Annotated in this window: 50 protein-coding genes (1 of these 50 cut by a window edge); 26 read left to right on the top strand and 24 right to left on the bottom strand. The window is 32.1% G+C overall.

Annotation, left to right across the window (positions count from 1 at the left end; translation table 11 throughout):
* Nucleotides 1–352: 352 nt before the first annotated feature.
* The 4 genes from ACFSSB_RS11940 to ACFSSB_RS11925 form a co-directional block, all read right to left on the bottom strand.
* Nucleotides 353–1,546, bottom strand: a complete 1,194-nt coding sequence (locus ACFSSB_RS11940) for a DUF1501 domain-containing protein (RefSeq protein WP_379904516.1) — start codon at nucleotides 1,544–1,546, stop codon at nucleotides 353–355.
* Nucleotides 1,547–1,548: 2 nt separating this feature from the next.
* On the bottom strand, nucleotides 1,549–2,922 hold the full coding sequence (locus tag ACFSSB_RS11935; protein WP_379904514.1) for a DUF1800 domain-containing protein: 1,374 nt from the start codon (nucleotides 2,920–2,922) through the stop codon (nucleotides 1,549–1,551).
* Between the two features lie 193 nt (nucleotides 2,923–3,115).
* Nucleotides 3,116–3,298 (bottom strand): hypothetical protein, encoded by a 183-nt coding sequence (locus ACFSSB_RS11930; protein WP_379904512.1) that lies wholly within the window; start codon nucleotides 3,296–3,298, stop codon nucleotides 3,116–3,118.
* A 23-nt stretch (nucleotides 3,299–3,321) separates the two neighbouring features.
* A complete protein-coding gene (locus tag ACFSSB_RS11925) occupies nucleotides 3,322–4,236 on the bottom strand; it encodes an OmpA family protein (RefSeq protein WP_379904510.1) in 915 nt (304 codons plus the stop codon).
* A gap of 257 nt (nucleotides 4,237–4,493) precedes the next feature.
* Between ACFSSB_RS11925 and ACFSSB_RS11920 the strand changes: the two genes are divergently transcribed.
* The gene (locus ACFSSB_RS11920; protein ID WP_379904508.1) at nucleotides 4,494–4,934 is read left to right on the top strand and encodes a lipocalin-like domain-containing protein; all 441 of its coding nucleotides are present in this window, start codon (nucleotides 4,494–4,496) and stop codon (nucleotides 4,932–4,934) included.
* 39 nt (nucleotides 4,935–4,973) lie between these two features.
* Nucleotides 4,974–5,393, top strand: a complete 420-nt coding sequence (locus ACFSSB_RS11915) for a lipocalin-like domain-containing protein (RefSeq protein ID WP_379904506.1) — start codon at nucleotides 4,974–4,976, stop codon at nucleotides 5,391–5,393.
* A 112-nt stretch (nucleotides 5,394–5,505) separates the two neighbouring features.
* Here ACFSSB_RS11915 and amaB read toward each other — a convergent pair whose 3' ends face one another.
* Nucleotides 5,506–7,059 (bottom strand): L-piperidine-6-carboxylate dehydrogenase, encoded by a 1,554-nt coding sequence (gene amaB / locus ACFSSB_RS11910; protein ID WP_379904504.1) that lies wholly within the window; start codon nucleotides 7,057–7,059, stop codon nucleotides 5,506–5,508.
* 242 nt (nucleotides 7,060–7,301) lie between these two features.
* Between amaB and ACFSSB_RS11905 the strand changes: the two genes are divergently transcribed.
* The 3 genes from ACFSSB_RS11905 (at nucleotide 7,302) to pbpC (ending at nucleotide 15,931) form a co-directional block, all read left to right on the top strand.
* A complete protein-coding gene (locus ACFSSB_RS11905) occupies nucleotides 7,302–12,872 on the top strand; it encodes an alpha-2-macroglobulin family protein (RefSeq protein ID WP_379904502.1) in 5,571 nt (1,856 codons plus the stop codon).
* Between the two features lie 107 nt (nucleotides 12,873–12,979).
* Nucleotides 12,980–13,303, top strand: a complete 324-nt coding sequence (locus tag ACFSSB_RS11900; RefSeq protein WP_379904500.1) for an antibiotic biosynthesis monooxygenase family protein — start codon at nucleotides 12,980–12,982, stop codon at nucleotides 13,301–13,303.
* Between the two features lie 276 nt (nucleotides 13,304–13,579).
* Nucleotides 13,580–15,931, top strand: a complete 2,352-nt coding sequence (pbpC, locus tag ACFSSB_RS11895; RefSeq protein ID WP_379904498.1) for a penicillin-binding protein 1C — start codon at nucleotides 13,580–13,582, stop codon at nucleotides 15,929–15,931.
* 45 nt (nucleotides 15,932–15,976) lie between these two features.
* Here pbpC and ACFSSB_RS11890 read toward each other — a convergent pair whose 3' ends face one another.
* From ACFSSB_RS11890 to ACFSSB_RS11880, 3 genes are read right to left on the bottom strand one after another with little or no spacing between them, the layout of a single operon-like run.
* The gene (locus tag ACFSSB_RS11890; RefSeq protein WP_379904496.1) at nucleotides 15,977–16,510 is read right to left on the bottom strand and encodes a YciI family protein; all 534 of its coding nucleotides are present in this window, start codon (nucleotides 16,508–16,510) and stop codon (nucleotides 15,977–15,979) included.
* A 7-nt stretch (nucleotides 16,511–16,517) separates the two neighbouring features.
* Complete coding sequence (locus ACFSSB_RS11885) at nucleotides 16,518–17,015, bottom strand: CYTH domain-containing protein (RefSeq protein ID WP_379904495.1); 498 nt, start codon at nucleotides 17,013–17,015, stop codon at nucleotides 16,518–16,520.
* Complete coding sequence (locus ACFSSB_RS11880; RefSeq protein ID WP_379904492.1) at nucleotides 16,990–17,652, bottom strand: lysoplasmalogenase; 663 nt, start codon at nucleotides 17,650–17,652, stop codon at nucleotides 16,990–16,992. Before ACFSSB_RS11880 ends, ACFSSB_RS11885 begins: the two co-directional genes overlap by 26 nt.
* Before the next feature lie 36 nt (nucleotides 17,653–17,688).
* On the opposite strand from ACFSSB_RS11880, the gene dinB reads away from it, so the two are divergent.
* From dinB to ACFSSB_RS11860, 4 genes are all read left to right on the top strand, one after another.
* Entirely contained in the window at nucleotides 17,689–18,792 is a 1,104-nt protein-coding gene (gene dinB / locus ACFSSB_RS11875; protein ID WP_379904490.1) for a DNA polymerase IV, read from the top strand.
* Between the two features lie 50 nt (nucleotides 18,793–18,842).
* Nucleotides 18,843–19,406, top strand: a complete 564-nt coding sequence (locus tag ACFSSB_RS11870) for a TetR/AcrR family transcriptional regulator (RefSeq protein ID WP_379904488.1) — start codon at nucleotides 18,843–18,845, stop codon at nucleotides 19,404–19,406.
* A gap of 62 nt (nucleotides 19,407–19,468) precedes the next feature.
* Nucleotides 19,469–20,215: an SDR family NAD(P)-dependent oxidoreductase gene (locus ACFSSB_RS11865; RefSeq protein ID WP_379904486.1), complete on the top strand. Its 747-nt coding sequence runs from the start codon at nucleotides 19,469–19,471 to the stop codon at nucleotides 20,213–20,215.
* Between the two features lie 158 nt (nucleotides 20,216–20,373).
* The gene (locus ACFSSB_RS11860; RefSeq protein ID WP_379904484.1) at nucleotides 20,374–21,351 is read left to right on the top strand and encodes an alpha/beta fold hydrolase; all 978 of its coding nucleotides are present in this window, start codon (nucleotides 20,374–20,376) and stop codon (nucleotides 21,349–21,351) included.
* A gap of 6 nt (nucleotides 21,352–21,357) precedes the next feature.
* Here the strand turns inward: ACFSSB_RS11860 and ACFSSB_RS11855 are convergent, their stop codons facing one another.
* The 6 genes from ACFSSB_RS11855 to ACFSSB_RS11830 form a co-directional block, all read right to left on the bottom strand.
* Nucleotides 21,358–21,747, bottom strand: a complete 390-nt coding sequence (locus ACFSSB_RS11855) for a hypothetical protein (RefSeq protein WP_379904482.1) — start codon at nucleotides 21,745–21,747, stop codon at nucleotides 21,358–21,360.
* A gap of 308 nt (nucleotides 21,748–22,055) precedes the next feature.
* Nucleotides 22,056–23,498, bottom strand: a complete 1,443-nt coding sequence (gene pyk, locus ACFSSB_RS11850) for a pyruvate kinase (protein ID WP_379904480.1) — start codon at nucleotides 23,496–23,498, stop codon at nucleotides 22,056–22,058.
* On the bottom strand, nucleotides 23,498–23,974 hold the full coding sequence (locus ACFSSB_RS11845; protein WP_379904478.1) for an IPExxxVDY family protein: 477 nt from the start codon (nucleotides 23,972–23,974) through the stop codon (nucleotides 23,498–23,500). Before ACFSSB_RS11845 ends, pyk begins: the two co-directional genes overlap by 1 nt.
* Before the next feature lie 118 nt (nucleotides 23,975–24,092).
* Nucleotides 24,093–24,839, bottom strand: a complete 747-nt coding sequence (gene rnc, locus ACFSSB_RS11840) for a ribonuclease III (RefSeq protein ID WP_379904476.1) — start codon at nucleotides 24,837–24,839, stop codon at nucleotides 24,093–24,095.
* 5 nt (nucleotides 24,840–24,844) lie between these two features.
* The gene (gene fabF, locus ACFSSB_RS11835; RefSeq protein WP_379904474.1) at nucleotides 24,845–26,095 is read right to left on the bottom strand and encodes a beta-ketoacyl-ACP synthase II; all 1,251 of its coding nucleotides are present in this window, start codon (nucleotides 26,093–26,095) and stop codon (nucleotides 24,845–24,847) included.
* Between the two features lie 10 nt (nucleotides 26,096–26,105).
* Nucleotides 26,106–26,339 (bottom strand): acyl carrier protein, encoded by a 234-nt coding sequence (locus ACFSSB_RS11830; RefSeq protein WP_007647141.1) that lies wholly within the window; start codon nucleotides 26,337–26,339, stop codon nucleotides 26,106–26,108.
* A gap of 182 nt (nucleotides 26,340–26,521) precedes the next feature.
* Here ACFSSB_RS11830 and purN point away from each other — a divergent pair, with 182 nt between their 5' ends.
* The 4 genes from purN (at nucleotide 26,522) to ACFSSB_RS11810 (ending at nucleotide 31,009) form a co-directional block, all read left to right on the top strand.
* Complete coding sequence (gene purN / locus ACFSSB_RS11825) at nucleotides 26,522–27,085, top strand: phosphoribosylglycinamide formyltransferase (protein ID WP_379904471.1); 564 nt, start codon at nucleotides 26,522–26,524, stop codon at nucleotides 27,083–27,085.
* Between the two features lie 45 nt (nucleotides 27,086–27,130).
* Nucleotides 27,131–27,772, top strand: coding sequence for a ribonuclease H1 domain-containing protein (locus ACFSSB_RS11820; protein ID WP_379904469.1), 642 nt, complete (start codon nucleotides 27,131–27,133; stop codon nucleotides 27,770–27,772).
* Nucleotides 27,773–28,045: 273 nt separating this feature from the next.
* Complete coding sequence (locus ACFSSB_RS11815; protein ID WP_379904467.1) at nucleotides 28,046–28,975, top strand: PfkB family carbohydrate kinase; 930 nt, start codon at nucleotides 28,046–28,048, stop codon at nucleotides 28,973–28,975.
* A 135-nt stretch (nucleotides 28,976–29,110) separates the two neighbouring features.
* Nucleotides 29,111–31,009 carry an amidophosphoribosyltransferase gene (locus ACFSSB_RS11810; RefSeq protein ID WP_379904465.1) on the top strand — a complete coding sequence of 633 codons (1,899 nt, stop codon included), beginning with the start codon at nucleotides 29,111–29,113 and terminating at the stop codon, nucleotides 31,007–31,009.
* A 579-nt stretch (nucleotides 31,010–31,588) separates the two neighbouring features.
* Here ACFSSB_RS11810 and ACFSSB_RS11805 read toward each other — a convergent pair.
* Entirely contained in the window at nucleotides 31,589–32,197 is a 609-nt protein-coding gene (locus ACFSSB_RS11805; RefSeq protein ID WP_379904463.1) for a superoxide dismutase, read from the bottom strand.
* 122 nt (nucleotides 32,198–32,319) lie between these two features.
* Here ACFSSB_RS11805 and ACFSSB_RS11800 point away from each other — a divergent pair, with 122 nt between their 5' ends.
* From ACFSSB_RS11800 to ACFSSB_RS11780, 5 genes are all read left to right on the top strand, one after another.
* The gene (locus ACFSSB_RS11800) at nucleotides 32,320–35,469 is read left to right on the top strand and encodes a UvrD-helicase domain-containing protein (RefSeq protein ID WP_379904461.1); all 3,150 of its coding nucleotides are present in this window, start codon (nucleotides 32,320–32,322) and stop codon (nucleotides 35,467–35,469) included.
* A gap of 207 nt (nucleotides 35,470–35,676) precedes the next feature.
* Entirely contained in the window at nucleotides 35,677–36,870 is a 1,194-nt protein-coding gene (gene kbl, locus ACFSSB_RS11795; protein ID WP_379904459.1) for a glycine C-acetyltransferase, read from the top strand.
* A gap of 123 nt (nucleotides 36,871–36,993) precedes the next feature.
* On the top strand, nucleotides 36,994–38,382 hold the full coding sequence (locus ACFSSB_RS11790; RefSeq protein ID WP_379904457.1) for an OmpA family protein: 1,389 nt from the start codon (nucleotides 36,994–36,996) through the stop codon (nucleotides 38,380–38,382).
* Between the two features lie 70 nt (nucleotides 38,383–38,452).
* Nucleotides 38,453–41,200: a PD-(D/E)XK nuclease family protein gene (locus tag ACFSSB_RS11785; protein WP_379904455.1), complete on the top strand. Its 2,748-nt coding sequence runs from the start codon at nucleotides 38,453–38,455 to the stop codon at nucleotides 41,198–41,200.
* Nucleotides 41,197–42,033, top strand: coding sequence for an alpha/beta hydrolase family protein (locus ACFSSB_RS11780; protein ID WP_379904453.1), 837 nt, complete (start codon nucleotides 41,197–41,199; stop codon nucleotides 42,031–42,033). The genes ACFSSB_RS11785 and ACFSSB_RS11780 overlap by 4 nt, the downstream gene beginning before the upstream one ends.
* A gap of 5 nt (nucleotides 42,034–42,038) precedes the next feature.
* Here ACFSSB_RS11780 and ACFSSB_RS11775 read toward each other — a convergent pair whose 3' ends face one another.
* The gene (locus ACFSSB_RS11775) at nucleotides 42,039–42,833 is read right to left on the bottom strand and encodes a universal stress protein (protein WP_379904451.1); all 795 of its coding nucleotides are present in this window, start codon (nucleotides 42,831–42,833) and stop codon (nucleotides 42,039–42,041) included.
* Between the two features lie 82 nt (nucleotides 42,834–42,915).
* Between ACFSSB_RS11775 and ACFSSB_RS11770 the strand changes: the two genes are divergently transcribed.
* The 5 genes from ACFSSB_RS11770 to ACFSSB_RS11750 all read left to right on the top strand — a co-directional run bounded on the left by ACFSSB_RS11770 (nucleotide 42,916) and on the right by ACFSSB_RS11750 (nucleotide 46,530).
* Nucleotides 42,916–44,250, top strand: a complete 1,335-nt coding sequence (locus ACFSSB_RS11770) for an MATE family efflux transporter (protein WP_379904449.1) — start codon at nucleotides 42,916–42,918, stop codon at nucleotides 44,248–44,250.
* Between the two features lie 28 nt (nucleotides 44,251–44,278).
* A complete protein-coding gene (locus ACFSSB_RS11765) occupies nucleotides 44,279–44,443 on the top strand; it encodes a hypothetical protein (protein ID WP_379904447.1) in 165 nt (54 codons plus the stop codon).
* Nucleotides 44,444–44,788: 345 nt separating this feature from the next.
* A complete protein-coding gene (locus ACFSSB_RS11760) occupies nucleotides 44,789–45,238 on the top strand; it encodes a 6-pyruvoyl trahydropterin synthase family protein (protein WP_379904444.1) in 450 nt (149 codons plus the stop codon).
* Nucleotides 45,239–45,463: 225 nt separating this feature from the next.
* Nucleotides 45,464–46,225, top strand: coding sequence for a UDP-2,3-diacylglucosamine diphosphatase (locus tag ACFSSB_RS11755; RefSeq protein WP_379904442.1), 762 nt, complete (start codon nucleotides 45,464–45,466; stop codon nucleotides 46,223–46,225).
* Nucleotides 46,226–46,227: 2 nt separating this feature from the next.
* Nucleotides 46,228–46,530, top strand: coding sequence for a DUF3784 domain-containing protein (locus tag ACFSSB_RS11750; protein WP_379904440.1), 303 nt, complete (start codon nucleotides 46,228–46,230; stop codon nucleotides 46,528–46,530).
* Nucleotides 46,531–46,598: 68 nt separating this feature from the next.
* On the opposite strand, the gene nrtS is transcribed toward ACFSSB_RS11750, so the two are convergent.
* From nrtS to ACFSSB_RS11730, 4 genes are all read right to left on the bottom strand, one after another.
* Nucleotides 46,599–46,838, bottom strand: coding sequence for a nitrate/nitrite transporter NrtS (nrtS, locus tag ACFSSB_RS11745; protein ID WP_379904438.1), 240 nt, complete (start codon nucleotides 46,836–46,838; stop codon nucleotides 46,599–46,601).
* 30 nt (nucleotides 46,839–46,868) lie between these two features.
* The gene (locus ACFSSB_RS11740; protein ID WP_379904436.1) at nucleotides 46,869–48,137 is read right to left on the bottom strand and encodes an MFS transporter; all 1,269 of its coding nucleotides are present in this window, start codon (nucleotides 48,135–48,137) and stop codon (nucleotides 46,869–46,871) included.
* Between the two features lie 4 nt (nucleotides 48,138–48,141).
* Complete coding sequence (gene recJ, locus ACFSSB_RS11735) at nucleotides 48,142–49,833, bottom strand: single-stranded-DNA-specific exonuclease RecJ (protein ID WP_379904434.1); 1,692 nt, start codon at nucleotides 49,831–49,833, stop codon at nucleotides 48,142–48,144.
* A 70-nt stretch (nucleotides 49,834–49,903) separates the two neighbouring features.
* Nucleotides 49,904–50,326 carry an OsmC family protein gene (locus ACFSSB_RS11730; protein WP_379904432.1) on the bottom strand — a complete coding sequence of 141 codons (423 nt, stop codon included), beginning with the start codon at nucleotides 50,324–50,326 and terminating at the stop codon, nucleotides 49,904–49,906.
* A gap of 142 nt (nucleotides 50,327–50,468) precedes the next feature.
* Between ACFSSB_RS11730 and ACFSSB_RS11725 the strand changes: the two genes are divergently transcribed.
* Nucleotides 50,469–51,059 (top strand): carboxymuconolactone decarboxylase family protein, encoded by a 591-nt coding sequence (locus ACFSSB_RS11725; RefSeq protein WP_379904430.1) that lies wholly within the window; start codon nucleotides 50,469–50,471, stop codon nucleotides 51,057–51,059.
* The gene (locus ACFSSB_RS11720) at nucleotides 51,052–51,810 is read left to right on the top strand and encodes a toxin-antitoxin system YwqK family antitoxin (RefSeq protein WP_379904428.1); all 759 of its coding nucleotides are present in this window, start codon (nucleotides 51,052–51,054) and stop codon (nucleotides 51,808–51,810) included. Before ACFSSB_RS11725 ends, ACFSSB_RS11720 begins: the two co-directional genes overlap by 8 nt.
* Before the next feature lie 116 nt (nucleotides 51,811–51,926).
* Here the strand turns inward: ACFSSB_RS11720 and ACFSSB_RS11715 are convergent, their stop codons facing one another.
* From ACFSSB_RS11715 to rsmI, 4 genes are read right to left on the bottom strand one after another with little or no spacing between them, the layout of a single operon-like run.
* Complete coding sequence (locus ACFSSB_RS11715) at nucleotides 51,927–54,623, bottom strand: COR domain-containing protein (RefSeq protein ID WP_379904426.1); 2,697 nt, start codon at nucleotides 54,621–54,623, stop codon at nucleotides 51,927–51,929.
* Nucleotides 54,620–55,198 (bottom strand): uracil-DNA glycosylase family protein, encoded by a 579-nt coding sequence (locus ACFSSB_RS11710; RefSeq protein WP_379904424.1) that lies wholly within the window; start codon nucleotides 55,196–55,198, stop codon nucleotides 54,620–54,622. The genes ACFSSB_RS11715 and ACFSSB_RS11710 overlap by 4 nt, the downstream gene beginning before the upstream one ends.
* Before the next feature lie 18 nt (nucleotides 55,199–55,216).
* Nucleotides 55,217–55,561: a HopJ type III effector protein gene (locus ACFSSB_RS11705; RefSeq protein ID WP_379904422.1), complete on the bottom strand. Its 345-nt coding sequence runs from the start codon at nucleotides 55,559–55,561 to the stop codon at nucleotides 55,217–55,219.
* A 43-nt stretch (nucleotides 55,562–55,604) separates the two neighbouring features.
* Nucleotides 55,605–56,279, bottom strand: a complete 675-nt coding sequence (gene rsmI, locus ACFSSB_RS11700) for a 16S rRNA (cytidine(1402)-2'-O)-methyltransferase (RefSeq protein WP_379904420.1) — start codon at nucleotides 56,277–56,279, stop codon at nucleotides 55,605–55,607.
* Nucleotides 56,280–56,369: 90 nt separating this feature from the next.
* On the opposite strand from rsmI, the gene ACFSSB_RS11695 reads away from it, so the two are divergent.
* Nucleotides 56,370–57,671, top strand: partial view of a gliding motility-associated C-terminal domain-containing protein gene (locus ACFSSB_RS11695; RefSeq protein ID WP_379904418.1) — the start only. It continues 1,749 nt past the right edge of the window; 1,302 of the gene's 3,051 nt are visible here — the first part of the coding sequence; it begins with the start codon at nucleotides 56,370–56,372; its stop codon lies off the right edge, out of view.

Genomic DNA, 57,671 nt, shown 5'->3' with positions numbered 1-57,671 from the left:
GGAAAGAAATACCAACTATACAAAAAACAACACCAACTATATAATATTCATTACTAACCGCATAATTCAAAAACACATATCTACTTGATTATCATATATTTGCTATGCTATTAATCAATATAAAACTAACCTTGTTTCTCCTGTACATTACCAGGACACGAAGCAAGGTTATTTTATATGGCATCTATACAAACAAAACATTACGCGAGAAAAAGCTAATCATCAATACCACAACAATTTGCTGACAAAAAATAGCATCTATTACTTTACACAAGGAGACACTAATTATAACTTAAATTTCTGTTGGTAATTTTAAATATTTATACGCAGCAACTTAAACCTAATAGGTTTTTTAAATAAAATCTAAAGAATTAAAAGAGGAGTTTAATATTTTTGAAGCATCTACATTCAGCCATTTCTTTAAAATAGTTGCATATATGGTTCTAAAATCTATTTCGTATTTAACATCTCCATTTGTATCCAAATCACTTAGGCTTGCCAAATCATTATACAAACCTTGTTTTTTTAAATTTTCACCAATAACAAAAACATTATTTGCAGCACCATGATCTGTACCATTTGCTGCGTTTTCTTTTACACGTCTGCCAAATTCTGAAAAAGTAAGAATTAACGTGTTTTTAAAAGTATTATTTCGTTTTAAATCCTTTACAAAAGCAGCTACACTGTTTGCATATAAATCTAACAAACGATCTTGTGTATTCACTTGTCCTGCATGTGTATCAAAACCTACAAGATTGGCATAATACACTTTTGTATTAATTCCGGAATTAATAAACTGCGCAATCGTTTTTAACTGGTTTGCTAACGGATTTTTAGTAGGATAATCTTGAGCAGAGGAATAGTTTTGTGTTTTTTCATACAAATAAGTAGCAGATGATTTTGCGTCTATCATTGTTTTATACAAATACCCTAAATTATGCTCATTTAAGTGCTTGTTGTTTTGATAAGCTAATATTTTATTAAAATTAGATTCATGCAGTCCTTTATACAAAAAAGAAGCGCTTCTTGTAGCAATACCATTACGTCGCTCTCCTTGTAACATAATAGAAAGGTTGTCATCTATTTCTATTGCTTGATGCGTATGCTTACCATATACATCTAGATAGCGACCAATCCAACCAGATTTAAGATATTTATTAGAATCACTTGCTGTATGCCAAATATCTGAAGATCTAGAGTGCGACCTATTTGGGTTTGGATAACCAACATTATTTATAATACTTAAATCACCTTGATCATACAATCGTTTTAATGGCTGTAGTTTTTTATGCAATCCTATTTCATCATTTAACTTTATAACTTCGTTTTTAGGTATTGCAATCTTTGGTCTTGCTTTATAATAAATATCATTTCTGTATGGCACAATAGTATTTAATCCATCATTACCACCTGACAGTTGTATAACTACTAATTTATTATAACCATAGTTACTTAAATCTACATTTTCGAATGCTTTTAAAAAGCTTGGAACAAAAAACACACTACTTGCTAGCGCTGAATTTTTTAAAAATTTTCTTCTATCCATAATTAACACATTTGATATTCTGGAAGACTCATTATTTTTGCTAAATTTTTCTTTTTAGTTAAATTACCTAGTGACTTTAAATAATTTTGTGTTCCTAAATTTATTTCACATAAAACCAATGAAAACAACAACTCATTGGATGTTACTTTTTTCACATGCTGCTTATAGGTTTTCCAATCTACAGAAACATTTAACTTTTCTTGATATTTATTTTTTACGTAAACCAATTTAAATTTATCGGTAAAGTTTCCTTTAGGCTGTATAGTAAAAGATTCTCTTTCTAAAATCATAGAAGGCAATTTCACACGTACCAAAATACTATTCGTATTTATCCAATTTTTTCCACCTTTCCAGCCAGCAACATCTGGTGGATATAATAGTCTTTGATTTAAAATGGTTTGTATTCTTATTAATTCTTCCGTTTTATTAAACCTTAAAGGAATTGTTCTACACATACCAACTAACAATTCTATTGGCGACTTAATTTTAACACCTATATTTTCTGCATTATAAAACCAATCGGATTGAAAAACATAACGCATTAGGTTTTCAATATTATAATCTTTGTAAAACACTTCTGTCATTAAGTTTACATGACTTTGGTTTATATTTTCATTTACAAAATAGCCATATATTTTTTCGCTAATAAAACGAGCACACTGCTTTTGCTTTAAAATAATATCTATAATTTGATCTCCTTCAAAAGCACCTGTTTCCCCTAAAAAGGTCTTAACACCTTTATCATGTTGGTATTTACTAAAAACAAACGCTCCTTCAAAATTATTTTTATATCCTGAAAACGCTCTTGCAGATTCTTTAACATCTGTTTCAGAATAATGACCTACACCAAGAGTAAACAACTCCATAAGTTCTCTTGCAAAATTCTCATTAGGTTTAGATTTATTATTTTGATTTAAATTTAAAAACTGAATCATTACAGCATCTTTAGAAACCGCTTTTACAAACTTTCTAAAATCTCCTAACGCATGCTTTCTTAATGTGTTATTAAAGTTTTTAACGTAGTTAATTCTTCCGTTTTTTGCCGAAAAATGATTTGCCCAAAACAGAGTCATTTTTTCTCTTAAGGTTTCATTAGTATTTACTAATCTATCCATCCACTTATGGCTATAGTTTTTAATTAAACCAGCGTTTAACTTATTATACTCCAACCTTAAAACTCTAGATTTATCTAAAGCCTCTTTAGTAAAAGAATCTAAACTAGAAGTATTTATAGTTAATGGTGTTATTTTAGCAGACTCTAAAAACAACGCATCAACAACCTCTTCTCTACTCTTACTAGAAAGATCATCTAATTGCTTTGGCAACAAACCAAAACCTGCTCGCCAATACAAATGCAGTATATGTTTTTTGTTCATATCAATAAAACTTAAAGAAAGCTACTTAATTTACATAAACTATCAAAAACCTAACCATTTTAGCATTAAAACTTTATTTATTTAACAAAAAAAACCGTTTTACATTAATAAAACGGTTTTTGTTTGCTATAAAAAGAATGAGATTGCTTTTCACTACCTAACACTATCTCTTCATTACTAATAAGACACTACACTAGTCTGGAGCCTTACTAGATTTACATGTTTCTAAATCTGCTTCTAATTTTGCTATTCTGTTTTTATAAGCATACACATTAAAAGATGGCTTTTTTCCTGCCTCAGCATTTTTTCCTAATAAATAACCTAATAAGGCACAAATTACACCAACTAATAACGGAATTAACACACACCAATTCATACTTTATTTTTTTTCAATTTTACTTAGTTAATAGTCACTACAGTTCTTCTGTTTTTAGCTCTACCTGCTTTGGTTGCATTATCTGCAATAGGCTCATTTGGTCCTTTAGAGCTAGCCTCTATATTAGTACTTAAAATACCATTTTGTACTAAATATTTTTTTATAAAATCTGATCTCTGCTGGCCAAGAACCATATTATTAGCTGCATTTCCTGTATTATCTGTATAACCAACAACTAACACTTTTACGCCTAATTTATCTACACATCTAGATATGTTAGCAATTTTTTGACGTTGCTCTGTAGTTAAGCTTATTTGCGCTTTACCTGTATTAAAATATAAAACTAACGGATTTACCCTTAAATCCTCACAAGCCATTTGCAACGCTTCATCTTCTGCTGTTGTATCTTTAGAAACTGTAGTAATCTTATAGTCTATTGGACCAAATAAAACATCTTTTTCATTAGCAACCAACGCCTCTTTTAATCCACTATTTGTATCCATATTTTTTGAAGAAATACCTTGAGACACCAAGTAGTTTTTTACCGCATTAGCTCTTGCCAATCCTAAATTAGGATATGCCGAATGGTTTGTTTCTTCACTATTGTAATACCCAATTACAGTTACTCTTTTTGTTCGGTTTTCATCTAAATATGCTTTTAAACCTAGAACCGATTTTTTTAAGTCTTCTGAAACTGGTACTTCTATTTTAAAAGAAGAAGTTTTAAAATTAAAATTATCACTACTTTTTAAAACATAATCACCATCTGTAATAACGAAAGCGTTTAAGCTAGCTTTCTTTACCTCTTCTATTACCACAGTTTTCTCTGTATTTTTATAATCTAAATCTTCATTATTACAACAAAGCCACCAATTTAACAAAGTACCAATGCCAATGGTTACCAAAATACCCAGTAGGTAAGATGTTTTTTTACTCATTTAATACGTCGTTTATAAATTAACAAGAAGCAATGTATTAAAATTATAATATAAGTGTTAATAAATAAATAATTATCACACATAATTCAAGCTAGATTGTCTTAAAACTTGATTTTTTTAGGAATAAATTTAGTGTAAAAAATTACCATTTGTGTTCCTAGAAAACCCTTTTCTTAAGATTAAAAAAATTAATAAAGCAGGATGTTAACCTTTTATTATTTTCTGTATTAAACTTAAAATAATTAAAATCCAACATTTTGAAAACTTTAAAACTTATTACGTTAAGCCTATTACTTTCTATAACCTTTTTCAGTTGTAATAGCGATGACGACAACCCTAGTATAGAACCTACAACAAAAGAACGATTAGCACATAAATGGTTCTTATTAAAAGTATTAAACGTTGAAACTGGAGAGGAGACTATTGCTGATTCTTGCGAACAAAACTCATACTATGAATTCTCTATTACTGGTGATTTTTCTCTAGGCTTTTTTGCATTAAACACAGGTACCTGTGAACTTAATTCTAGTGAAAGTGGCACTTATGAAATGATGGAATACGAAGGAGATGAAGGCTTCTTGATTACTTTACCTGACGGAAGCACAGAAGGCTCTAAAATTGTATCTATATCGGAAACAGAATTGATTTTAGAACAAACAGGTTTTGGAACACGACATATAACTTTTATAAAAGAATAATAAATAACGCATCTAATTTTAAAAACAAAACCCTTTTTTATGAAAACTTTAAAACTTATTACTTTAAGCCTATTATTTTCTATAACCTTTTTTAGCTGTGAAAGCGATGACGATAGTTCTAGTAGCGAACCTACAACACAAGAATTATTAGCTCACAAATGGTTTATTAAGTCTGTAAAGCCTGTTGGAAATCCTGTTCATGTAAATAATGACTGTGAAGCAACTTCCTATTATGATTTTAAAAGTGATGGCACGTTTATAACAGACACCTTTTATATAAATAGTGTTACAAATGAATGTCTATCTGGAGGTTATTATGAAGGAACCTATACTTTATTAGATAATAATGAAACTATTCATGTTACTTTAGGTAGCGTTTCAGGAAACTACACCATTACAGCTATTTCAACTTCAGAATTAATACTTACAGCACCAGGAGAATTTGTGTTTTTCAGGTAATGCATCCTGTTTATTTGTAAAGAAAAAATAATGTATAATTAAAACTATTTGGTATTAAAAAAGACAAGCCACATCATTCGATGCGGCTTGTCTTTTTTATAAAATTATCCCATTACAAATCAAACTTAATTCCTTGCGCTAAAGGCAATTCATCAGAATAATTGATAGTATTGGTTTGTCTTCTCATATATACTTTCCAAGCATCAGATCCAGACTCGCGTCCACCACCTGTTTCTTTTTCACCACCAAAAGCACCACCAATTTCAGCACCAGAAGTTCCTATGTTTACGTTTGCAATTCCGCAATCTGAACCTGCATACGATAAGAATTTTTCTGCTTCTTTCATTTCATTAGTCATAATTGCAGAAGACAGTCCTTGCGCTACGCCATTTTGCTTAGCTATTGCATTTTCTACTTCTCCAGAATATTTCATTAAATATAAAATAGGAGCAAAAGTTTCATGTTGTACAATTTCAAAAGTATTTTCTGCTTCAATTATAGCAGGTTTTACGTAGCAACCAGACTCATATCCTTCGCCTTCTAAAACACCACCTTCTACTAATACATTTCCTCCTTCAGCTTTTGCTTTTTCAATAGCTTCTAAGTAGGTATTTACAGAATCTTTATCAATTAATGGTCCTATATGATTTTTTTCATCTAAAGGATTACCAATAGTTAATTGCTTGTAAGCACCAACAATAGCATCGCGTACTTTATCATAAACAGACTCATGAATAATTAAACGACGTGTTGAAGTACAACGTTGTCCACAAGTACCAACAGCACCAAACACAGCACCAGGAACTACCACTTTTAAGTCTGCAGTTGGTGTAATAATGATAGCATTATTTCCTCCTAATTCTAATAATGATTTCCCAAAACGCTTAGCAACAGTTGCTCCAACAATTCTTCCCATCCTAGTAGATCCTGTAGCAGATACAAGCGGAATTCTTGTGTCAGTAGTCATCATTTCTCCCACTTTATAATCACCATTGATAATACAAGAAATACCTTCTGGTAAGTTGTTTTCTTTTAAAATTCCAGCAATTATATTTTGACAAGCCACAGAGCATAAAGGTGCTTTTTCTGAAGCTTTCCAAACACAAACATCACCACAAATCCAAGCCAAGGCAGTGTTCCATGCCCAAACAGCAACAGGAAAATTAAATGCAGAAATAATACCAACAACACCTATTGGATGCCATTGCTCACGCATTACGTGTCCTGGACGCTCAGACGGAATCGTTTGCCCATTTAACTGTCTAGATAATCCTACTGCAAAATCGCAGATATCAATCATTTCTTGAACCTCACCATAACCTTCTTGTAAAGATTTTCCCATTTCGTAAGAAACTAACTTTCCTAACGGCTCTTTTAATTCTCTTAATTTATTACCAAACTGACGAACTATTTCTCCACGTTGTGGAGCAGGAACATCTCTCCATGTTAAAAATGCTTTCGTTGCAGCATCCATCACCTTATCATAATCCTCTCTTGTTGTTGCTTTTACTTTTCCTATTAACTGTCCGTCTACTGGCGAATAGGATGCAATAACATCTCCATTAGAAAAACTATCAGAACCCGTTGATGTTCCATTATTAATTTCTGCAATACCCAAAGCTTTTAACGCCTTGTCCATTCCGAAATCTGTAGAAATAACTTCCATATATGTTTATTTTTTACGAATTATTTAATTTCTTGCTAAGATACTAATAATTTAACTGTTGATACAGCATTTTAATTCTTAAAAATATTCCTTTTTAAAAACAATACACCTTTTCCTTTTATTAACTTTATGACGAATTTAACACCATCAAAAAATCTAAAGTGTTAAAAAAAGAAGTATTTATATAAATAGGAATTATATTACACTTCTAGGCTATTATTCACTTTAAAAATCCATCTTTTATGCGTACCCAAAAACTTCTCGCTCTGGTCTTTATTTTGGCTTTTACATTTTCTTGTAAAAAAACCACAGAAGAAACAGACAATATTTTCAAATTTAAAGACTACATCAGTTATACTACTTCTGGTCGTGTTTCTGTTGCAAATGCCATTGAAATTAATTTAGCCAATGATGTGGAAAGTTGGGAAATTAACCAAGAAATTACAGATAATATTGTTTCTATCAAACCACATGTAGAAGGAAAACTACTAGTAAACAATAAACATTCGCTACGTCTTGTTCCAGACGAAACTTTAGAACCAGATACAGAATATACTGTGGATGTAAAGCTAGACCAGATTTTTAATAACATTCCTACAGACTTTAAAACCTATACATTTCAATTTAAAACCATTACACCAAATTTCAATATTGTCACCAATAATTTACAATCTTACAGTAAAGAATGGCAATATTTAGAAGGTGTAATTCGTGCAGCAGACATTATTTCTTTAGACCAAGCAAAAGAACTGGTACAAGCTTCGCAGAGCGGAAAAAATCTAGCAATAGTTTGGAATGAATCCTACAAAAAAGAAAAACTTTTCGAATTTAAAATAGATAGCATTCATCGTTTAGTAGAAGACAGCCAAATACTAGTAACATGGAACGGAAAAAGCATTCAAGCAGATAATTCTGGCGAAAACACCGTAAACATTCCTGGAAAAAACAACTTTACCATTACCAAAGTCGATGTTATTCAAAGTCCAGAACAGTATTTGTCTATCAACTTCTCCGATCCGATTAAAAAACAACAAAACTTTGATGGTTTAGTAACCATTCAAAATGTAAACAGCCCAAAATACATTGTAGATGGTAATGTATTAAAAGCCTATCCTAATACTAAAGTTGTTGGTAATATTCAAGTCGATGTTTTTCAAGGTATAGCAAATATCGATGGTTATAAATTGAAGAAGCCCTTTTCAGAATTAATTGCTTTTGAAGATGAAAAACCTCTAGTTAGATTAATTAGTAACGGAGTAATTTTACCAAATTCTCAAGAGTTAAAATTCAACTTTGAAGCGGTTAATTTAAAAGCTGTAGATGTACGTATCATCAAGATTTTTGAAGATAATGTATTGCAGTTTTTACAAGACAACAACCTCAACAACACCAACAAAAATGATGTACGTCGTGTTGGAAGACGTATTGCAAAACAAACCATTCAACTACAAGACGAAGCGCAAAATTCTGGTAAATGGAAAACCTACAGTATCGATTTATCTAAATACATAAAAGCAGATCCTGGAGCCATTTACAGAGTAGAGTTAGACATGAAAAAAGAATACTCGTTGTACAATTGCGATAGCAATCAAAACATAACGAATTCTGAAAACAACGAGGATTATTATGAAGACGAATACTACGAAGAAGATTACTATTACAACGATTATGCAGAAACATCTACCGAAGATGAGGAGCTTCGCGAAGAACAATATTGGGATAATTTAACCTACAGCTACCAAAACTATTATTACAACTGGAACGACAGACAAAACCCTTGTAAAGATGCCTACTACAATAGTAAAACCGTTGCGCAAAACGTATTGGCTTCTAACCTTGGTGTGATTGCAAAAAAAGGAGCAAACAACAATTACTACTTTGCAGTAACTAATATTTTAGATACTAATCCAGAAGCTGGAGCAACTGTTGCTATCTATAATTTCCAGCAACAAGAAATTGTAAAAACAAAAACAGATACCGAAGGACTAGCTACAATAGATGTAGAAAATCATGCTGCTTTCGCTATTGTTTCCAAAGGAAATAACACCAGCTACATCAAGCTAAACGATGGAAATTCTTTATCCTTAAGTAAATTTGATGTTTCTGGAAACCGTTTACAACGCGGACTTAAAGGCTATATTTATGGCGAACGTGGTGTTTGGCGACCAGGAGACACCTTGCATTTATCCTTTATGTTAAACGATGCAGGAAACAAACTTCCAAAAGGCCATCCTGTAAAAATGGAAATTACAGACGCTAATGGTAAACTTGCCTACAGAAATGTTACCACAAGCAACCTTAACAATCTATACACCTTTAAAGTTCCTACTGCTACCGAAGATAAAACAGGAAACTGGAATGCAAAAGTTTCGGTTGGAGGAGCTACTTTTTATAAAGGATTAAAAATAGAAACCGTGAAGCCTAATCGTTTAAAAATTAAAGTCGATTTTGAAGACGAAGTACTTTCTGGTGAAAATCCGTTAAACGGAAAATTAGATGTAAAATGGTTGCATGGTGCTCCTGCAAAAAATGTAAAAACCGAAATTAAAGCCAAGTTTAGCAATGCATATACGAGTTTTAAAAATTATTCCGATTATACTTTTAGAGATCCTTCACGTACTTTTTCAACCGAAGAAATCATCATTTTTGATGGTAAAGTAAACGAAGAAGGCTTAGCTGATATTACCAACAAACTAAACGTTGGTAGCAATGCTCCAGGAATGCTTAATGCACAGTTTTTAGTTCGTGCTTTTGAAAATGGTGGAGACTTTTCTATGGATGCTTTCACCAAAAAATACGCACCATACAAATCCTTTGTTGGGTTAAAATCACCTAAAGGAAAAGGCTATGGTTCTTTTGTTACTAACCAAAATCAAACCTTTGATATTGTTGTAGTAGATGCCGAAGGAAAACCTATACAACGCAATGGTTTAGAAGTAAAGGTTTATAAAATAAACTGGCGTTGGTGGTGGAATTCTTCTTATGACAATCTTTCCTCATACGCATCAAGCACCTATCATCAAGCTTACAAAAACATGAAGCTAAATACAGATGCAAATGGAAAAACCAGCTTCACATTAAACATTCCAGAAAGCGATAAAGGTCGTTTTCTTATTCGTGTTTTCGATCCTAAAAGCGGACATGCAACAGGAAGAACCGCATATTTTTATAAAAACTGGTATACACCTTCTGGAGATAAAGAAGCAGCCAAAATGCTAGCTTTTGCTGCGGATAAAGAAAATTATAATGTTGGTGAAACCGCAACCATTACCTTTCCTTCTGGTAGCGAAGGTCGTGCCTTAGTAAGTATTGAAAACGGCACAGAAGTAATAGAATATAAATGGGTAAAAACTACCAAAGGAGAAACTACAGTACAAATTCCTATTACAGCAAAAATGGCTCCTAATGTATTTGTCAATATTTCTTTACTACAACCACATGCTATTACAGAAAATGATTTACCAATTCGTTTGTATGGTGTCATTCCAATATTAGTAGAAGACCCAAATACAAAGCTGGAACCAGAATTAAAAATGCCTAGTGTTTTACGTCCTGAACAAGAATTTGAAGTTGTAGTATCTGAAAAAAACAATAAAGCAATGACCTATACTATTGCAATGGTAGAAGAAGGCTTGCTTGATTTAACACGATTTAAAACACCAAATGCTTGGAACGAATTTTACAAAAGAGAAGCTTTAGGTGTTAAAACTTGGGACGTTTTTGATGATGTAATTGGCGCATACTCCGGAAGTATAGATCAAGTATTCGCTATTGGTGGAGATGGTTCTGCTGCAGATGGAAAAAACAAAAAAGCAAATAGATTTAAACCTGTGGTTACCTTTTTAGGACCTTTTCAATTAAAAGCAGGAGACAATAAAACACACAAAATTAAAATACCAAATTATATTGGTTCCGTTAGAACCATGGTTGTCGCTGGTGACATTACTAATGAAGCCTATGGTAGCACAGACAAAACAGTGCAAGTCAAAAAACCTTTAATGGTATTGGCAACACTACCAAGAAAATTAAGTCCTGGTGAAAAAGTAACCCTTCCTGTTACTGTTTTTGCTATGGAACCGAATATTAAAAAGGTAAACATTAGCTTAAAGTTAAGCAACGGAATAGAAGTTGTTGGAAGCAAAAACCAAACGATAACCTTTGCTAAACCAGACGAACAAATGGTTTATTTTGAACTAGATGTTAGTAAAGCAAAAGGGATTAATTCTGTAGAAGTGATTGCTACTGGAAATGGCGAAAAATCTAATTATAAAGTAGAATTAGATGTGGTAAACACCAACCCTATTTCATCTAAAGCTTTAGATGTAGACTTAGAAGCTAATGCTACTAAAAATTTAGATTTCACCACCTTTGGAGTTGCTGGTACCAATAGCGCTACGGTAGAATTTTCTACCATGCCTCCAATGGATTTTTCTAGAAGATTACAATACCTAGTGCAGTATCCTCATGGTTGTTTAGAGCAGACAACTTCTAGCGTTTTTCCGCAATTATTTTTACAAGATATTTTTGACCTAACCTTTAAGAAGAAACAAGAAATTCAATCTAATATTGAAAATGGTATTAAACGTTTAGGTCATTTTCAAAGACCAAATGGAGGAATGAGTTATTGGATGGGAGAAAACACAGCCAATGATTGGGGAACAAGTTACGCTGGCCATTTTATGATAGAAGCCGAAAAGAAAGGTTTCGTGCTTCCTCTTACCTTTAAAACCAATTGGATTGCCTACCAAAAACAAGCTGCTCGCGATTGGAGACCAAGCTATAAAACTTATAATTCTGATCTTGCACAAGCTTACAGATTATACACTTTAGCTTTAGCAGGAAGTCCTGATTTAGCTGCTATGAACAGGCTTCGTGAGTTTACCGAAATTTCTAACGAGGCAAAATGGAGATTAGCAGCAGCATATGCTTTAGCAGGACAAGAAGAAGCAAGCGCACAAATTTCTAAAACTGCAAATATTGCATTCTTACCTCCTAAATATAATTATTACACTTATGGCTCTGTAAACAGAAATCGTGCTATGGCTTTAGAAACTATGGTCATTACTAAAGATTCACGAGCTAGAGAATTGTCTAAAACAATTGCTAAAGAATTGTCTAAAGATAGCTGGATGAGTACACAAACCACTGCTTATAGTTTACTTGCAATGGCTAAAATGGTAGAAGCTAATGGCGGAAAAGCAATCAAACTACAATTTACTTTAAATGGTAAAACAGAAGAAATAGACACAAAAAGCGCTATTGCACAACGAGATTTAATGGTTAAAGAAGGTAGTAATTCGCTTTCCTTTAAAAACAATCAAGGCAACCTGGTTTATGTTCGTGTGTTAAATTCTGGAAAACTACCTTTAGGAAATGAGCTTACAGAACAACGCGGCTTAAGTGTTGCTGTTGCTTATAAAGATTTACAAGGAAACGCTATAGATATTTCTAAGTTACAACAAGGTCAGGATTTTGTAGCAACCGTTAAAGTAAGTAATCTTAATAACGAAAAAGTGAATGATGTGGCTTTAACGCAAATCTTTCCTTCTGGTTGGGAAATTGTAAACACACGTTTTACAGACTTTGGAAGCAGCACTACTAGCCAAGCTAGGTTTACAGATATTCGTGATGATCGAGTACAATTTTATTTCGATTTAAATAAGAAAGGAAAGTACGACACCAAAACTTTTAACGTCATGCTAAATGCTGGTTATCTAGGAACCTATTATTTACCTGGTGTACAAGCTGAAGCTATGTATGACAATGAGTTTTTAGTTAGAAATAAAGGGGAATGGATTGAAGTGGTGAAGTAAAAAAACATAGCAGATTAGTGCGTTAAGGATTGAACGGTCTGTTTGAGCTCCTCGCAGAGAGCGAGTAGTGAAAGCCTGACCTTTAGGTAACGTTAAAAAAATTAAACATGAAAGCATTAAAATCTTATTACGCCGTAATTTTCAGTTCTACCCAAAATAAAAACATAGAAGGTTATGCTGAAATGGCTGAAAAAATGGAAACGCTAGCCAAACAACAAAAAGGTTTTATTGGTATAGAATCTGCTAGAAATGAAATTGGTATTACGGTTAGTTATTGGGAAACTTTAGAAGCTATTAAAAATTGGAAACAACAAAGCGAGCATCTACAAGCACAACTAAAAGGAAGGCAAGATTGGTACAGTTGGTATCATGTGAGAATTTGTAAAGTAGAACGCGAATATGAATTCTTGCAACAACAGGAATCTGTTTAAAAAAACCACCTCGTCTTCCGTTTCTTTAAAAAACGGAATCCTCTCCTCCTTGAAAAAACGAGGAGAGTTAAAATTAGAACTATTATTTATAATAGAGATAAAATAATAAACACTGTTGGTATGAAGTGAGATTTGTATAATAAAAAAAGAAAATCAATATAGTAACACACAAAACTCCTTCCCTTTTTTTCAAGGGAAGGTGGATTTGATTTCAAAAAAGAAATCAAAGACGGAAGGGTAAAAAAGAAAAGATTCCCACTTTCGTGGGAAGTAAACATGAACAAAACAATAACCTACATAAAACACCATAAAATAAAGTCAGTAATCATTGCTGTGCTTTTACTTGCTTATTATTTCTGTTTACCAAAAACCCTTTTTAAAGATCCAACAGCAACAGTAATTACTAGTGCTAGTAATAAATTGCTAGGTGCACAAATTGCCAAAGATGGTCAATGGCGATTTCCGCAAAATGATAGTGTACCAGAAAAATTTAAAACCTGTATCATTCAGTTTGAAGATGAATATTTTTACAAGCATCCTGGCTTTAATCCTATTTCTATTTTTAAAGCTTTAAAGCAAAATATGCAATCTGGAGAAGTACAACGAGGGGGAAGTACCATTACACAACAAGTAATTAGGCTTTCTAGAAAAGGAAAACCTAGAACCTATTTTGAAAAAATAAAGGAAATGATTCTCGCTACGCGATTAGAATTTCGCGAAAGCAAAGAACAAATATTAGCCTATTATTCTAGTCACGCGCCTTTTGGAGGAAATGTAGTTGGTATAGACGCTGCGTCATGGCGTTATTTTAATAGAAATGCAAACCAGCTTTCTTGGGCAGAAAGTGCCACATTAGCTGTTTTACCAAATGCACCAAGTTTGATTTATCCTGGTAAAAACCAAGAACGATTACTAGTAAAAAGAAACCGTTTGCTAAACAAATTATTAAAAAAAGAGATAATAGACTCGCTTACCTACAATCTATCTATAGCAGAAGGATTACCACAAAAACCATATCCTTTACCTCAAACGGCTCCGCATTTATTACAAAAAGTTGCCAAAACCAATTATGGCAAGCGTATACAAACTACTATAGATTCTAGACTTCAAAAACAGACCAATGCAATTGTGAAAAACCATTATAACTTATTAAAGCAGAATGAAATCTACAACATGGCTGTTTTGGTTTTAGACGTAAAAACAAGACAGGTTTTAGCCTATGTAGGCAATACACCAACAGACAAAGCACACCAAAAAGATGTAGATATCATAGACAAACCCAGAAGCACAGGAAGTATTTTAAAACCTTTTTTATATGCTGCAATGCTTGATTCTGGTGACATGCTACCAAACACATTAGTTGCCGATGTGCCAACGCAATACGGAAGCTATGCTCCTGTTAATTTTAACAAAGAGTATGATGGTGCTGTTCCTGCTAGTCGTGCTTTATCGCGTTCGTTAAATGTTCCTGCAGTACGTATGTTACAAGAGTTTGGCTTAGATAGGTTTTATCATTATTTAAAAGAGTTAAAACTGAAAGATTTAAAATACAACTCCAATCATTACGGACTTTCCTTAGTACTTGGTGGCGCAGAAAGCAATCTTTGGGATTTATGTAAAAGCTATGCTTCTTTATCTTCTACTGTAAATCATTACACCGAAAATTCTAGTCAATATTTTACCAATGAATTTTGTGAGCCTACTTTTTTAGCTTCAGAAAAAATAGAATTTGGTAAAAAAACTTCTGATAAAACCATATATGATGCAGCTTCTATTTACTTAACCTATGAAAGTTTAAAAGAAGTAAATAGACCCGAAAGCGATGAAAGTTGGGAGTTTTTTGATGGATCAAAACAAATAGCTTGGAAAACAGGAACCAGTTTTGGTTTTAGAGATGCTTGGGCAATTGGTACTACTAAAGATTATGTGGTTGGTGTTTGGGTTGGTAATGCAGATGGCGAAGGAAGACCTGGTTTGGTTGGCGTACAAACCGCTGCTCCTGTTTTGTTTGATGTTTTTGATGCCTTACCAAATAGCGATTGGTTTGCAAAACCTTTTGATGAAATGCAAGAAATTAAAATTTGTAAAAAAAGTGGTTACAGAGCAACAGAAAATTGTGAAGAAACCGAAAACAAGTTTATACAAATTAGCGGTTTAAAAACGAAACCTTGTCCGTACCACCTGTTAGTGCATTTAGATAAAAACGAACAATATCAAGTAAATTCTTCTTGTGAAGCTATTGGTAATATTACCAACAAATCTTGGTTTGTATTACCTCCTTTAATGGAGTTTTACTACAAAACCAAAAACCCTTTTTATAAAACTTTACCAAAATTTAGAAGTGATTATTTGGGCGAAAACGCTATTTCTATGCAGTTTATTTACCCTAAAGAAAACACCACCATTTTTTTACCTAAAGATTTTGATGGTAATACCAATGAGCTCGTTTTAAAAATGGCACATTCTAAACCTGAAACCACATTGTTTTGGTATGTAGATGCGGAATTTGTTGGCACTACAAAAGACATTCATGATATGGCTATTTTGCCTCAGGTAGGAAAACATATTATCACAGTTGTGGATGCCTTTGGTAACGAGGCCAAACGTTGGATTGAAATATCTAAATAACAAGGATTAAAGTGGAAAACAAACAATAACGGTAAATCATTTATTTTATCGTAAAAACTGTCCTTTTGCACACCACCAAGGTCGAATCTCTACAGCTAAACGACCTGCTTGTACCATAGGATCTAGATTAGCCAAGCTATCTGCCATTTTTTTATTTGGCACGTTATACACAGTAATACCACGTATATCTCCATCGTCTCCAAAAGGACCTATTAAATCGGCAAAACCTTCGTCGTACATTCTACCTAAATGTTCTAAATGTTCTTCTTGTAACCCTTTATCTACTTCTTCATTCTGGCTTCTTATTGGTCCTTTCTTTAAAAACGCCATAAAGTATTTTTGCATAAGTATGGTGTCTTGCGTTTTTGGGTCTACATAATCAAAGGTTTCAAATCCTTTTGCTTTTAATTCCGCTTTAAGTGCAGTAACAGATGGCTTTTCTTCTACAACCTCATCTATTACTTCTTCTACTGCTTCTATATTTGGAACGGTTGAAATATCATCTGTAACGGCTTTACTTTCTTTTTTACAAGCTACAACAGTTACTAAAGCAAAAATTAAAATTATAAATTGTTTCATGGGTATTTTATTTTTTCCAAGTAGTAAAAGGGTTACTACTTAATTGCGAGTTATAATATTTTATTTTTCCGGTGACTTCCTTTCCTAACCAATCGGGTTTAACAAAAGTTTCGGTTTCTTCTTGTAATTCTACTTCTGCAACAATCAAACCTTTGTTTGCGCCAAAAAATTCATCTACTTCAAAAATATGATTTTCTACTTTAACTTCATATCGTATTTTATCAATAACTCCTTTTTTACAAAGTTTTAAAAGATCTTCTGCTTCGGTTTTACTAATTTCTTTTTCCCATTCAAAACGCGATAATCCGTTTTTAGAAGACGCTCCTTTTATGGTTAAAAAACCTTGTTCGCCTTTTAGTCTTACGCGAACGGTTCGTTTTTTATTGGTACTTAAAAACCCTTGTACAATTTTGGTTTGCTTAAAAGCTTCCGTTTTAAACGCTGTAGATTTTACTAAAAACTTACGCTCTATTTCTAAATTAGATTTCTGTTTTTGATGTGTCATTAATATAAATTGTTGAAAGTGCAATTAAAGTAATTGCAGACCAATAGGTACTTGAGATTAAAAATTGGGCTATGGTAAAATTAGTAACAAACTTATTTATTGCTAAAACAGAATCAGATACTAAAAACAAAAAAGCACCAATGGTTATTAACAAAAACCCATATTCTTTTTTCCAAATATATACGTTTAAAGCTTGCCATGCCATAAGAACAATACAAGTTATATAAAGAATTACAGGAATTAATAAATTACCTAAATGGTCTTTTAAAAACAAAAACACAAATCCTGAAATAATTAGTAACGGAATCAAGGTTTTCCATTTCGTACTAAAACCATTTATAGTAGTAAATGCATAGATAAAAAACACATGACCAATTAAAAAGGAAGCTAAGCCTAAAACAAAATACGCATCAAACATTAAAAAAACGTCGCCTATTAGGCAAAAAACCAAACCTATTAACAGCATGTTTTTATAAGGTTTTAACCCATTTTTAGCGTACAAAACAGGTAAAAGAATCACCAATATAGTAGACAAAGGTTTAAACACATAATGCATAACACTATTGTTTATATAAGACGAAACAATGGTACAGAGTACAGAAATTATTATTAAAATTAGAAGAATACTTTTTTTCATGAATTGTTTCATTCTATTATTTTCTAAATTTACATCATGTCAAGCGATTTACCAATTCGAAAAATTATTCATGTAGATATGGATGCATTTTATGCTTCTGTAGAACAAATGGATAACCCAGAACTACGCGGAAAACCAGTTGCTGTTGGTGGTGGCGGAACTCGTGGTGTGGTTAGTGCTGCAAGTTACGAAGCTAGAAAATTTGGCGTACGAAGTGCCATTAGTGGCGCACAAGCAAGACGAAACTGTCCTGACCTTGTTTTTGTAAAACCGCGTTTTGATAGATACACGGAAATATCAAAAAAAGTAAAAAAGATTTTTTTTGATTATACCGATTTGGTAGAACCGCTTTCTTTAGATGAAGCCTATTTAGATGTTACCGAAAACAAAAAAGGAAATCCGAGCGCTTCGTTACTTGCTAAAGAAATTAGAGATCGTATTTACAATGAGATAGGCTTAACCGCTTCGGCAGGAATTAGCATCAATAAGTTTATTGCCAAAGTAGCTAGTGATTATAACAAACCTAACGGACAAAAAACGGTAAATCCGGAAGAGGTGTTAACTTTTTTAGAAGATTTAGATATCCGAAAATTTTATGGTGTTGGTAAAGTTACTGCCGAAAAAATGTACCAAAAAGGCATTTTTACAGGAAAGGATTTAAAATCTAAAACACTAGAATACCTTGACGAAAACTTCGGGAAATCTGGACGCTACTACTATTATATTGTTAGAGGAATACACAACAGCGAAGTAAAACCAAACAGAACCAGAAAATCACTTGCTGCAGAACGTACTTTTCAAGAAAACCTTTCTTCTGAAATTTTTATGCTAGAAAAGCTACAGCATATTGCCGAGGAAGTATCCAGACGTTTAAAAAAAAGTAAAGTTGCTGGAAAAACAGTAACCCTAAAAATAAAATACAGTGATTTTACTTTACAAACCAGAAGTAAAACTTTACCTTATTTTATTAGTGACACCAGTATTATTTTAGAAACTGCAAAAGATTTATTGTATCAAGAAAAGATGAGCAATTCGGTAAGATTATTAGGTATTTCTTTATCTAATTTAAATACCGAAAAAGCTAAAAAGCTTGTTGAAAAAGACAAAGAAGTTAGTGTACAGTTACAGTTTGGTTTTTAAAAAAATAGACAGACTTGTCTGTTTTTAAATTATTATTCTATATTTGCAGCATGAAACACGCTGAGGTAAAAAATAAAATTACTGAAACAGCCTCTTTTTTATTTTATAAAAATGGGTATAACGCTACAGGAATAAACCAAATTATTGCGGAAGCAGGTATTGCAAAAGCCACCTTATACAATCATTTTAAGTCTAAAGAAGAAATTTGCTTGGCGTATCTTCAATTTAAAAACAATAGTTTTTTACAAAATTTTAAACCCTTTATTACATCAAAACCAAAAGGAAAAGAACAGATATTAGCCATTTTTGATTTTCTTCAATTGTTTTATCAAGACAAAGAATTTAATGGTTGCTGGTGTATTAAAACCGTTTCAGAAATACCAAAAGACAATGAGTTGATTAGAAATGAAATTCAATCTCAAAAAAAAGATTTCATTGCACTAATAGCGAAACTAATCACCAATAATTTAGAACAAGTTAAAGAAGCACAAGTAAATTCTCTAGCCAGACAAATTTACTTACTCTATGAAAGTGCTGTAGGAGAAAGCCACTTACACCAAGAAGATTGGCCTATTTTGGAGTCTAAAAATTTATGTAAAAAAATAATAAGTTAAAAAAATTTACAATAAAAAAGACAGACTTGTCTGTCTATAATTAACAATTAAATAAAAATACTATGAAAGAATTTGAAAACAAAGTAGCCTTAGTCATTGGTGGAACAAGCGGCATTGGTAATGCAACAACAAACGCCTTATTAGAAGGTGGAGCAACAGTACATGTTGTAGGTAGAAACACCAATAAAATTGCAGATGTGCCAAACTTGGTAAAACATACAGCAGACATATCTAACACGAATGAAGTTGATGCTTTATTAACCAAAATTGATGCGCTTGATAACTTAGATTATTTAGTAAATGCTTCCGGAATTTTTGGTCCTAAACCTTTTTTAGACCACACCATGGAAGATTATAATGCGTACCAAGATTTAAATAGAGGTTTCTTTTTTATCACACAAAGTGCTGCTAAAAAAATGAAAGCAACTCAAGGTGGTTCAATAGTAAATGTAGGTTCTATGTGGGCAAAACAAGCGGTAAAAGCAACACCATCTTCGGCATATTCTATGCAAAAAGCAGGTTTACACTCGTTAACGCAACATTTGGCTATGGAGTTAGCAGAAGATAATATTCGTGTAAACGCAGTTTCTCCAGCTCTAGTAAATACTCCTGTTTATCATGGTGTATTTGGTGGTGAAGAGGCAGCTAAAGAAGCCTTGGTTGGTTTTAACGGATTTCATCCAATAGGACGTTTTGGGGAGTCTGAAGACGTTGCCAATAGTATTGTATTCTTATTATCTGACAAAGCTGCTTGGGTTACAGGCGCTATTTGGGATACTGATGGAGGTGTTATGGCTGGTAGAAACTAAAAGCTAAAAAACAACTTAAAAGCCATAACCTGCATCTATTTTGGTTATGGCTTTTATCTAACACCTAAATGCGCATGCTATTATTAAAAAATAAACCGTTTCACGAGAAAGCATCACCAATAAATACGTCTAAACCATAAAGAAACTAAAAAGCTTCCATGAAATCCATATTCTTCCTTTTACTTACAGCACTATCTGTTTTTGCATGTAGTGACACAAAAAAAACTGAAGCAAACAACAACAAAGCGTATTTTTTACCTCCTGCAACTACCTATAATTACAAAGAAATAGACAGTGTAAAACTGTTTTATAGAGAAGCTGGAGATAAAAACAAGCCAACCATTGTTTTATTACATGGTTATCCTTCTTCTTCGCATTCTTACAGAAACCTAATTCCTATGTTAGCCACGCATTACCATATTATTGCGCCTGATAATTTAGGTTCTGGTTATAGTACACATCTAGACCCTGAAACCACAACATATACTTTTGATTTATTGGCAGATTATACCGAAAAGCTAATAAACTCTCTTAAAATTGATAACTACGTGATGTACATGCAAGATTTTGGTGCTCCTGTTGGCTATAGAATGATGATGAAAAACCCAAAACGCATTGAAGCTTTAATTGTTCAAAATGCCAATGCGTATTTAGACGGATTAACCACACAACGACAAGATTTTTTTAGAACAGCACAAACAGATACATCACCCGAAAAACACGATTTTTTATATGGTTTAACAGGTAAAGATGCCATTATTAACAAACAGTATTTATTTGATTTAGACAGTACCAACATCCATATACAAAGTCCGGATGCATGGACGCATGATTTGGCTTTTTTAGCCTCTAAAAAAGACAGAGAAATTCAAGTACAGCTTTTTCAAGATTACAATACTAATTTATTGCGTTACCCAAAATGGCAAAGTATGTTACGTGAAAACCAACCTAAAACGCTTATTGCTTGGGGAAAAAAGGATTTAAAATTTAATTATAAAGGTGCTAAAGCCTATTTAAGAGATGTACCTAATGCCGAGTTACATTTACTAGATGCTGGACATTTTGCAGCAGAAGAAAAAACAAGAGAGGTTGCTAAACTTATTTTAGAGTTTTTAGCTAAGCATGCAATAGAATAAGGTAGTTTATTCTGAACGTTTAGCTAGAATAACATCGCGAAATGTTGGTGCATTTTCAGTAATGCTTCCTGCTCCTTTTTTATTTACTTTAAAGGTTACATCTTTGGTTGTGGTAAATAAGATAACAGATAAAAAGGGTTTTAATAAATAGCCTTTTAAAAACGTAAAGGTTTGGTCTAAGCTAAGTTCTTGCTCTTCGTCTTCTGTTTCTTTAGGTCTGTAGTGTACTTTCACTAGTACATTAGAACCAGATTCTGCGTCTAGAGGTCTTACAAATATGTTTTTTAATTCTTGCTTACCAATGGTTTTTGCCATGGTTAATTTGGCAAATCTTCCTTCTTCTACACTTTGTTTTACTTGTTCCCAGAAAAGAACAAATTCATCTTGGTATGGCATAAATTACAGTTTATAATAAACATTTTTTGAGTCTTCAAAAGTAAGGTTTATAATTGAATTAATAGATGCTTTGTTTTATATGCTACTTAAAATAAAAAAACCAGCTACATGATTGTAACTGGTTTTTTATTATTGTTATGTTCTTGATTTCGCGTTAGCGATTGAACGGTTTGTTTGAGCTCCTCGCAGAGAGCGAGTAGTGAAAGCGCGGTGCTACGAAGCTTTTTCAGCGAAGTAGTAAACGCTATAAAAATTAATATCTCTTAAAAAACGAAAGATTCCCTCCTGCGAGGGAATAAAAACATTTTTTAGAAACTACAGCTTGTAATTTCGGTGACACGTAGTGTGTTTACCATACCTTTTTCTTGAATTGGCATTGCTGCTAAGCTTATAAGCATGTCTCCTACTTCTAGGTATCCTTTTTTACAGGCTATGGCATTTACGTCTTCTATGGTTTCGTCTGTGCTTACAAACTTATCATAATAGAATGCTTTAACTCCCCAAAGTAAGTTTAATTGTGTTAAAATACGTTTGTTTGATGTAAATACTAAGATGTGCGATTGTGGTCGCCAAGCAGAAATTTGAAATGCTGTATAACCACTATTGGTAAGGGTTGAAATACCTTTTGCATTAATTTCGTTTGCCATATTAGCTGCGTGATAACAGATAGATTTTGTAATGTATCTTTTGGTACGAATATGCGGTGGTAATTGTGGTACTTGAATTAGCGGAGAGTCTTCTACACTTTTAATAATGTTAGACATTTGCTGAATTACTTGTACTGGATATTGCCCAACGGAAGTTTCACCAGAAAGCATTACGGCATCTGCACCATCCATAACCGAATTGGCAACGTCATTAACTTCTGCTCTTGTTGGTGTAAGGCTAGAAATCATGGTTTCCATCATTTGCGTTGCAATAATTACTGGAATTCTAGCTTTTTTAGCGCGAAGTACTAATTGTTTTTGAATAAGTGGTACTTCTTCTGCTGGAATTTCTACTCCTAAATCACCACGAGCAACCATTAAACCATCACAATAGGCAACAATTTTGTCTATGTTTTCTACGGCTTCTGGTTTTTCAATTTTTGCAATGATTGGAATTTTATGTTCGCTATGTTTTTTAATTAGCTCTTCTAGTTGCATAAGATCTTCGGCATGACGCACAAAAGATAATGCCATCCAGTCTACTTTTTGCTCGATAGCAAAAATAGCATCTTCAATATCTTTTTCGGTTAAAGCAGGTTGTGAGATATTGGTATTTGGTAGGTTTACTCCTTTTTTAGATTTAAGAGGCCCTCCTTGAATAACTTTAGCTTTAACTTCGGATTTTTTATCTGTAGAAACTACTTCAAATATAAGTTTACCATCATCTAAAAGAATACGTTCTCCTGGTTTTGCATCTTGCGGAAAACGATCATAGGTCATGTATACACGTTTTTTAGTTCCTTCAAAACGCTCTCCTGTTGCAAAAATAATTTCATCTCCTTCTTTTACAATTATGTCTCCTTTCATTACTCCTACACGAAGTTTTGGACCTTGTAAATCTCCTAAAATAGCTGCATTGTAACCAAATTCTTCATTTAGCTCGCGTATCATTTTGATGCGGTTTTTTACATCATCATAATCTGCATGCGAAAAATTGATTCTAAATACATCTACACCTTCTTCTAGCATACCTTTTAATACTTCTTTGGTACTTGTTGCTGGTCCTAAGGTTGCTACTATTTTTGTTTTTTTTCTTTTTAACATTAGTTAAATATTAATTGTTCTGTAGTTTTTAAATTGTTTGCATCAATACCAAAAGCTGTTATTACTTGTGGTATTTCTATAATTTTATTTAAAGCTTGCTTTTGTAGGTGTTGATATGGATCATCACTTATCTTTAAAATAAAATTTACTTTCTTGTATTCGGGAATTAAATAGTTTGTTTTGGTAAATTTTTCTTGATTTACAAATAATGAAGTAGCATCTATTGTATCGTTTACTTCTATTTTGCTAATGTTAGCTACTAAATTCCAGATGGTTTGCTGTTTTTGGTCATTCCATTCAAAAATAGAATAGCTAGATGTGTCTTTATATTCTATATCTACATCTTTTCTTCTAAGCTTTAAACCTAAGTAATGGTTTACTAAATAGGCTAATCTGTAGTCTTCAATAGAGCAATGTATACCAATTAAAGTATAGTCAATATCATCTATAAAATCTTCAAGAATTAGTTTTCGCAAAATATTAATCCCTTTTAATTATTGTAAATATAGTATTAAAAACGAAGAACTATGTTAAGCTAAAGGTAATCTTAACAGTATTTTTTAACGAAAACGATATAGTTTGTGTACTATTAATTTAATTTGTAGCAGGTCTAGGAATTTGCTTTTGTAAAGCAAAAAACGCACGCTTAGATGCTTTTTCTTCGGCTTTCTTTTTGGAAGTTGCTCGAGCTTTAGAAATAACTTTTTTATCTATAGAAAGTTTTACCGAAAAATGTCTGGTGTTATCATTTCCTGAGTCTTCATAGACATCATAATTAAAGCTTTTCTTTTCTTTCTGGCACCATTCTATAAGCAGGCTTTTATAACTAATTACCTTTCCTTCTAGCGTTTCAATATCTACATGTGGTGTAATAATACGTTTGTAGATAAATTTTTCGCAATAGTTATAGCCTCTATCTAGGTAAATAGCACCTACTAAAGCTTCAAATAAGTTTCCGTGAATATTATCGCCAAACTGCCCTTTTGGTATTTTACTCTCTACAAGGTTTATGAGTTTTAGCTCTTTACCAAGTTCATTTAAATGCTCTCTACTTACTATTTTAGAGCGCATTTTGGTAAGATACCCTTCGTCTCCGCTTGGTACTTCTATATATAAATGATGCGCAATTACAGCACTTAACATAGCGTCACCCAAAAATTCTAATCGTTCATAATTAATAGCATGTCCTTTGCTATTTTTTATGTTCATAGAACGATGTGTAAAAGCAGTATGGTAAAATTTTAATTTCTTTGGTTTAAAGCTTAAAATTTCACGAATAGCCATATAAAAATCTTCGCTGTTTTTAGAACGAGATTTAAATATGTTACTGATGTAGCTCATTAAAATTAATCTAGCTTCTTAAATACTACACAAGCATTATGGCCACCAAAGCCAAAGGTATTACTCATGGCTACTTTAACCTCTCTTTTTTGCGGATGGTTAAGCGTTAAATTTAATGATGGGTCTATATTTTCATCAACCGTTTTGTGGTTAATTGTTGGAGGCACAATACCATGTTCTATTGCAAGTATAGATGCAATAGACTCAATAGCTCCTGCAGCTCCTAATAGATGACCAGTCATCGATTTTGTAGAGTTAATGTTTATATTTTTTGCGTGATCACCAAAAACTTCAGAAATAGCTTTAAGTTCTGCAACATCTCCTAGAGGTGTTGAAGTACCATGTGTATTTATATGGTCTACTTCTTCTGGTTTTAGTCCTGCATTTTCTAAACAGTTTTTCATAACAGCAATAACTCCAATTCCGTCAGGATGTGGTGCTGTCATGTGGTGTGCATCAGAAGACATTCCTCCTCCTAACACTTCAGCATATATTTTTGCACCTCTAGCTTTTGCGTGTTCATATTCTTCTAGAACAATAGCTCCTGCTCCTTCACCTAAAACAAAACCATCTCTGGTAGCGTCAAAAGGTCTAGATGCTGTTTCTGGGCTTTCATTTCTAGTAGATAATGCATGCATAGCGTTAAAGCCTCCCATTCCAGCAATAGTAACTGCTGCTTCACTTCCTCCTGTAACAATAACATCACAATGTCCTAAACGTATATAGTTTAGCGCATCTATCATTGCATTAGCAGAAGAGGCACAGGCAGAAACTGTGGTGTAATTAGGACCCATGAAACCATTTTTAATAGAAATGTTTCCTGGTGCAATATCTGCAATCATTTTTGGGATAAAGAAAGGATTAAACCTTGGCGTACCATCTCCAGCTGCAAAGTTTAAAACCTCGTTTTGAAAAGTTTCTAGTCCACCTATTCCTGCTCCCCAAATAACACCAACACGTAATTTATTAATGGTATCAAGATTTAACTTAGCATCTATGATAGCTTCGTCTGAAGCTACCATAGCGTACTGAGTGAACTTGTCCATTTTACGCGCCTCTTTTCTATCTAGAAAATCGGTGGCGTTAAAGTTTTTTATTTCACAAGCGAACTTGGTTTTGAACTTTTCTGTATCAAAATATGTTATAGGCGCAGCACCACTTTTTCCATCTATTAAGGCTTGCCAATATTGATCTTTAGTATTACCAATTGGTGTTAATGCTCCTAACCCTGTAACTACAACTCGCTTTAGTTCCATAAATCTGTTCTTATTTAGCTGCTTCTATGTATGAAATAGCTTGACCAACTGTTGCAATATTTTCAGCTTGATCATCTGGAATTTGAATATCGAATTCTTTTTCGAACTCCATAATTAATTCTACAGTATCTAATGAGTCTGCTCCTAAATCGTTTGTGAAGCTAGCTTCCGTTACAACTTCGTTTTCATCAACTCCTAGTTTGTCTACGATAATCGCTTTTACTCTTGATGCAATGTCTGACATAATCTTTTTAATTTTAAGTTTTATTAGATGGCAAAAATAAAAAACTTTATTTTAAAACACACTTTTCCTTAAAAAATGTGGTTCTAATTTAATAAATAAAGCTGAATAATTCTTTTTTAACCTCTAATTGTTAATAATTATTCTTTTTTTTGTTCGAACAATTTTAACATTATTATCTGTAAATGAAACGTATTGTAATTTTTGCTTCCGGAAGTGGAACTAATGCTGAAAATTTAATTAAGTTTTTTCACAACAGAGAAAATGCGTCTGTTATTCAGGTTCTAACTAACAATCCTCATGCCAAAGTGTTAGATAGATGTAAAAAACTGAAAATTAGCGCATTATCTTTTAATAGAACTGCTTTTACTGAAACCAATGATGTCTTAGACATACTTATAAGTAAGCAACCAGACTTAATTGTACTAGCAGGATTTTTATGGAAATTTCCTGAAAATATTCTAGAAAAATTTCCCAATAAGGTCATAAATGTGCATCCTGCTTTACTACCAAAATTTGGAGGAAAAGGCATGTATGGTATGCACGTTCACGAAGCTGTAGTAAGTAATAAAGAAAAAGAAACAGGAATAACAATTCATTATGTAAATGAACATTATGATGAAGGAGCAATCATTTTTCAAGCAAAATGCGAGGTGAAAAACACAGATTCTGCTCAAGATGTTGCTAAAAAAATTCATGAATTAGAAATGAAACACTTTCCAGAAGTAGTTAATGATCTTTTAAATTAGAAATTAAATCAAAAAAAATCCCTACCTTTTTTTTGAAATAACAACATGAGTAAAAAGAAAAAAAAATATTACACGGTTTGGAAAGGACACCATGTTGGTGTTTTTGATACTTGGAATGACTGCAAAGCGCAAATAAAAGATTACCAAGGCGCACAATATAAATCTTTTGCCACCTTTGAAGCTGCAAAAAAAGCACTTAACAGCAATTACAAAGATTATATAGGAACCAACAAAAAATTTAAAAGCCAACTTAGTCCAGAAGAATTAAAAAAAATTGGACAACCTAATTATAACTCTATTGCTGTAGATGCTGCTTCTTCAGGAAATCCTGGTATTATGGAGTATCGAGGTGTAGAAACAAAATCTAAAAAACAGCTTTTTATTCAAGGTCCTTTTGCCGAAGGAACAAATAATATTGGCGAATTTTTAGCCTTGGTTCACGGATTAAGTTTTTTAAAAAAACACAACAGCAACTTTATTATTTATACAGACTCAAAAACTGCAATGAGTTGGGTACGTAAAAAAACCTGCAACACAAAGCTAGAGCGAAATGAAAAAAACAAACCTGTTTTTGATTTGGTAGATCGCGCTATAGATTGGTTACATAAAAACACATACACAACAACTATTGTAAAATGGGAAACCAAAGCTTGGGGAGAAATACCTGCTGATTTTGGTAGAAAATAAACCACCTAATACTATCTTATATTTCTATAAGATCTTACACCAAGCCAATAACCACAAGATACATTGCTAAATCTTTTTTTTAAACTGTAATACTTATACTATTTATACGTCTAAAAACATCTAAATTATCTTTGGTGTTTTTCAACACTTATATAGTTTATAATAAAGACAAATATCATGTAGAGAATGCAAATTATCTTATTCAAATATTTTTTAGTTTTATTGGTCTTTAAAAAACGTATATTTGCAAAAAATTAATAACAACATCGCTTTATGAGCAAATTAGTAATAGTTGGTACTGTAGCCTTTGATGCCATTGAAACACCTTTTGGTAAAACAGATAAAATTCTAGGAGGAGCAGCAACCTATATTGGTTTTTCTGCAGCCAATTTTGATAATATAGATGCAGCAGCAGTTTCTGTTGTTGGTGGAGATTTTCCTCAAGAATATCTAAACCTACTAACCGAAAGAAAAATAGATATAGAAGGAGTAGAAGTAGTAAAAGAAGGTAAAACTTTCTTTTGGAGTGGTAAATATCATAATGATATGAACTCTCGTGACACTTTAGCGACAGAACTTAATGTTCTTGAACATTTTACACCTGTTGTACCAGAAAGTTACCAAGATGCTGAAATTGTAATGCTTGGAAACCTACATCCTTTAACACAACAAAGCGTTCTTGACCAAATGTCTAAAAAACCAAAACTGGCTATTTTAGATACCATGAACTTTTGGATGGATATTGCAATGGATGATTTAAAAGCAGTATTAAAAAACGTAGATGTTATTACCATTAATGATGAAGAAGCGCGCCAATTATCTGGAGAATACTCTTTAGTAAATGCCGCAAAGAAAATACATGAAATGGGACCTAAATATGTAGTTATAAAAAAAGGAGAGCATGGTGCTTTATTATTTAATGACGAAAACATGTTTTATGCACCAGCATTACCTTTAGCCGAAGTTTTTGATCCAACAGGAGCAGGAGACACTTTTGCAGGTGGTTTTGCAGGATACATTGCTAAAACAGGAAATGTATCTTTTGATAACATGAAGAAAGCCGTAATTTATGGTTCTGCTTTAGCATCATTCTGTGTAGAAAAATTTGGAACCGAACGAATGCTAACTCTAACAGACAAAGAAATCTACGAGCGCTTGCAACAGTTTAAAGATTTAACACAATTTGAAATAGAATTAAAATAATAAAAAAACGCGCTCTAAATTGAGCGCGTTTTTTTATTACTGCTCAGCCACAAACTCATAACTATTATATTTTAATACAAAGAGTTAGAACGTTAAGCAAAACAAATAAAAAAACAACAAACACAACACAACAAAATGAGCGATGCTTTAAAACACGAATGTGGAATTGCACACATTAGACTCTTAAAACCATTAGAATTTTACAAAGAAAAATATGGTACTGCATTTTATGGCGTAAATAAAATGTACCTAATGATGGAAAAACAACACAATCGAGGTCAAGATGGTGCTGGTTTTGCTAGCATTAAACTAGATACTCATCCTGGTGAGCGTTATATAAGTAGAGTGCGTTCTGTAGCACAACAACCTATTCAAGATATTTTTGCTAAAATTAACGACAGAATTAACAAAGAGCTTACTGAGCATCCAGAATACTTAAACGACGTTGCTTTACAAAAAAGCAAAATCCCTTATATAGGCGAAGTACTTTTAGGTCATGTTCGTTATGGTACCTTTGGTAAAAATAGCGTAGAAAGTGTACATCCTTTTTTAAGACAAAATAACTGGATGCACAGAAACCTTATTCTTGCAGGTAACTTTAACATGACTAATGTTAAAGAATTATTTAAAAACTTGCTAGACCTTGGGCAACACCCAAAAGAGTACACAGACACCATTACTATAATGGAGAAAATTGGACACTTTTTAGATGATGCTGTTGCCAAAATTTACAAGAAACTTAAAAAAGAAGGATATAATAAAAACGAATGTTCTCCTTTAATTGCTGAAAGATTAAACGTAGCTAAAATATTAAGAAAAGCTGCAAAAAACTGGGATGGTGGTTATGCAATGGCTGGACTTTTAGGTCATGGAGACTCTTTTGTACTTCGTGATCCTGCAGGAATAAGACCAACCTATTACTACCAAGATGATGAAGTTGTTGTTGTTGCTTCAGAAAGACCAGTAATACAAACCGTTTTTAATGTAGATTTTGACAAGGTTAAAGAACTAGAACCAGGACACGCCATAATTACTAAAAAATCTGGTGAGGTTTCTATTCAAAAAATTATTGAACCTTTAGAAAGAAAAGCTTGTTCTTTTGAACGTATTTACTTTTCTAGAGGAAGTGATGCCGAAATTTATCAAGAACGTAAAGAACTAGGTAAATTATTAATGCCTAAAGTTTTAGAAGCTATTAATGACGATACCGAAAACTCTGTTTTTTCATACATACCTAATACAGCAGAAACTTCCTTTTTTGGAATGATTGAAGCAGTTGACGAGCACTTAAACCAAAAGAAAACAAAAGCAATTATTGCTGGAGATGGTAAACTCTCTAAAGAGCGTGTTATTGAAATCTTATCAGAAAGAACAAGAATTGAAAAAATTGCCATTAAAGATGTAAAACTAAGAACCTTTATTACAGAAGATAGTAGTAGAGATGATTTAGTAGCGCATGTATATGATGTTACTTATGGTGTAATTAAACCAACCGACAATCTAGTTATTATAGATGATAGTATTGTAAGAGGTACCACTTTAAAAAAGAGTATCATTAAAATGATGGATAGACTACATCCTAAAAAAATAGTTGTGGTCTCTTCTGCTCCGCAAATTCGCTATCCAGATTGCTATGGTATTGACATGGCTAATCTAGAAGGCTTAGTTGCTTTTAGAGCTATGTTAGCTTTATTAAAAGAAAACAACAAATACCACTTAATAGAAGAAGTATATAACAAATGTAAGAAGCAAATAAACTTACATGATTCTGAAGTTAAAAACTTTGTAAAAGAATTATATGATCCGTTTACAGATGATGAAATTTCAGATAAAATTTCTGAGCTTTTAAGTGATGAAACAGTAAATGCTGAAGTAAAAATATTATTTCAACCTGTAAGTAACTTACACAAAGCATGTCCTGATAACTTAGGAGATTGGTATTTTACAGGAAACTACCCAACAGTAGGAGGTAATAGAGTTGTAAATAGAGCTTTTATTAATTTTTACGAAGGAAATAACGAACGTGCTTACTAAAGATTTTTCTCACTAAAAGACGTAACTACTTAATTTTTAATCACTTAATCCCGATAAAAAAGCGTTTCGTCTAAAAGATTTCTTTAGCAAAATAAATAAAACTACTTTAGTACTACCATAACATAAGTAGGTTAAGTTCATGGTAGATTTGGGGCAAAAAAGGTGAACGCTAGTTCACCTTTTTTATTTTTAAAATTTATATTTTCTGCTTTATAAGATATTTCTTCCTAAAATCAACTTTTTTATCCTTTAGACTAATAAATTAGTCGTTTATCTAATAATTTTCCATTTATAACCAAAGCAGGCGTATATTTGTGAAACCATAACATAAGTAGGTTAAGTTTATGGTAGATTTGGGGCAAAAAAGCTGAACTCTCGTTCAGCTTTTTTCATTTTACATCCTCAAAAAATAAACCTTTTACAATTACAATAATTATAACTCTTTAGCGTTTAATAAATATCACCATAACATAAGTAGGTTAAGTTTATGGTAGATTTGGGACGAAAAAAGGTGAACGCTAGTTCACCTTTTTTTATACACCTAATTGTTTAAGCGCCTATTGTATTTGTTGTAAAAGCTTATTTAGCTTCTGCATAACGTCTTTCCACTTCGTTCCAGTTAATTACATTAAAGAAAGCTTCAATATAGTCTGGTCTTCTGTTTTGGTAGTTTAAGTAGTATGCGTGTTCCCAAACATCTAATCCTAAAATTGGTGTTCCGCCACAAGTAACTCCTGGCATTAAAGGATTGTCTTGATTTGGTGTAGAACAAACTTCTACTTTTCCTCCTTTATGCACACATAACCAAGCCCAACCAGAACCAAATTGTGTTGCTGCAGCTTTACTAAAAGCATCTTTAAAAGCATCTACAGAACCATAAGCTGCTTCAATAGCATCTTTTAATTCACCAGATAAACGTCCTTTTCCTTCTGGATTCATTACTTCCCAAAATAAAGAGTGGTTATAAAAACCTCCTCCATTATTTCTAACAGCTGCATTGCTCATATCTAGATTACCAAGAATATCTTCAATAGATTTTCCGTCTAAATCTGTTCCTTCAATTGCTGCGTTTAATTTTGTTGTATAACCATTATGATGTTTCGTATGGTGTATCTCCATTGTGCGAGCATCAATGTTTGGTTCTAAAGCATCATACGCATATTTTAATTTCGGTAATTCGAAAGCCATAATATTTCTTTTTATTAGTTAATATTTAATTTCTTTCAAATTTACGCATAAATGCCTTCAATTAAAAATAATAAATAGTTATCAAATTATTGATAATTTTTATCTTGTCTAAAATTTTACGCATGACTAATCCACATCCTTTTACTATTTATAATGCTTCTGCTGGAAGCGGAAAAACATTTACACTAGTAAAAGAGTATTTAAAGATTTTACTGCAATCTAATAATACACAACAATACAAGCACATACTAGCTATTACATTTACCAACAAAGCAGTTGGTGAAATGAAAGAACGTATTATAGAAATGCTAACCGAATTTTCTTCAGAAGACATACTAAAAAACCCAAATAGTATGTTTAGTGTTCTTGCGGAAGAATTAGAAATAAAACCAGAGGTACTTCAAAAAAAATCAAAAAAAATATTAAACAGTATTATTTATAACTATGCTGCTTTTGATGTTTCTACTATTGATGGCTTTACCCACAAAATAATTAGAACTTTTGCACATGATTTAAAACTACCATTAAATTTTGAAGTAGAACTTGATCAAGATGCTCTTTTACAAGAAGCTGTTGATAGCTTAATTGCAAAAGCTGGAACCAATAAAGAACTCACCAAAGTATTGGTTGATTTTGCTATTGAAAAAGCAGATGAGGATAAAAGTTGGGATATTTCTTTTGACTTTAACAAAATTGCAAAACTCTTAGTTAAAGAAAATGACTTAGTACATATTGAAAAAATAAAAGACAAATCTCTTGAAGATTTTAAAGTACTTAAAACACAATTAAGAAAAGACGTAAAAACAGTTGAGAAACAAATTGTAACATTAGCGCAAAATGTATTAACCTTAATAAGTGAATCTGGTTTAGAATTTAATGCTTTTTCAGGAGGTTACTTGCCTAAACATTTTGATAAGTTGGCTAATAAAAACTTTTCAGTAAAATTTGATAACAAATGGCAAATCACATTAATTGAAAACGAGACATTATACCCAAAACGTGTAACTCCAGAAATTGCTTCAACAATAGATGCTATTCAACCTCATTTAATTAAAGCTTTTCAAGAAACCAAAAAACTGATTTTTCAAAATAACTTCTTAAAAGCCTTTTATAAAAACATTACGCCATTATCTGTTTTAAATGCCATAAATAAAGAACTAACAAATATAAAACTTGACCAAAATAAATTATTAATTTCAGAATTTAACACCTTAATAAGCAAAGAAATAAAAGACCAACCAACGCCTTTTATTTATGAACGATTGGGAGAAAAATTTAGATACTATTTTATAGATGAGTTTCAAGATACCTCTAAGTTACAGTGGCAAAATTTAATTCCGTTAATAGATAATTCACTTGCAGGTGAAAACCTAAAACAAGAAAAAGGAACTGCTATGCTAGTAGGAGATTCTAAACAAGCAATCTACAGATGGCGAGGTGGTGAAGCAGAGCAATTTATAGATTTATACTCTAAAAAAGCACTTCCTTTTCAGGTAGAACAACATGTAGATAATTTACCAACTAACTACAGAAGCTACAAAGAAATTATACAATTTAACAACAGCTTTTTTAACTATATAGCAGAAACCTTTTTTAACCATAACGACTATAGCAACCTGTATATTGAAGGTTCTAACCAAAATACGTTTAATAAAAACGAAGGCTATATTCAACTAGACTTTTTAGATCTTAAAAACGAAAACAGAGATGAAATCTATCCGCAAAAAGTACTAGAAATCATAAAAACCTGTCAAGAAAAAGGATTTACCTATCAAGACATTTGCATTTTAGTACGTAAGAAAAAAGAAGGTATTGCTATTGCAGAATTTTTAAACACAGAAAACATACCTATTATGTCTTCTGAGACCATGCTTATTTTTAACAGTCCAGAAGTGCAATTTATTCACCATATACTGTCCCTTTTAGTACAGTCTGATAATGATGAAATAAAAGTAAAAGCACTAAATTATCTTACACAAAAATTTAAAATAGAAGATAAGCATGCCTTTTTTAGTCAACACACAAAAGAGTCGCTTTATCAAACCTTTAAAAGTTTTGAAACCTACAACATATATCTAACTCCAAATCAATTACTACAATTACCTTTATATGAATTAGCAGAAAGTATTGTTCGTAATTTCAACCTTGTTGAAACCTCAAACGCTTACGTACAATATTATCTCGATTTTGTTTTAGAGTACTCGCAAAAACAAGGTTCTAGTCTATCTGGCTTTTTAGAACACGCAAACAATAAAAAAGACAACCTAAGCATTGTTTCTCCGCAAGGGCAAAATGCAGTACAAATTATGACCATTCATAAATCTAAAGGACTAGAATTTCCGGTTGTTATTTTTCCGTATGCAGATTTAAACATATATAAAGAAATAGAACCAAAAGAATGGTTTCCCTTACAAGCAGAAAACTTTAATGGCTTTTCTAACACCTTATTAAACTACAATAAAGAGTTTGAAAACTACGGAGAAATTGGTTTACAAATTCACAATAAACACCAAGCAGAACTACAATTAGACAATATTAATCTATTGTATGTTGCACTAACCAGGCCTAAAGAACAACTCTATATCATTAGCAAAAGAGATGTTTCTAGCAACGATTTAGCAGAGCAAACATCGTACGCAAGCCTATTTATCAATTACTTAAAAAAGGCACAAAAATATCAGGAAAACGAAATCATGTACTCCTTTGGTAATCCTGCTAAAACATCAAAAAAAGAAAGCACACACAAGCAAATTATAGAGCAGCAAGAATTTATTACCACAACCAAAGAAAGTCACAACATAAAAATTGTAACCAATTCTGGTTATTTATGGAACACTGCACAAGAAAAAGCCATTGAAAAAGGAAACCTTATTCATAATATTATGGCACATATTAAAACAAAAGAAGACATTGCTTTTGCTATTTCTCATTTTTTAGACAAGGCCATTATTAATCCAGAACAAGCACAAGAATTACAAAAAACCGTAACACAAATAACAGAACATAAAGATTTACAAAACTTCTTTAAGGCAGAAAACACCATTTATAATGAGCGAGATATAATTTCTAACCAAGAAATTATAAGACCAGATAGATTGGTTATAAATTCTAAAAACCAAGCCACAATTATAGATTACAAAACCGGAGCAATTAACAAAAAACACCAATTACAATTAGAAAAATACCAACGCATTATAGAAGAAATGCCTTACCAAGTAACTAATAAAATTTTAGTTTACATCAATGAAGACATTAACGTTGTATCCTTTTAATATTGGCGTTACGCTTTTTCGCTAAAGACTACAAAGCGTCGTGTTATACACTATATCTTTTTTATTTTTTTGTGTTCGTTACACAGCACAGACCTTTAACACGCCTTAAGCTAAGAGCTAACAAAGAGAATATACTACAAATAAAAAAGGATGCCGTTTCTACCACTAACGCAAAAAACATTATAAATTTGTAAAAAAATTAAAACCATGTACGGAAATATAAAACAGCAATTACAACAAGAAATACAAGACATAAAAGACAACGGACTTTACAAAGAAGAACGTATTATCACTTCACCACAAGGAGCAGAAATCACCTTAAACACAGGTGAAACTGTTTTAAACTTTTGTGCTAATAACTACTTAGGGCTTTCGTCACACCCAGAGGTTATTCAAGCAGCAAAAGACGCTATGGATACACACGGATTTGGTATGTCATCGGTTCGTTTTATTTGTGGTACACAAGACATACATAAAGAACTAGAACAAAAAATAGCAGATTTCTATGGTACAGAAGACACCATATTGTATGCTGCAGCTTTTGATGCCAATGGAGGTGTTTTTGAACCTTTATTAGGAAAAGAAGATGCAATTATATCAGACTCTTTAAACCACGCTTCTATAATTGATGGAGTACGTTTATGTAAAGCTGCTCGCTATCGTTATGCCAATAACGACATGGCAGATTTAGAAAAACAATTAATAGAAGCCAATAAAAATGGCGCTAGAAATAAAATTATTGTAACCGATGGTGTTTTCTCAATGGATGGCCTAGTGGCTCCATTAGATAAAATTTGTGATTTAGCAGACAAATACGATGCTATGGTTATGATCGATGAGTGTCATGCCACAGGATTTATAGGGCCAAAAGGTATTGGTACCTTAGAAGAAAAAGGCGTATTAGGTAGAGTAGATATTATCACAGGAACCCTTGGTAAAGCCTTAGGTGGAGCAATGGGAGGATATACAACTGCTAAAAAAGAAATTATTGAAATCTTACGTCAGAGATCAAGACCTTATTTATTTTCAAATTCTTTAGCTCCAGCAATAGTTGGCGCATCTATTAAGGTTTTTGACATGCTTAAAAATGACACTAGTTTACGTGATAAATTAGAATGGAATACCAACTACTTTAAAAGCGGAATGAAAAAGGCTGGTTTTGACATTATTGATGGTGATTCTGCCATTGTTCCAGTAATGCTTTATGATGCGAAACTATCTCAAAACATGGCAAATATGCTTTTAAAAGAGGGTATTTATGTTATTGGGTTCTTTTTTCCTGTAGTACCTAAAGAAAAAGCAAGAATTAGAGTACAACTATCTGCCGCTCATGAAAAAGAGCATTTAGATAAGGCTATCGCTAGCTTCATTAAAGTTGGGCAAACTTTAGAAATTATTTAAATTGATTACAAACAGTTAATTTTAAACGCTTTTTCGAATATTTTTTTATATTTGTCTTTGTTAATAATATTTAACAACTTACTTTTGCTTATCAATTAACACTTAAAAATTAAATTTTTGAATATGAAAAATCTTAGCAGATTATTGTTAGCTATGTTGCTTGTATTAGGTTTTAGCAGCACATATGCACAAGATGAAAACAATCCTTGGGCAATTAGTTTTGGGGTAAACGCAGTTGACCTTTATCCAACCAATGGACCAAGTCCTTATCAAGGTGAATACTTTGATGAATTCTTTAATGCAACTGACCACTGGAACATACTACCTTCTTTATCCACTATTAATGTTTCTAAATATCTTAGTGATGGTTTTTCTATTGGAGTTACAGGTTCTATAAACAAAATTGAAAAAATCGGAGAAACTGTAGGAGTACCTAGCGTAGAAGTTAGTGAAATGTCTTACTACGGAATTGATGGTGTTGTAAAATACAGCTTAGCTCAATTATTAAACAGTAAAACTTTCGAGCCTTATGCAGGTGTTGGTGGAGGTTACACTTGGATTGATGAAATTGGAGCTGGTACTTTAAACGTTTCTGGAGGAATAAACTTTTGGTTTACTGATAACATCGGTCTTAATATCCAAAGTACATACAAACATTCTTTCGAAGATTACTTAACTAAACATTTCCAACACTCTGCAGGTTTAACTGTTAAGTTTGGTGGAAAAGATACTGATGGTGACGGTGTATATGACAAAAACGATGCTTGTCCAGAAGTTCCTGGTTTAGAAGCTTTCAACGGTTGTCCTGATGCTGATGGTGACGGAATCGAAGATTCTAAAGATTCTTGTCCTAACGAAGCTGGTTTAGCTGAGTTAAACGGATGCCCTGACACTGATGGTGATGGTATTGCTGATAAAGATGATAAATGTCCTACAGTTGCTGGTTTAAAAGCTTTAGCTGGTTGTCCTGATGCTGATGCTGATGGTGTTGCTGATGTAGACGATAAATGTCCTAGCGAAGCTGGACCAATTGCAAACAACGGATGCCCTTGGCCAGATGCTGATGGTGACGGTGTGTTAGACAAAGATGATAAATGTCCTAACGAAGCTGGTGTAGTTGCTAATAATGGTTGTCCTGAAGTTGTTGCTCCTACTGCAGAAGTAATGGCTACTTTAAACAACTATGCTAGAACGATCTTATTTGCTAGCGCTAAATCATCTTTCAAACAAGAAACTTTCCCAGTATTACAAGCAATTACTGCTATCTTAAAAGAATATCCTGCTTCAACTTTTACAATTGAAGGACACACGGATAGTGATGGTGCTAAAGCTTCTAATCAATTATTATCTGAAAGAAGAGCTAACGCTGTAAGAGATTACTTAATCTCTAATGGAGTTGCTGCTGACAGATTAGTTGCTACTGGATTTGGTGAAGAATACCCAATCGATACTAACGCTACTAGAGCTGGTAAGAAAAATAACAGACGTGTTGAAGTAAAACTTAAAAAATAAGTTTACTTAAACAATCTAAATATTTAATAAAAACGCTTCGATTTATCGAAGCGTTTTTTATTTTTATAGAATGACAACATTCATTCTAGATGTACTTAAAGATTTACAAAATAAGAATAAAGACCTATCTTCTATTCTCTTTATTTTACCCAGCAAACGTGCTGGTATTTTTTTAAAACACCAAATTGCTCAGATAGTTAATCAAACCATTTTATCTCCTAAAATTATTAGTATAGAAGAGTTTGTTGAAGACTTATCGCAATTAAAAAAAACATCCAACACAGAGCTTCTTTTTATATTTTATAAAACCTATTTAGAATTAACTAAAAAAGAAGAACAGGAAACCTTTGATTCTTTTTCTAAATGGGCTCAAATTGTTTTACAAGACTTTAATGAAATAGATAGATATCTTATTCCTCAAGAAAAGATATTTAACTACCTAAGCGCTATTCAAGATTTAAAACATTGGTCTTTAGAAGAGCCTAAATCAGACTTTATAAAAAAGTATCTCTCTTTTTGGAATAAATTAAACCTGTACTATACAAAGTTTACCGAAGATCTATTAGAAAACAAAACAGGTTATCAAGGTCTAATCTATAGAGAAGCAGTAGAAAACATAGAATCTTACATACAGAGTAACCCAAATACCGAACACATTTTTCTAGGCTTTAACGCCTTGAATGCTGCCGAAGAAGTAATTATTCAAGAATTATTACAAAATGAATTAGCAGATATTTATTGGGATATTGATTCTAAATTTTTTGATAATGCTTTTCATGATGCTGGACTATTTACTAGACAACATCACAAAAACTGGAAGTACTTTGCTAACAACCCTTTTAATTGGAAAACAAATAATTATACACAAGAAAAAAACATTGAGGTTTTTGGAATACCTAAAAACATAGGGCAAGCAAAATACATAGGAACACTTTTACAGTCTTTACAACAAAAAAATGAAAAACTAGAAAACACTGCTGTTGTACTTGCTGATGAAAACCTACTTACACCTACATTAAACGCGCTTCCGCCAGCTGTAGATGCCTTAAATATTACAATGGGTTTTCCTTTACAATCCATTCCGTTAGCTTCATTATTTGAGCAAATATTTCAATTTCACAAAAAAGAAAATAACACATTTTATTATAAAGATGTAATTGCCATAATATCGCATCAGTTTATAAGACCTCTTTTAAACAATAACCATGTAGATATTGCTTCAAAAATTACAAACACGATACTTACTAACAATTTAGTTTATCTAACTTTAGAGCAATTAAAAGAACTTGCAATAGCTTCTACAGAAATAATAGACTTACTGTTTGCTATTAAAGAAAACAACGTAGAGAACCTACTTAAAAACTGCTCACAGCTTATTTTAACCATAAAAGAAGATTTAGACCAAAACAAATCTTTAAACAAGCTTTCTTTAGAGTATTTATTTCGTTTTAATGAGCTTTTTAATGAACTTAATAATTACAATACCAAATATCGTTTTATTAAAGATATTCATACGCTTCATGGCATTTACAAAGAGCTATTAAGTGCAGCTACACTAGATTTTCAAGGAGAACCACTTCAAGGATTACAAATCATGGGAATGTTAGAATCTCGTGTACTAGATTTTAAAACAGTTATTATAGCTTCTGTAAATGAAGGCATACTTCCTTCTGGTAAAACAAACAATTCTTTTATTCCATTTGATGTTAAAATAGAAAACCAATTACCTACGTATAAAGAAAAAGACGCAGTCTATACGTACCACTTCTACAGGTTATTGCAACGTGCCGAAAACGTATATATTTTATACAATACAGAAGCAGATGTACTAACAGGTGGAGAAAAAAGTAGATTTATTACACAATTAGAATTAGAAGGAATTCACACTATTAAGCATCAAATTGTAACACCTAAAGTAGAAGCTTGTTTTTCTGAATTAATTGAAATTGAAAAAACACCAGCAATACTAAACCGGTTAAAACAAATTGCAGAAAAAGGTTTTTCTCCTTCCTCTATTACCAATTACATAAGAAATCCTATAGATTTTTATTACCAAAAAGTACTAGGTATTGCAGAACAAGAAGACGTAGAAGAAAGCGTAGCTTTTAACACACTTGGTACTGTTGTACACAACACTTTAGAAGATTTATATACCGATTTTAAAAACTCTTTTTTAACCGTTGATGCTTTAGAAAAACAAAAGCCTAAAATTAACGAAAGAATTACCCATCATTTTAAAAACGAATATAAAGAAGGTGATATAAGCAAAGGAAAAAACCTCATCATTTTTGAAATTGCAAAACGCTACGTAAGCAACTTTATTAATTTAGAAATTGAGGATTTAAAAAAAGGAAATGAAATTAAAATCATTTCTTTGGAAGCTGATAATAGAGCATCTGTTGCCATTCCGGAATTAGATTTTGAAGTAAACCTTACCGGAAAAGTAGATCGTGTAGACCAGTATAACGGAATTACCAGAATTATAGATTATAAAACAGGAAAAGTAAGCAATACTGATGTAGAAATTACAGAATGGGAAGCCATTACAACAGACTACAAAAAATACAGTAAAAGCTTTCAGGTGCTGCTTTATGCGTATATGATGAATCAACAAAACAAAGTAAATCTACCTCTAGAAGCTGGTATTGTTTCATTTAAAAATTTAAGCGCTGGACTTTTAAAATTTGCAGTAAAAGAAGGTAGAAGTAAAAACCAACTTATTACCCAAGAAACACTAGATAATTTTGAAATAGAACTCAAAAAAATAATTCTAGAAATCTGTAACCCTGAAATAAACTTTATTGAAAAAGAAGTATGATTAATAAAAACCAAATACTATACAGAAACGCTAAAAAACCAATAGTTTGGGATGCTTTTTACAAAGACAATAGTAACAAAAAACCTTTGGTTCTATTTTGTCATGGCTACAAAGGGTTTAAAGATTGGGGAAGTTGGGATTTGGTAGCACAAGCATTTAGTGATGCAGATCTGTTTTTTGTAAAATTTAATTTTTCGCATAATGGAGGAACCATAAATCAACCTATTGATTTTCCAGATTTAGAAGCTTTTGCAGAAAATAATTACACCAAAGAATTAGAAGATATAGATAGCATGTTAAACTTTCTTACTTCTAATGAGCATCCTTACAAAAACCAAATAGACACTAGTAATATAACATTAATAGGCCACTCACGAGGTGGAGGAATATCTATAATTAAAGCATCTGAAGACTCTAGAATCACAAAACTAATCACTTGGGCTAGTGTGAGTAGTTTTGGTAAAAGGTTTTCTACAACAGGAGATCTTGAACAATGGAAAAAAGATGGCGTTAAATATGTTTTAAATGGCAGAACTAAACAAAAAATGCCACATAACTACCAGTTTTATCTAGACTATAAAGCAAATGAAGAACGTTTAGATATTGCTTTAGCAGCAAAAAAATTAAAAATTCCTTTTTTAATAATTCATGCTCTAGAAGATCCAACCGTACTTTTTAACGAAGCAGAAGATCTTCATGCGTATAACACAACTAGCACATTGTGTAAAATAGAAAACAGTAACCACGTGTTTAACAGTTCACATCCTTATAAAAACAAAAAACTACCTGAGGCGTTACAACAGGTAGTTACTAAAAGTATTTCTTTTATATAATATTTTTACTCTGCGCCTTTTAAAACTAAAAGCGGTACACGACTTTCAAAATCCACTTTCTTAATGGTGTTTTGCTCCCAAAGTTTTTTAAAGAATCCTCTTTTACGTCTAAAAACACAAATAATATCTGGATTTTGCTTGTTTAAATGCTCTAAAACACCTTGAAACAATGTGGCGTTTTCAGAACTGTTATAAGAAGAAGTCAATGCTGCTAATTCACTATAAAATTCTAAATCTTCAGGTAAAAAGGTCTGTGTTTTTACTTGTAATAAATGCATATTTGCCTTAAAAGTTATTAAAACCTCTTCTAAAGGTAATAACGCATCCTTTTTACTTACTACTCCAGACTTTATTGCTGTTAAAATCTTTTTTATTGGAGTAAAAGCATAGTCTTCAGGTATAATTAAAACAGGAATATCGGTTTGTTTAACAATGCTTCCAGGTGTTCTTCCTAAATAATAACTTTCTTGCAAATCATTAGGTCGCTGACCTACAATTATTAAATCTACTCCTAATTCTTTGTTTATTGTCTCAATGCTATCTACAACTCCTCCTTTGGCAGATATTATTTTTACTGTTACATTTTTTGTATCTATTTGGTCTACAACTTCTTTAACATTTGCAACCTGTTCTCTTGCAACAATACTATCTACATTTATTATTGCTCCTGCCTTAGGAGCTACACTAAAGGATCTAAAAACATAAACATCTGCATGCATAACTTCTGCAAAATCAATAGCGTATTGTAGCGTGTTTTTTGCATTTTTAGATGCACCAATAGGAACTAGAATATTTTTCATTTCTTATTATTTAGACAGCAAAAATACAGATTTTATAATTATTGTTGCGACCTTTACCTTTTCTTAAATAAATTTTAAAGAATTGGCTACCAAAATAAGTCTGAAACAAATTAATAAACTTGCAATACCTGCTTTAATTGCTGGTGTTTCTGAGCCCATTTTATCTTTAACAGATACAGCTATTGTTGGTAATATACCTATAAACGCTACAGAGTCTTTAGCTGCTGTTGGTATTGTTGGTGCTTTTATTTCTATGCTAATTTGGGTTTTAGGACAAACAAGAAGTGCTATTTCATCTATAGTTTCGCAATATGTTGGTGCAGACAATGTCGAGGCAGTAAAAAACCTTCCTGCGCAAGCTATTTTTATCATTACCTCTTTAAGCGTACTGATTATTATTGGCACCTATCCTTTTGCAAATAGTATTTTTAAACTCTATAATGCATCTGGTTTAATTCTAGATTACAGTGTAGCCTATTATAAAATTCGTGTTTTTGGTTTTCCTTTTACGCTTTTTACCATAGCTGTTTTTGGTACATTTAGAGGATTGCAAAACACTTATTACCCAATGCTTATTGCTATAATTGGTGCTTTGGTAAATATTATTTTCGATTTTATTTTGGTATATGGCATTGAAGGCTACGTTCCTGCTATGCATATTAAAGGTGCAGCTTATGCAAGTGTATTTGCTCAACTTTTAATGGCTGTTTTTTCGGCATATTACTTATTAACAAAAACCAATATTCCGTTGCGTTTTAGCTTTCCTTTTAACAAAGAAATAAAACGCTTTATACTCATGATTCTTAATTTGTTTGTACGCACGCTTGCCTTAAATGTTACCTTATATTTTGCAAGTGCTTTTTCTACAAGCTATGGTAAACAATATATTGCAGCCTATACTATTGCTATTAACCTGTGGTTTCTTGGTGCTTTTATTATTGATGGTTATGCTAGTGCTGGAAATATATTATCCGGAAAACTATTAGGAGGAAAAGAATACAAAAACCTATTACTACTAAGTAATAAATTAATAAAATACGGCATTGTTGTAGGTATAATCATTGCCACAATAGGAGCTATTTTATACTATCCTATAGGAACCATTTTTACAAAAGAACCAGAAGTATTAAAATCTTTTTACAACATCTTTTGGTTGGTATTACTCATGCAACCACTTTGTGCGCTAGCTTTTATTTTTGACGGTATTTTTAAAGGATTAGGAAAAATGAAAACCCTTAGAAACGTTTTACTCTTTGCTACCTTTATTGTTTTTATACCAATCCTTTTTTGGCTAGATGCTTTAGACTATAAACTATATGCCATTTTTATAGCCTTTACACTATGGATTATTGCTAGAGGCTTACCTTTAATCATATTATTTAGAAAAGAATTTTTACCCCTTTCACAAAAGGTGTAACTTTGACTAAAATTCAATACTATAACATATGCTACTTTCACTTTTACAAGACGTAAGTATAGAAGAAAAAATAAAACAAGCTCCTAATAGTGCTTATGAAATAGGCGTTTTTATTGGCTCTATGCTCCCTTTTGTAATTTTAGTAGGACTTGCATATTTTATATACAGATACAATAAAAACAAAAAAGAATAAAATGGATATATTAAGTTTTTTAAGTGGTAACGGTTTATTTTTAATACTAGGTGTTGTTTTAATAATCATCTATTTTTATAACAGAAATAAACGCAGATAATCGCTTCGATATTAACAAACCTGTAAAACAATAACACTTTGTATTACAGGTTTTTTTTGGTTTAAACCTTCGTTTTAAAAAAGTACAACACGTATAAACAAAGGATTCTTTAAACTAGTTGCCTTAAAAAATAGACCTGTATATTTAATAACATGCTATTTATTTGCAACAAAAGGCAGCAAATTCCAACTAAAAAGCGATTGCTTTTACAAAATGAATATCTTTGCAGGGAAATGCACAATACAATGAGTAATATTAGAATTACAAAACAGTTCTCTTTTGAGACAGGACACGCGCTTTATGGTTACGATGGTAAATGTAAAAACGTTCATGGTCATAGTTACAGATTATTTGTAACCGTTATAGGTAAACCCATTACAGATAGTACCAACGTAAAGTATGGTATGGTTATAGATTTTGGAGATTTAAAAAAAATAGTAAAAGAAGATATTGTTGAAGTTTTTGACCACGCAACGGTTTTTAATAAAAACACACCACATCTTGAACTTGCAAAAGAATTATCTGCTAGAGACCACAATGTTCTTTTGGTAGATTACCAGCCAACTAGTGAAATGATGGTAATTGACTTTGCTAAAAAAATTAAAAAACGTTTACCTGAAAACATAAAATTACATTCGTTAAAGCTACAGGAAACTACAAGCTCTTATGCCGAATGGTATGCTAGTGATAATTAATTTTTGCACAAGCAGAAATCTCTTTATTAACAAAAAATGGTTTTTGTAATAGTAAAGAAAACAGCAAATATGTTGCGTTAGGGATTGCAGTGGCATCCTTTTTTTGCTGCCACATATGGCAAAAAAAGATATAACGAAAAGCCCGACCTTTAGGTAACGCCAAAAAAAAGAATACAACAACCTTAATAGATTCCTGCCTTTTCAGGAATTGTTTATATTTACAGTATGCAAATTCCAGAAGGAAAAAAAATATACTTCGCAAGTGATAACCATTTAGGAGCACCTACAAAAGAAGCTTCTCTTCCTCGCGAAAAAAAGTTTGTAGCTTGGTTAGATCATGTAAAACAAGATGCTGCTGCTATTTTTCTTTTAGGAGATATGTTTGATTTTTGGGTAGAATACAAAAACGTTGTACCTAAAGGATTTACAAGAACCCTTGGTAAACTTGCTGAAATTTCTGATTCTGGAATACCAATTTACTACTTTGTTGGTAATCATGATTTATGGATGAATGGGTATTTTGAAGAAGAGCTAAACATTCCTGTATACCACAAACCAAAGGAGTTTACCTTTAATAACAAAAGCTTTTTTATTGGTCATGGAGATGGTTTAGGTCCTCATGATAAAGGGTATAAGCGCATGAAAAAGGTTTTTACTAATCCTCTATGCCAATGGTTGTTTAAACAGGTGTTGCATCCAGATTTTGCCATGCGTATTGGGCAGTACATGTCTGTAAAAAACAAACTTATTTCTGGAGATGAAGATGCTACGTTTTTAGGAAACGATAAGGAATGGTTGGTACAATATTGCAAACGCAAATTAAAAGACAAACACAGAGATTTTTTTGTGTTTGGACACAGACACCTTCCTCTTGATATAGATTTAGAAAACAACGCTAAATACATTAACCTTGGCGATTGGATTCAATATTACACCTATGGTGTTTTTGATGGCGAAAACATGACTTTACAAACCTTTACCAACTAATTATGCTTGTAACTGCTTTTATTTTTATTCTGTTAGGTGCTTTAATAAAATATGGTAAATGCTATTTCTTAATAGCAGGATACAACACCATGAGTAAAGAAGAAAAAGAAAAGTATAATATTGAAGCTATAGCAACCCTTTTTAGAAATGTAATGTTTGGTATGGCTTTATTAATACTAATGGGTTATTTGGCTTCTAAATGGTTTTTAAATGCGAGTTTACAAAACATATTCTTTTATATTGCTTTAGGAATAGGTGTTCCGTATTTATTGATACAGTCAAACTCAAAAAAATATAAAAAATAAGCGCTTTATCCTCTAGATTGGCTTGCTTATACACGTATACCATTTTTGATGCTACATCTACAAAAGTGCTACACTTTCTGTTTCTGTAGTTTTACTTTTACGGAAGCATAGGTAGAAACCATATAAGGCACTGAAAAAGTAATAATCAGTTTTAAAAAGTTTAAATGCTTAAAATCTAAAGCGATTAGTTTTTCTCCTTGGTTTATCGAATTTAAAATTACACCAACAACTAGCGCTACTTTTATTGAAGATATTACAATTTCTTTTTCTGAAGCAATTTTAACTACTCTATTCACTTTATGTATCATTCTACAAAGGTATATTCTTAATTTATAAAACTATCCTGCATTTTCATGAGCTTCTAAATCCTTTGTTAAATCTAATTTTCTAAAGGTTGGTGAGACAATTCCTGTAGTTAATACTGTAATTAATGTCATGGTTCCGCCAAAAACAACAGCAGTTACTGTACCCATTAATTTTGCAGTTACACCACTTTCAAAAGCACCAAGTTCATTACTAGAACCAACAAACATCGAGTTTACCGAAGACACACGACCACGCATATTATCTGGTGTTTTAATTTGTAAAATGGTTTGACGTATTACCATAGACACACCATCTGTAACACCACTAAAAAACAATGCAACAACACTTACCCAGAAAATAGAAGAAAGGCCAAAAACAATAATACACACACCAAAACCAAAGATTGCTGCAAGTAATTTCATTCCTGCATTTTTACTAATAGGTATATATGCAGTGACTAACATGGTTAAAAAAGCACCAACAGCAGGAGCTGCTCTTAATACACCAAAACCTTCACTACCTACTTTTAAAATATCTTGTGCAAAAACAGGTAAAAGCGCAATAGCTCCTCCAAAAAGCACAGCTACCATATCTAGGGTTAGCGCTCCAAGAATTGCTTTTGTTTTAAACACAAAGTGCAAACCTTCTTTTAAACTTTGCATAACAGGCTCTCCTATTTTAGGGTTTAAAATGGGTTTCTTTTTTATTTGAAACAACACAATTAAAGACAGCATTACCAAGCCAAAAACAACACATAAAGACCAATGCACACCAATAGCACTTATTAATATTCCTGCAGTTGCAGGACCTAAAACACTTGCCATTTGCCATGTAGAACTACTCCAAGTTGCTGCGTTTGGGTACACCTTTTTAGGAACAATTAAAGCAATTAATGAAAAGATAGTAGGACCAAAAAAGGAGCGTAAAAAACCACCAAAAAACACCAAGGCGTAGATAGAATATAAAATGCTTTTTGTTGTCCAATCTTGCACAATTCTAGGCCAAGTAAGTAAAAACAAACCTAAACTTATTAAAGAAAATAAGGCAATACAGGTAGCTAATAGGTTTCGTTTTTCTCGTTGGTCTACAATATGTCCTGCAAATAGTGCCATAGATAATGCTGGAATAATTTCCATTAAACCAATAACTCCTAGTGATAAGGGATCTTTGGTAATACTATACACCTGCCACTCTATTACAATAAATTGCATAGACCAGCCAAAAACAAGTGCAAAACGCAATAACAAAAACGTATTAAATTCTTTATACCGAAGTGCTGCGTACGGATCTTTTTTTGCCATAAAATTATGCTTTAATGTCTCTCAACTTTAATTGTAAAGACACATTTCCTTGCCAATGATTTTCATCTACAGAATACACGGCTTTAAATAATTTTCTTTCTGTAACCAGATTTAGTTTATCTCCTAACCCAAAACCAATACACACTATTGTGTTTGCTTGTGGCTGTGTTACTGTAATTCGTAAATGCTTATCATCTTCACCAACACATTTTCCGTAACCTGTATCTTGTAAATCTTCGGTCATAAAAACAGGTGTCATATTTCCTGGACCAAAAGGCCCAAACTGACGTATAATGCGCATTAATTTACTATCTACTTCGTGCAAACTAATCTGTTGATCTATTTTAATTTCTGGAGTTAATAAATTCTTAGGTATCGTTTTAGAAACAGCATCTTCAAAAGCTTGTTTAAAAGCTTCGTAGTTTTCTTCTTTTAAGGTTAAACCTGCAGCATATTTATGACCACCAAACTGCTCAATATGTTCTGCGCAAGCCTCTAAGGCATTATACACATCAAAACCAGAAACAGAACGTGCAGAAGCCGCAAGCTTATCGCCACTTTTAGTAAACACTAAAGTTGGTCTGTAATAGGTTTCTATAAGTCTAGATGCTACAATACCAATAACCCCTTTATGCCAATCTTCTTGATACACCACAGTTGTAAAGCCTTCCTGCTCCTTTAAATCTTCAATTTGCTGCAAAGCTTCTTCGGTAATACGCCTATCTGCTTCTCTTCTATCTGTATTAAAAGCTTCTATTTCGGCCGCATATTTTTCGGCTAAAGAAAAATCCATTTCGGTTAATAAGGTTACAGCATAGTTACCATGTTTCATTCTTCCTGCTGCATTTATTCTTGGTGCAACGGTAAAAACAACATCTGTAATGGTAAGTTCTGTTTTTTTAACCTGATTAATAATGGCTTGAATTCCTGGTCTAGGATTACTGTTTATTACTTGCATACCAAAATAGGCAAGCACTCTGTTTTCTCCAGTAATAGGTACAATATCTGCACCAATTGCAGTGGCTACTAAATCTAAGTATTCTGTTAAATCTGCAATGGTTTTATTTTCTTTAGAGGCTAAGGCTTGAATAAGTTTAAAACCAACACCACAACCACAAAGTTCGTTAAAGGGATAGGTACAATCTTCTCTTTTTGGGTCTAGAACAGCAACAGCTTCGGGTAAATTTTTTCCTGGTCTGTGGTGATCACAAATTATAAAATCTACACCTTTTTCTTTTGCATAGGCAACTTTATCAATAGCTTTTACACCACAATCTAAAGCTATAATTAGCGTAAAATCATTGTCCTGTGCAAAATCTATTCCTTGGTAAGACACACCATAACCTTCTTCATAACGATCGGGAATGTAAGTGGCTACATTCTCGGTTCTTGTTTTTAAATACGAAGACATTAAAGCTACAGAAGAAGTACCATCTACATCATAATCACCAAAAACCAATATGTTTTCGTTTTGTTGAAATGCAGCCTCAATTCTAGCTACAGCTTTATCCATATCTTGCATCAAGAACGGATCGTGCAAATCACTTAAACTAGGTCTAAAAAACGTTTTTGCTTCTTCAAAAGTTTCTATTCCTCTTTGAAGTAATAGTGTAGCTACCACATCATCTACTTGAAGGGCTTCTTTTAAAGCTTCTAGTTTTTTTGTGTCTGGTTTTGGTTTAAGTGTCCAACGCATTTTAGTTGCTTAATCGTTTTTGTATTCTTTAAACAAGAGAAGAATATCTAATTCTGTTAAAGTGAAAATATTATTTATTATGGTAGTGAATAGACGTTTTAACTGTAGCAAACTTGCGAAACATCTCCATAACACCACAGTATTTTTCTACAGACAAGTCTACTGCTTTCTTAATTTTTGATTCGTTTAAATCTTTACCTGTAAAATGGTATTCTACAGTTACAGTGTGGTAATATTTAGGGTGTTCATCGGTAAGTTCTCCTTCAACAGTCATATAAAAACCTTCTACAGAAGCTTTCATTTTTTCTAAAACGGAAACCACATCTAAACCAGAACATCCTGCTAATGAAGATAACATCATTGCTTTAGGAGCCATTCCTGAGTTTGTACCTCCAAATTCTTCAGAAGCATCCATCATGATAGAATCCCATCTTGGGTTATCAGATTCAAAAACCATATTTCCTTTCCAGTTGGTAGTAATTTTATCAGACATATTATAATATTTTTTGTTTCTTGTGTAAGATTGTTATTAATAAATTAAGATACAATGCACATTTATCTATTTATTCTAACCAGGTTAGATTGTAAAAGAAGCTGTTTATTGTTGATTCAAAAATACTACTAAATAAAATATTATGCCATTAGTTACACCATTATCTGCAGACCATGATTTAGAAACCAAAGAGCTTGCAGAATTTTTTAATGAAACCCTTGGGTTTTGTCCAAACTCTGTATTAACCATGCAACGCAGACCTGCAATAAGCAAAGCTTTTATAAATTTAAACAAAGCTGTGATGGCTAATGAAGGAAGAGTAACCTCAGCTTTAAAACGCATGATTGCTTGGGTTTCTAGTAATGCTACAGGCTGTAGATATTGCCAAGCACATGCTATACGTGCTGCCGAACGCTATGGTGCTGAACAAGAACAATTAGATAATATTTGGGAGTACAGAACACATCCTGCATTTAACGAAGCAGAACGTGCGGCTTTAGATTTTAGCTTAGCTGCTAGCCAAGTACCAAATGCTGTAGATGCAACAATACAAAAACGTTTACACGAGCATTGGAATGAAGGTGAAATTGTAGAAATGTTGGGTGTTATTTCTTTGTTTGGTTATTTAAACCGTTGGAACGATAGTATGGCAACCACCTTAGAAGAAGATGCTATTGAAAGCGGAAATCAATTTTTAGGAAAACACGGATTTGAAGTTGGAAAACATGTTTAAAAACAGAACGTTTTACATCCTTTTTTTTGTTTTTATTTTTGTCTCTTGTAATAAAAAAGAAAAATCAGATACACTAACACTTATAGACAGAGGGAGTTATTCTTCTAGATATATTGATGGTTTACAGGTTTTTATTAAAGACAACCAGGTAATGGATGGTTATTATGTTGTTGGAAAAGACCTTATTAAATGGGAAGAATTTGAATTAAAAAAAGGAATTTTAAATGGTAGTTATATTACCTACCATCCCAACGGAAAAATGAGCTCAAACACCCAATATAGAAATGGAAAAATGCATGGTGAAGAGCAGCTTTTTTATCCCTCAGGTGAATTATTGAAAATTGTGCACTATCAAAATAATAAACAAGTTGGAGAAATAAAAGAGTTTTATGAAGGCGGACAAATTAAGAAGTTGTCTAAAATTAAAGATGAAAAAATTTATGAGTCTGTATTTTATAATAACGTAGGAAACATGATATCTCAAATGTTTATAAAAGACGGATTAAGAATCAGACAAAATATTCTTGAAGGTAAGATATTTTCAGAATACACATCATCTACCTACGATGATAATAAAACCATGAAGTTTTATAACCAAGATGGCACAGTGAAAAAGCATTTAAGGATGTATGAAAATAACAACACTCCTGTTATTATTGAATTAGATGAAAATGGAGAAGAAAAAAGGCGCATAGATTTTCAAAAAAATCCCGAAGAAGCACATCAGTATTTAAAACTTTGGAAAGGGTAATTATATCTTTTTGAAGGCACAAATACACGAATAATTTTAGTAAACCTTGCTAGAGATAGTGCAGTTTTGTTTTGTGGATTAATTATTATAACATATGACCTAAAACAAATTATAATTTACAACTTAAGATTAACTAAAATGTGATATAAATTTAGTTTTGTTTTACTTCTTTCATAAGATGTTCTGTATACTTTTATTTCAGATGCTTTAACATAAGTACTTGATAAATCAGTAGTCGAAATAAGCTTAATATCATTTATTTCTATTTCATTACAATATTTATAATACTTCTCAGCTAGAGAAACGAAATTAGAAGCTTCACAATAAATACCAACAAATTTTTCCGTTAATCCATTATAGTCATAATTCAACAAAGTTTTTTTAAGATGTATATCAATTACACTCTTTTTTAAGGAATTTAAGTTAAATCCTTCAAAAAATGTTATTGCATTTCCTCCTATAGTCTCAATTAAAATATCTAGTTCGCCTTGATTCCTTTCAGATTCAGATTTCCCTCTTTGCGTTTGATCGTTGCTGAAAAAACCTCTAGATATAAGTGACGGTCTTAATAAGTCTTGAAAATATATATTTCTTTCATCCTCAGAAAAAGATTCTATCATTTTAGCACGTCCTTGTAATCTTGAAAAAGCTTCCACAAAATCTCTAATTAAAGGTCTTTCGGTTTTACTTGACTTATAGCCAAGTAATAACTTTTCTATAGTAACTTTTTCAGTACTAAACTGACAATCAATCTCTTTCCTGTTTTTATTTAAAAATTTGTTTAAAACATCTTTAATAAACATATAAGGTTTTACACCTTCCGAACATTCATTACAATTGCAAGCTATTTTTTCCTGAAAATCAATAGGCAATAATTTTAAATCTCTATGAATTTGATGAATTTCATGTGAAATAATATTATACAAACTCCCTTTAATCTCTCCAATTACTGAAACATCAATTGTCTTTGAAAGTGTATTTAAAACTACAAGTGCTCTACTTTGTTCTGTATTAAATACTGCTCCAAATTTCCAAAACAATTCTTTTTCTAAATAATTATTCATTCTACAAATTAATCTTTCAATCAAGCCTGAAGGCATATATGAATAACAAATCTGAAACTTTAATGCTTCGGGAACCAAAAAGCTTTTTTTAATTTCTTCATTATCAATGCTTGCTTCAAGTAAAGCTGGAATAACATATAAATTATTTGAACCAATAACTTTGAAGCATATTTCAAACCTTTCCATTAACGATAAGATTTCATAATATTTATCTTCAGGGTAAATTGAGGCATCTAAACACTCTTTTAAGTCCTTTGAATTAAACAAACCATTGTTTTTTTGGATACTTAAAGAATGTATTAATTCATAAATAGCATTTGTTAGCCAATCTGGATTTAATATAACCAAATTACTTACTCTATAATCGTCATCGAAATAAATTATATCTCCTAAATCATTTAAATAACTGACGATATAATTGTCTTTTTTTAAATCATTTAAACTACAAATTGATTTAAACTCCCTATAATCAATATAATCTTTATTTACCTCCTTAAGTTTAACTCGAACATTATCCCAACTAATTGGAAGCTTATCTCCAATGTGAGGTAACTTAGAAATACAATCCTTTATTTGACTAACTAGTTCAGTTATTCCGTCTTTAGTGAAGCATGAAACCTTAATAAACCCATAAATATTATCAAATTTTTTCAAGTAACTATTCTCATCAATATTTTTTATTCGAACATCTGCCTTATTCATAACGATTATGACAGAACTACCATTACTAGTTCTTTGAATAGTGTTTAGCCAATAATCAAAATTTTCTTCTTCTGTATCAGATCTCGGTTCCCAAACTAAAATATAAACTGATCTTTGTGTTAAAAAAAATTGATGAGTAGAATATAGAATTTCTTGGCCTCCAAAATCCCAAGTATTAATTTTTACAGGCTTTTTAAAAAAAGCATCAGATCTAATATAATGTGGCTGGCTTGATAGTCTTAATTCTAAAAAGTCTTCATGATTAGAATGGAAATGAGCATACTCTTCCGATATTGTCTCATACAATACTTCTTCGCTATTAAAATTAACATCTTCTTCTTCATGAAACATATGATATTTGGGGTCTGAAAGAAAAATTAAATTATCATAATCTTCATGTCTATTATAAAATGATTTATTTGCAGGAAAAATCACATCCATTTCAAAGCTATTTACATCAATTCCATGAGTTGTGTTTTCTTTTCCAATCTCAACATCATAATTAATGTTTTTTAAAACTTTAATCAAAGTGGTTTTTCCCACTTCTCCTTTTCCAACCAATAACAACTTGGTTTCAAAAAGTTTTTTAATATTATCTCTTTGAGTTAGTGATTGAAGATAAAAACTTATATAAGATAAATCTTCTTGACCTTGAAACTCCGGAGGTAACCCCTTCAAAAACGGATTGTTATCAAAGATTATTTCAACATTTTTATTTAAGTAATTAAATTCACTTGGTATATGATTAAGTAAATTATAAGAGATGTTAATAGACTTAAATGAATAGTATTTACCTTCGTCTAACACAATATCTGTAAGACTATTATGACTAATGTTTAAATGCTGAAGATTATATAATTTAGATAATACATTGGGATAAACTAGAAATTGATTATAGCTCAAGTTTATATCCAATAAATAAGTCATATCAGAAATATCTATCGGAATTTCATTTAAGCCCAACCCACTCAAATCAAGAAACCTAAGCTTATTGGTTTTTGCCTCCTGTATTCTACCCTTTGCTATTTCAATAGTTTTTTCACTCATCTAACACAAATTAAGTTCTCTATTATTTTTCTTAACTCCGGAACAACATCCTCCTCAAACCAAGGATTTTTACCTTTCCAGAATCTATTATTAGGTGAAGGATGCGGAATAGGAAAATATTTAGGTAAATAGGCTTTATAATTGGCAACCGTTTCGGTTAGTGTATTTTTTGCGTCTTGTTGCAAATAGTATTTTTGAGCGTACAGACCAATTAATATCACTAATTCTATGTTTGGCATTTCTTGTAAAAGAGCTTCATGCCATTGTGGTGCGCATTCTTTTCTTGGTGGTAAATCTCCTGTTTTTCCTTTTCCTGGATAGCAAAAACCCATTGGCATTAATGCAAATTTGGTTTCATCATAAAACACTTCATCACTTACTCCTAACCATTTACGCAGTTGTCTTCCGCTAGGATCATTCCACGGAATTCCCGTTTTATGTACACTCGTTCCTGGTGCTTGCCCAATAATTACAATTTTAGATTTTGAATTTGCCGTTACTATTGGTCTTGGACCAAGAGGTAAATGTGCTTCGCAAATAGCACACTGACGTATTTTGTATAGCAACTCTTCCATGTAATAAAAGTAACATTTCTACTTCTTACTTAAAGGCGAACCTTTAAACTGCAATCCTTCAAAATCGGTTTTTATAAAGTTTCTTATGTTTTGATGTCCTTCGCCATTAGGTTCTTTTAAGACCTCATCAAAATAAAATGCGCCAAAACAAGCTAAAGTTTCTGCTTTAGATAAACCTTCGGCTATTGCAAATGCAAACAGTTTACAAGAACCAGAATTTTGTCCTTCTGCATTTTCTAAAGTACCGTTTTTAAAAGCTGTTGGTGTGAATGTATAATACAGATCTATAACCTCCATAGTTTCAGAAAACGCAATAGATTCAGGTGTTGTTTTTAATTTATTTTTAAAAGTAGCAATGTCCATTTTTAATATTTTTTAAACGCTTTATAACACAAAAACAATCTATTTATTTTTTAGTATTTCCTGCAACTACAATAACAATTTCTCCTTTTGGTGGTTTGTTACTATAGTGTTCTAGCACTTCTTTTGCTGTTCCTCTAACGGTTTCTTCGTATAGTTTTGTAAGTTCTCTAGAAACAGACACCTGTCTTTCTTCTCCAAAATATTCGCAAAAATGGCCAAGTGTTTTTATAAGTTTATGCGGACTTTCATAAAAAATCATGGTTCTTGTTTCTTCGGCAAGAAGTAACAATCTGGTTTGACGCCCTTTTTTAACAGGAAGAAAACCTTCAAAAACAAACTTATCATTTGGCAATCCGCTATTTACTAATGCTGGAACAAAAGCGGTTGCTCCTGGTAAACAATCTACTTCAATACCGTTTTCTACACAAGCTCTGGTTAGTAAAAAACCAGGATCTGAAATTGCAGGAGTTCCTGCGTCACTAATTAAAGCAATAGTAGTTCCTGCTTTTAACTTTTGTATTAATGCTTCGACCGTTTTATGCTCATTATGCATGTGGTGGCTTTGCATTGGTGTACCAATTTCAAAATGTTTTAAAAGCTTTCCTGAGGTTCTGGTGTCTTCAGCTAAAATTAAATCTGCTTCTTTTAAAACTTCAATAGCTCTAAAGGTGATATCTTTTAAGTTTCCTATTGGTGTTGGTACAATGTATAATTTCATTCCATTTTTATTTCTATTCAAATTTACAATCTTTTATAGTAATTGTACGCAACCTTTTTTATATTTTGGGAACTAATTGAAAACCAAACGATGAAAGTTAAAACTTCCTTTTTTTTATTTTTATTCTTTCATTTTATAACTAGTTATAGCCAAACAACAGATGTTTCTGTCTCTGTTGTAGCTCAAGATTTATCTGGAAATGATATTTCACAAGTACATATTTTTGAGCAATTTCAATACCTAGTTACGATTAGTAATTCTGGTAGCTCTGTTTCTAACGTATCTTTTACACAAACCATAAATATAGATGCCACTATTGTATCTTATATAAGCCAAAATCCTATTGGTGGCACTTCACTTATTACCGATTTTAGCCAAGATCTTAATGTAATTACTGGTACTATTGCAAGCTTACCTGCAGCTTCTAGTATTGAGGTTAAAGTGGTTGTTCAAGCTCCTGAAAGTATTGGTGGTATTGCTACTAACGTTAATGTTGCTCCTCCAACTACTATTACAGATACCAATACCAGCAATAATACTTCTATAATTTCTATAGATGTTACCGATGAACCCATAGATTTTACAATTACGCAAACGCAAATTTCTCCTACAGAAGGCACAGCCATTAGTGCTTGGAGTGACACTGTAACCTATCAATTTACCATTACAAATCATAGTACCATTTCATATCCTTTAAATGGCTTCTCTACCTATTTATCATTAGCCACACCACAAAGTTATGGTAAACCTTTTATGCAATTACTCTCTATAAATTGTATGAATGCCACAGGAGGAACTAATTGTGTAGACGCCATAACGGTTACACCAACACCAATAGAAATAAACTCTAGTAATGCAGTAAGCATTTTTAATTTTGAAGAAAGCCATGTATATACAGCTGGTGGCTCTTTAACTTTTGAAATGGTGTATCAATATTTAGAACCTGAATGTGCTGAAATTACAGATACCATAGAGGTTAATAGTTTTGGAGAAATTATACTTGCACATGACAATGTATCTTCTAATAACGCTAATAGTATAACTACTCCTTTATTAGAAGCACAACTATGTCAAGAAACAGATGTTTGTATAGAAACAGTACAAATAGACCCTTTACCTGTTGGTGCAGAAATTGCATGGAATGAAGAGGTTACTTATGAAACTACCATTTGTAATAACGGACCATTAGATGCAGATGTTTTGGTGAGTTTTAGAAACCAATCTAACAATGCGTTTTGGGATATTATCTCTATCACTTGTGAGCAAAACGAGACTACAATACCTTGTAGTGATTTATCTTTTGCAGATGCCGATCAATATTGGGTTAGCAACCTATTTAATATGCCTGTAGGAGAAATAGTAACCGTTAAAACAGTTATTGTTTTTTTAGAA

The sequence above is a fragment of the Lacinutrix gracilariae genome (assembly GCF_042684485.1).
In the GTDB taxonomy this organism is placed as follows: Bacteria; Bacteroidota; Bacteroidia; order Flavobacteriales; family Flavobacteriaceae; genus Oceanihabitans; species Oceanihabitans gracilariae.
This window is presented reverse-complemented; position numbering and strand designations above follow the sequence as displayed.

Bases quoted from the DNA above. Each gene is read 5' to 3' on its own strand.
- purN (WP_379904471.1), top strand. From the start codon at position 26,522: ATGAAACGTATTGTAATTTTTGCTTCCGGAAGTGGAACTAATGCTGAA.
- ACFSSB_RS11935 (WP_379904514.1), bottom strand. From the start codon at position 2,922: ATGAACAAAAAACATATACTGCATTTGTATTGGCGAGCAGGTTTTGGT.
- ACFSSB_RS11905 (WP_379904502.1), top strand. From the start codon at position 7,302: ATGCGTACCCAAAAACTTCTCGCTCTGGTCTTTATTTTGGCTTTTACA.
- ACFSSB_RS11740 (WP_379904436.1), bottom strand. From the start codon at position 48,137: ATGGCAAAAAAAGATCCGTACGCAGCACTTCGGTATAAAGAATTTAAT.
- ACFSSB_RS11800 (WP_379904461.1), top strand. From the start codon at position 32,320: ATGACTAATCCACATCCTTTTACTATTTATAATGCTTCTGCTGGAAGC.
- ACFSSB_RS11710 (WP_379904424.1), bottom strand. From the start codon at position 55,198: ATGGAAGAGTTGCTATACAAAATACGTCAGTGTGCTATTTGCGAAGCA.
- ACFSSB_RS11775 (WP_379904451.1), bottom strand. From the start codon at position 42,833: ATGAAAAATATTCTAGTTCCTATTGGTGCATCTAAAAATGCAAAAAAC.
- ACFSSB_RS11720 (WP_379904428.1), top strand. From the start codon at position 51,052: ATGTTTAAAAACAGAACGTTTTACATCCTTTTTTTTGTTTTTATTTTT.
- ACFSSB_RS11870 (WP_379904488.1), top strand. From the start codon at position 18,843: ATGAAACACGCTGAGGTAAAAAATAAAATTACTGAAACAGCCTCTTTT.
- ACFSSB_RS11885 (WP_379904495.1), bottom strand. From the start codon at position 17,015: ATGACACATCAAAAACAGAAATCTAATTTAGAAATAGAGCGTAAGTTT.
- nrtS (WP_379904438.1), bottom strand. From the start codon at position 46,838: ATGATACATAAAGTGAATAGAGTAGTTAAAATTGCTTCAGAAAAAGAA.
- rsmI (WP_379904420.1), bottom strand. From the start codon at position 56,279: ATGAAATTATACATTGTACCAACACCAATAGGAAACTTAAAAGATATC.
- ACFSSB_RS11915 (WP_379904506.1), top strand. From the start codon at position 4,974: ATGAAAACTTTAAAACTTATTACTTTAAGCCTATTATTTTCTATAACC.
- rnc (WP_379904476.1), bottom strand. From the start codon at position 24,839: ATGAGCTACATCAGTAACATATTTAAATCTCGTTCTAAAAACAGCGAA.
- ACFSSB_RS11815 (WP_379904467.1), top strand. From the start codon at position 28,046: ATGAGCAAATTAGTAATAGTTGGTACTGTAGCCTTTGATGCCATTGAA.
- kbl (WP_379904459.1), top strand. From the start codon at position 35,677: ATGTACGGAAATATAAAACAGCAATTACAACAAGAAATACAAGACATA.
- ACFSSB_RS11785 (WP_379904455.1), top strand. From the start codon at position 38,453: ATGACAACATTCATTCTAGATGTACTTAAAGATTTACAAAATAAGAAT.
- fabF (WP_379904474.1), bottom strand. From the start codon at position 26,095: ATGGAACTAAAGCGAGTTGTAGTTACAGGGTTAGGAGCATTAACACCA.
- ACFSSB_RS11810 (WP_379904465.1), top strand. From the start codon at position 29,111: ATGAGCGATGCTTTAAAACACGAATGTGGAATTGCACACATTAGACTC.
- ACFSSB_RS11940 (WP_379904516.1), bottom strand. From the start codon at position 1,546: ATGGATAGAAGAAAATTTTTAAAAAATTCAGCGCTAGCAAGTAGTGTG.
- ACFSSB_RS11865 (WP_379904486.1), top strand. From the start codon at position 19,469: ATGAAAGAATTTGAAAACAAAGTAGCCTTAGTCATTGGTGGAACAAGC.
- ACFSSB_RS11790 (WP_379904457.1), top strand. From the start codon at position 36,994: ATGAAAAATCTTAGCAGATTATTGTTAGCTATGTTGCTTGTATTAGGT.
- ACFSSB_RS11765 (WP_379904447.1), top strand. From the start codon at position 44,279: ATGCTACTTTCACTTTTACAAGACGTAAGTATAGAAGAAAAAATAAAA.
- ACFSSB_RS11900 (WP_379904500.1), top strand. From the start codon at position 12,980: ATGAAAGCATTAAAATCTTATTACGCCGTAATTTTCAGTTCTACCCAA.
- ACFSSB_RS11715 (WP_379904426.1), bottom strand. From the start codon at position 54,623: ATGAGTGAAAAAACTATTGAAATAGCAAAGGGTAGAATACAGGAGGCA.
- ACFSSB_RS11750 (WP_379904440.1), top strand. From the start codon at position 46,228: ATGCTTGTAACTGCTTTTATTTTTATTCTGTTAGGTGCTTTAATAAAA.
- ACFSSB_RS11705 (WP_379904422.1), bottom strand. From the start codon at position 55,561: ATGGACATTGCTACTTTTAAAAATAAATTAAAAACAACACCTGAATCT.
- ACFSSB_RS11805 (WP_379904463.1), bottom strand. From the start codon at position 32,197: ATGGCTTTCGAATTACCGAAATTAAAATATGCGTATGATGCTTTAGAA.
- ACFSSB_RS11855 (WP_379904482.1), bottom strand. From the start codon at position 21,747: ATGCCATACCAAGATGAATTTGTTCTTTTCTGGGAACAAGTAAAACAA.
- ACFSSB_RS11730 (WP_379904432.1), bottom strand. From the start codon at position 50,326: ATGTCTGATAAAATTACTACCAACTGGAAAGGAAATATGGTTTTTGAA.
- pbpC (WP_379904498.1), top strand. From the start codon at position 13,580: ATGAACAAAACAATAACCTACATAAAACACCATAAAATAAAGTCAGTA.
- ACFSSB_RS11760 (WP_379904444.1), top strand. From the start codon at position 44,789: ATGAGTAATATTAGAATTACAAAACAGTTCTCTTTTGAGACAGGACAC.
- ACFSSB_RS11755 (WP_379904442.1), top strand. From the start codon at position 45,464: ATGCAAATTCCAGAAGGAAAAAAAATATACTTCGCAAGTGATAACCAT.
- amaB (WP_379904504.1), bottom strand. From the start codon at position 7,059: ATGGAAGTTATTTCTACAGATTTCGGAATGGACAAGGCGTTAAAAGCT.
- recJ (WP_379904434.1), bottom strand. From the start codon at position 49,833: ATGCGTTGGACACTTAAACCAAAACCAGACACAAAAAAACTAGAAGCT.
- pyk (WP_379904480.1), bottom strand. From the start codon at position 23,498: ATGTTAAAAAGAAAAAAAACAAAAATAGTAGCAACCTTAGGACCAGCA.
- ACFSSB_RS11930 (WP_379904512.1), bottom strand. From the start codon at position 3,298: ATGAATTGGTGTGTGTTAATTCCGTTATTAGTTGGTGTAATTTGTGCC.
- ACFSSB_RS11890 (WP_379904496.1), bottom strand. From the start codon at position 16,510: ATGAAACAATTTATAATTTTAATTTTTGCTTTAGTAACTGTTGTAGCT.
- ACFSSB_RS11725 (WP_379904430.1), top strand. From the start codon at position 50,469: ATGCCATTAGTTACACCATTATCTGCAGACCATGATTTAGAAACCAAA.
- ACFSSB_RS11820 (WP_379904469.1), top strand. From the start codon at position 27,131: ATGAGTAAAAAGAAAAAAAAATATTACACGGTTTGGAAAGGACACCAT.
- ACFSSB_RS11925 (WP_379904510.1), bottom strand. From the start codon at position 4,236: ATGAGTAAAAAAACATCTTACCTACTGGGTATTTTGGTAACCATTGGC.
- dinB (WP_379904490.1), top strand. From the start codon at position 17,689: ATGTCAAGCGATTTACCAATTCGAAAAATTATTCATGTAGATATGGAT.
- ACFSSB_RS11780 (WP_379904453.1), top strand. From the start codon at position 41,197: ATGATTAATAAAAACCAAATACTATACAGAAACGCTAAAAAACCAATA.
- ACFSSB_RS11880 (WP_379904492.1), bottom strand. From the start codon at position 17,652: ATGAAAAAAAGTATTCTTCTAATTTTAATAATAATTTCTGTACTCTGT.
- ACFSSB_RS11830 (WP_007647141.1), bottom strand. From the start codon at position 26,339: ATGTCAGACATTGCATCAAGAGTAAAAGCGATTATCGTAGACAAACTA.
- ACFSSB_RS11860 (WP_379904484.1), top strand. From the start codon at position 20,374: ATGAAATCCATATTCTTCCTTTTACTTACAGCACTATCTGTTTTTGCA.